Source organism: Amycolatopsis pittospori, assembly GCF_013870525.1.
Lineage (GTDB): Bacteria > Actinomycetota > Actinomycetes > Mycobacteriales > Pseudonocardiaceae > Amycolatopsis > Amycolatopsis pittospori.
This window is the reverse complement of sequence record NZ_JACBXD010000010.1, coordinates 1-56,732: the sequence shown is the minus strand read 5'-3', so window position 1 is coordinate 56,732 and position 56,732 is coordinate 1. Positions and strand designations below refer to the sequence as shown.

Annotated in this window: 55 protein-coding genes and 3 tRNA genes (1 of these 58 running past the window's edge); 47 read left to right on the top strand and 11 right to left on the bottom strand. The window is 67.2% G+C overall.

Going from position 1 to position 56,732, the window contains the following annotated elements:
- Positions 1–915: the 5' portion of a GNAT family N-acetyltransferase gene (locus tag H5J31_RS07990; protein ID WP_181771823.1), read on the bottom strand. Its footprint begins 24 nt before the window's first position; only the first 915 of its 939 coding nucleotides appear in the window; its start codon is at positions 913–915; its stop codon lies beyond the left edge, outside the window.
- Positions 916–1,194: 279 nt separating this feature from the next.
- Here H5J31_RS07990 and H5J31_RS07985 point away from each other — a divergent pair, with 279 nt between their 5' ends.
- From H5J31_RS07985 to H5J31_RS07960, 6 genes are all read left to right on the top strand, one after another.
- On the top strand, positions 1,195–3,810 hold the full coding sequence (locus H5J31_RS07985) for a putative bifunctional diguanylate cyclase/phosphodiesterase (RefSeq protein WP_181771822.1): 2,616 nt from the start codon (positions 1,195–1,197) through the stop codon (positions 3,808–3,810).
- 78 nt (positions 3,811–3,888) lie between these two features.
- A tRNA-Thr gene (locus H5J31_RS07980) sits at positions 3,889–3,961 on the top strand.
- Between the two features lie 50 nt (positions 3,962–4,011).
- A tRNA-Met gene (locus tag H5J31_RS07975) sits at positions 4,012–4,084 on the top strand.
- A 45-nt stretch (positions 4,085–4,129) separates the two neighbouring features.
- Positions 4,130–4,294: a 50S ribosomal protein L33 gene (rpmG, locus tag H5J31_RS07970; RefSeq protein WP_005152047.1), complete on the top strand. Its 165-nt coding sequence runs from the start codon at positions 4,130–4,132 to the stop codon at positions 4,292–4,294.
- 90 nt (positions 4,295–4,384) lie between these two features.
- On the top strand, positions 4,385–4,834 hold the full coding sequence (locus H5J31_RS07965) for a MaoC family dehydratase N-terminal domain-containing protein (RefSeq protein ID WP_181771821.1): 450 nt from the start codon (positions 4,385–4,387) through the stop codon (positions 4,832–4,834).
- The gene (locus tag H5J31_RS07960; RefSeq protein ID WP_181771820.1) at positions 4,831–5,235 is read left to right on the top strand and encodes a MaoC family dehydratase; all 405 of its coding nucleotides are present in this window, start codon (positions 4,831–4,833) and stop codon (positions 5,233–5,235) included. The genes H5J31_RS07965 and H5J31_RS07960 overlap by 4 nt, the downstream gene beginning before the upstream one ends.
- A 142-nt stretch (positions 5,236–5,377) precedes the next feature.
- On the opposite strand, the gene H5J31_RS07955 is transcribed toward H5J31_RS07960, so the two are convergent.
- Positions 5,378–6,310 carry an SGNH/GDSL hydrolase family protein gene (locus tag H5J31_RS07955; RefSeq protein ID WP_181771898.1) on the bottom strand — a complete coding sequence of 311 codons (933 nt, stop codon included), beginning with the start codon at positions 6,308–6,310 and terminating at the stop codon, positions 5,378–5,380.
- Between the two features lie 117 nt (positions 6,311–6,427).
- Here H5J31_RS07955 and H5J31_RS07950 point away from each other — a divergent pair, with 117 nt between their 5' ends.
- Positions 6,428–6,643 carry a hypothetical protein gene (locus H5J31_RS07950; RefSeq protein ID WP_181771819.1) on the top strand — a complete coding sequence of 72 codons (216 nt, stop codon included), beginning with the start codon at positions 6,428–6,430 and terminating at the stop codon, positions 6,641–6,643.
- 45 nt (positions 6,644–6,688) lie between these two features.
- On the opposite strand, the gene H5J31_RS07945 is transcribed toward H5J31_RS07950, so the two are convergent.
- The gene (locus H5J31_RS07945) at positions 6,689–7,585 is read right to left on the bottom strand and encodes a TIGR03619 family F420-dependent LLM class oxidoreductase (protein ID WP_181771818.1); all 897 of its coding nucleotides are present in this window, start codon (positions 7,583–7,585) and stop codon (positions 6,689–6,691) included.
- Positions 7,582–8,811 carry a pyridoxal phosphate-dependent aminotransferase gene (locus H5J31_RS07940; protein WP_181771817.1) on the bottom strand — a complete coding sequence of 410 codons (1,230 nt, stop codon included), beginning with the start codon at positions 8,809–8,811 and terminating at the stop codon, positions 7,582–7,584. The genes H5J31_RS07945 and H5J31_RS07940 overlap by 4 nt, the downstream gene beginning before the upstream one ends.
- 205 nt (positions 8,812–9,016) lie before the next feature.
- Between H5J31_RS07940 and H5J31_RS07935 the strand changes: the two genes are divergently transcribed.
- The 6 genes from H5J31_RS07935 to H5J31_RS07910 all read left to right on the top strand — a co-directional run bounded on the left by H5J31_RS07935 (position 9,017) and on the right by H5J31_RS07910 (position 12,649).
- Positions 9,017–9,089: transfer RNA gene (locus H5J31_RS07935), tRNA-Trp, on the top strand.
- A gap of 27 nt (positions 9,090–9,116) precedes the next feature.
- The gene (gene secE, locus H5J31_RS07930) at positions 9,117–9,569 is read left to right on the top strand and encodes a preprotein translocase subunit SecE (RefSeq protein ID WP_181771816.1); all 453 of its coding nucleotides are present in this window, start codon (positions 9,117–9,119) and stop codon (positions 9,567–9,569) included.
- 78 nt (positions 9,570–9,647) lie between these two features.
- Positions 9,648–10,496, top strand: a complete 849-nt coding sequence (gene nusG, locus H5J31_RS07925; RefSeq protein WP_181771815.1) for a transcription termination/antitermination protein NusG — start codon at positions 9,648–9,650, stop codon at positions 10,494–10,496.
- Between the two features lie 78 nt (positions 10,497–10,574).
- A complete protein-coding gene (rplK, locus tag H5J31_RS07920; RefSeq protein WP_181771814.1) occupies positions 10,575–11,009 on the top strand; it encodes a 50S ribosomal protein L11 in 435 nt (144 codons plus the stop codon).
- A gap of 84 nt (positions 11,010–11,093) precedes the next feature.
- Positions 11,094–11,807 (top strand): 50S ribosomal protein L1, encoded by a 714-nt coding sequence (rplA, locus tag H5J31_RS07915; protein WP_181771813.1) that lies wholly within the window; start codon positions 11,094–11,096, stop codon positions 11,805–11,807.
- Positions 11,808–11,884: 77 nt separating this feature from the next.
- Entirely contained in the window at positions 11,885–12,649 is a 765-nt protein-coding gene (locus tag H5J31_RS07910; protein WP_181771812.1) for an alpha/beta fold hydrolase, read from the top strand.
- 60 nt (positions 12,650–12,709) lie between these two features.
- Here H5J31_RS07910 and H5J31_RS07905 read toward each other — a convergent pair whose 3' ends face one another.
- Positions 12,710–13,573, bottom strand: a complete 864-nt coding sequence (locus H5J31_RS07905) for a hypothetical protein (RefSeq protein WP_181771811.1) — start codon at positions 13,571–13,573, stop codon at positions 12,710–12,712.
- A 328-nt stretch (positions 13,574–13,901) separates the two neighbouring features.
- On the opposite strand from H5J31_RS07905, the gene rplJ reads away from it, so the two are divergent.
- The 13 genes from rplJ (at position 13,902) to H5J31_RS07840 (ending at position 26,874) form a co-directional block, all read left to right on the top strand.
- Positions 13,902–14,453 (top strand): 50S ribosomal protein L10, encoded by a 552-nt coding sequence (rplJ, locus tag H5J31_RS07900; RefSeq protein ID WP_181771810.1) that lies wholly within the window; start codon positions 13,902–13,904, stop codon positions 14,451–14,453.
- A 51-nt stretch (positions 14,454–14,504) separates the two neighbouring features.
- Positions 14,505–14,891 carry a 50S ribosomal protein L7/L12 gene (gene rplL / locus H5J31_RS07895; RefSeq protein WP_181771809.1) on the top strand — a complete coding sequence of 129 codons (387 nt, stop codon included), beginning with the start codon at positions 14,505–14,507 and terminating at the stop codon, positions 14,889–14,891.
- A gap of 542 nt (positions 14,892–15,433) precedes the next feature.
- Positions 15,434–16,603: an ABC transporter ATP-binding protein gene (locus H5J31_RS07890; RefSeq protein WP_181771808.1), complete on the top strand. Its 1,170-nt coding sequence runs from the start codon at positions 15,434–15,436 to the stop codon at positions 16,601–16,603.
- Positions 16,604–16,641: 38 nt separating this feature from the next.
- Positions 16,642–17,394 carry an MlaE family ABC transporter permease gene (locus H5J31_RS07885; protein WP_020633292.1) on the top strand — a complete coding sequence of 251 codons (753 nt, stop codon included), beginning with the start codon at positions 16,642–16,644 and terminating at the stop codon, positions 17,392–17,394.
- 3 nt (positions 17,395–17,397) lie between these two features.
- Positions 17,398–18,234 carry an MlaE family ABC transporter permease gene (locus H5J31_RS07880; RefSeq protein ID WP_005152080.1) on the top strand — a complete coding sequence of 279 codons (837 nt, stop codon included), beginning with the start codon at positions 17,398–17,400 and terminating at the stop codon, positions 18,232–18,234.
- A complete protein-coding gene (locus tag H5J31_RS07875; RefSeq protein ID WP_181771807.1) occupies positions 18,231–19,574 on the top strand; it encodes an MCE family protein in 1,344 nt (447 codons plus the stop codon). The genes H5J31_RS07880 and H5J31_RS07875 overlap by 4 nt, the downstream gene beginning before the upstream one ends.
- Positions 19,571–20,602 (top strand): MCE family protein, encoded by a 1,032-nt coding sequence (locus H5J31_RS07870; RefSeq protein ID WP_181771806.1) that lies wholly within the window; start codon positions 19,571–19,573, stop codon positions 20,600–20,602. Before H5J31_RS07875 ends, H5J31_RS07870 begins: the two co-directional genes overlap by 4 nt.
- On the top strand, positions 20,599–21,585 hold the full coding sequence (locus tag H5J31_RS07865) for an MCE family protein (protein ID WP_181771805.1): 987 nt from the start codon (positions 20,599–20,601) through the stop codon (positions 21,583–21,585). Before H5J31_RS07870 ends, H5J31_RS07865 begins: the two co-directional genes overlap by 4 nt.
- Complete coding sequence (locus H5J31_RS07860; RefSeq protein ID WP_181771804.1) at positions 21,582–22,760, top strand: MCE family protein; 1,179 nt, start codon at positions 21,582–21,584, stop codon at positions 22,758–22,760. The genes H5J31_RS07865 and H5J31_RS07860 overlap by 4 nt, the downstream gene beginning before the upstream one ends.
- Positions 22,760–23,965: an MCE family protein gene (locus tag H5J31_RS07855; protein WP_181771803.1), complete on the top strand. Its 1,206-nt coding sequence runs from the start codon at positions 22,760–22,762 to the stop codon at positions 23,963–23,965. The genes H5J31_RS07860 and H5J31_RS07855 overlap by 1 nt, the downstream gene beginning before the upstream one ends.
- The gene (locus tag H5J31_RS07850) at positions 23,965–25,230 is read left to right on the top strand and encodes an MCE family protein (protein ID WP_181771802.1); all 1,266 of its coding nucleotides are present in this window, start codon (positions 23,965–23,967) and stop codon (positions 25,228–25,230) included. The genes H5J31_RS07855 and H5J31_RS07850 overlap by 1 nt, the downstream gene beginning before the upstream one ends.
- Before the next feature lie 32 nt (positions 25,231–25,262).
- On the top strand, positions 25,263–25,784 hold the full coding sequence (locus tag H5J31_RS07845) for a hypothetical protein (RefSeq protein WP_181771801.1): 522 nt from the start codon (positions 25,263–25,265) through the stop codon (positions 25,782–25,784).
- A 250-nt stretch (positions 25,785–26,034) separates the two neighbouring features.
- Complete coding sequence (locus H5J31_RS07840) at positions 26,035–26,874, top strand: hypothetical protein (RefSeq protein ID WP_328701415.1); 840 nt, start codon at positions 26,035–26,037, stop codon at positions 26,872–26,874.
- 126 nt (positions 26,875–27,000) lie between these two features.
- On the opposite strand, the gene H5J31_RS07835 is transcribed toward H5J31_RS07840, so the two are convergent.
- Positions 27,001–28,248, bottom strand: a complete 1,248-nt coding sequence (locus H5J31_RS07835) for a hypothetical protein (protein WP_236004836.1) — start codon at positions 28,246–28,248, stop codon at positions 27,001–27,003.
- Positions 28,249–28,887: 639 nt separating this feature from the next.
- Between H5J31_RS07835 and rpoB the strand changes: the two genes are divergently transcribed.
- The gene (rpoB, locus tag H5J31_RS07830) at positions 28,888–32,388 is read left to right on the top strand and encodes a DNA-directed RNA polymerase subunit beta (protein WP_181771800.1); all 3,501 of its coding nucleotides are present in this window, start codon (positions 28,888–28,890) and stop codon (positions 32,386–32,388) included.
- A gap of 84 nt (positions 32,389–32,472) precedes the next feature.
- Positions 32,473–36,384 (top strand): DNA-directed RNA polymerase subunit beta', encoded by a 3,912-nt coding sequence (locus H5J31_RS07825; protein ID WP_181771799.1) that lies wholly within the window; start codon positions 32,473–32,475, stop codon positions 36,382–36,384.
- A gap of 300 nt (positions 36,385–36,684) precedes the next feature.
- On the opposite strand, the gene H5J31_RS07820 is transcribed toward H5J31_RS07825, so the two are convergent.
- Positions 36,685–37,470, bottom strand: a complete 786-nt coding sequence (locus H5J31_RS07820) for a M15 family metallopeptidase (protein WP_181771798.1) — start codon at positions 37,468–37,470, stop codon at positions 36,685–36,687.
- Between the two features lie 650 nt (positions 37,471–38,120).
- Here H5J31_RS07820 and H5J31_RS07815 point away from each other — a divergent pair.
- The 6 genes from H5J31_RS07815 (at position 38,121) to H5J31_RS07790 (ending at position 43,500) form a co-directional block, all read left to right on the top strand.
- Entirely contained in the window at positions 38,121–39,923 is a 1,803-nt protein-coding gene (locus H5J31_RS07815; RefSeq protein ID WP_181771895.1) for a hypothetical protein, read from the top strand.
- Positions 39,924–40,001: 78 nt separating this feature from the next.
- Positions 40,002–41,762 (top strand): hypothetical protein, encoded by a 1,761-nt coding sequence (locus H5J31_RS07810; RefSeq protein ID WP_181771797.1) that lies wholly within the window; start codon positions 40,002–40,004, stop codon positions 41,760–41,762.
- A 45-nt stretch (positions 41,763–41,807) separates the two neighbouring features.
- Entirely contained in the window at positions 41,808–42,041 is a 234-nt protein-coding gene (locus tag H5J31_RS07805) for a hypothetical protein (RefSeq protein ID WP_076162990.1), read from the top strand.
- A gap of 27 nt (positions 42,042–42,068) precedes the next feature.
- Entirely contained in the window at positions 42,069–42,314 is a 246-nt protein-coding gene (locus tag H5J31_RS07800) for a hypothetical protein (RefSeq protein ID WP_181771796.1), read from the top strand.
- A gap of 66 nt (positions 42,315–42,380) precedes the next feature.
- Complete coding sequence (locus H5J31_RS07795; protein WP_181771795.1) at positions 42,381–42,872, top strand: hypothetical protein; 492 nt, start codon at positions 42,381–42,383, stop codon at positions 42,870–42,872.
- Positions 42,873–42,999: 127 nt separating this feature from the next.
- Positions 43,000–43,500 carry a GNAT family N-acetyltransferase gene (locus tag H5J31_RS07790; RefSeq protein ID WP_181771794.1) on the top strand — a complete coding sequence of 167 codons (501 nt, stop codon included), beginning with the start codon at positions 43,000–43,002 and terminating at the stop codon, positions 43,498–43,500.
- Here the strand turns inward: H5J31_RS07790 and H5J31_RS07785 are convergent.
- From H5J31_RS07785 to H5J31_RS07770, 4 genes are read right to left on the bottom strand one after another with little or no spacing between them, the layout of a single operon-like run.
- On the bottom strand, positions 43,497–44,915 hold the full coding sequence (locus H5J31_RS07785) for a hypothetical protein (protein ID WP_181771793.1): 1,419 nt from the start codon (positions 44,913–44,915) through the stop codon (positions 43,497–43,499). The two genes, H5J31_RS07790 and H5J31_RS07785, sit on opposite strands and share 4 nt — an antisense overlap.
- 9 nt (positions 44,916–44,924) lie before the next feature.
- Positions 44,925–46,088 carry a hypothetical protein gene (locus H5J31_RS07780; protein WP_181771792.1) on the bottom strand — a complete coding sequence of 388 codons (1,164 nt, stop codon included), beginning with the start codon at positions 46,086–46,088 and terminating at the stop codon, positions 44,925–44,927.
- 13 nt (positions 46,089–46,101) lie between these two features.
- Positions 46,102–46,434 carry a hypothetical protein gene (locus H5J31_RS07775; RefSeq protein WP_181771791.1) on the bottom strand — a complete coding sequence of 111 codons (333 nt, stop codon included), beginning with the start codon at positions 46,432–46,434 and terminating at the stop codon, positions 46,102–46,104.
- Complete coding sequence (locus H5J31_RS07770; protein WP_181771790.1) at positions 46,434–47,024, bottom strand: YbaB/EbfC family nucleoid-associated protein; 591 nt, start codon at positions 47,022–47,024, stop codon at positions 46,434–46,436. The genes H5J31_RS07775 and H5J31_RS07770 overlap by 1 nt, the downstream gene beginning before the upstream one ends.
- 193 nt (positions 47,025–47,217) lie before the next feature.
- Between H5J31_RS07770 and H5J31_RS07765 the strand changes: the two genes are divergently transcribed.
- The 13 genes from H5J31_RS07765 to rpsC form a co-directional block, all read left to right on the top strand.
- Entirely contained in the window at positions 47,218–47,364 is a 147-nt protein-coding gene (locus H5J31_RS07765) for a hypothetical protein (RefSeq protein WP_181771789.1), read from the top strand.
- A 368-nt stretch (positions 47,365–47,732) separates the two neighbouring features.
- Entirely contained in the window at positions 47,733–48,107 is a 375-nt protein-coding gene (gene rpsL, locus H5J31_RS07760; RefSeq protein WP_003102113.1) for a 30S ribosomal protein S12, read from the top strand.
- Positions 48,107–48,577 carry a 30S ribosomal protein S7 gene (rpsG, locus tag H5J31_RS07755; protein WP_005166770.1) on the top strand — a complete coding sequence of 157 codons (471 nt, stop codon included), beginning with the start codon at positions 48,107–48,109 and terminating at the stop codon, positions 48,575–48,577. Before rpsL ends, rpsG begins: the two co-directional genes overlap by 1 nt.
- Positions 48,578–48,640: 63 nt before the next feature.
- A complete protein-coding gene (gene fusA / locus H5J31_RS07750; RefSeq protein ID WP_181771788.1) occupies positions 48,641–50,740 on the top strand; it encodes an elongation factor G in 2,100 nt (699 codons plus the stop codon).
- A gap of 123 nt (positions 50,741–50,863) precedes the next feature.
- Entirely contained in the window at positions 50,864–52,057 is a 1,194-nt protein-coding gene (gene tuf / locus H5J31_RS07745) for an elongation factor Tu (protein WP_181771787.1), read from the top strand.
- A gap of 397 nt (positions 52,058–52,454) precedes the next feature.
- Positions 52,455–52,760, top strand: coding sequence for a 30S ribosomal protein S10 (gene rpsJ / locus H5J31_RS07740; protein WP_003102098.1), 306 nt, complete (start codon positions 52,455–52,457; stop codon positions 52,758–52,760).
- 31 nt (positions 52,761–52,791) lie between these two features.
- Positions 52,792–53,442 carry a 50S ribosomal protein L3 gene (rplC, locus tag H5J31_RS07735; protein WP_181771786.1) on the top strand — a complete coding sequence of 217 codons (651 nt, stop codon included), beginning with the start codon at positions 52,792–52,794 and terminating at the stop codon, positions 53,440–53,442.
- Between the two features lie 2 nt (positions 53,443–53,444).
- Complete coding sequence (gene rplD / locus H5J31_RS07730; RefSeq protein WP_034304244.1) at positions 53,445–54,131, top strand: 50S ribosomal protein L4; 687 nt, start codon at positions 53,445–53,447, stop codon at positions 54,129–54,131.
- Positions 54,128–54,439, top strand: coding sequence for a 50S ribosomal protein L23 (rplW, locus tag H5J31_RS07725; RefSeq protein WP_005166778.1), 312 nt, complete (start codon positions 54,128–54,130; stop codon positions 54,437–54,439). Before rplD ends, rplW begins: the two co-directional genes overlap by 4 nt.
- Before the next feature lie 16 nt (positions 54,440–54,455).
- The gene (gene rplB, locus H5J31_RS07720) at positions 54,456–55,289 is read left to right on the top strand and encodes a 50S ribosomal protein L2 (RefSeq protein WP_181771785.1); all 834 of its coding nucleotides are present in this window, start codon (positions 54,456–54,458) and stop codon (positions 55,287–55,289) included.
- Positions 55,290–55,307: 18 nt separating this feature from the next.
- On the top strand, positions 55,308–55,589 hold the full coding sequence (rpsS, locus tag H5J31_RS07715; RefSeq protein WP_026468892.1) for a 30S ribosomal protein S19: 282 nt from the start codon (positions 55,308–55,310) through the stop codon (positions 55,587–55,589).
- A 29-nt stretch (positions 55,590–55,618) separates the two neighbouring features.
- On the top strand, positions 55,619–56,035 hold the full coding sequence (gene rplV, locus H5J31_RS07710; protein ID WP_005166780.1) for a 50S ribosomal protein L22: 417 nt from the start codon (positions 55,619–55,621) through the stop codon (positions 56,033–56,035).
- The coding region (rpsC, locus tag H5J31_RS07705; protein WP_181771784.1) for a 30S ribosomal protein S3 at positions 56,035–56,732 on the top strand (698 nt) is incomplete at its 3' end. The genes rplV and rpsC, both read left to right, overlap by 1 nt.

The window sequence follows — 56,732 nt, the reverse complement described above, 5'->3', positions numbered from 1 at the left end:
CCAGTACGTCCAGAGCGGCCGGTAGCCCTGCGCGTACCAGAACGGCGTCGAGCGCGGATTGGCCAAAGCATGGTGCAGCAGCACGGCTTCCGTTCCGCATTCGTCGAAGACCTGATGCGCGTGCGCGGCGAGCGCGGTACCCACGCCGCTCGATCGCGCCGCTTCGGCCACCGCGAGCGACGACAGGTATCCGACGCGTTCGGCGGCGACCCGGCCGCGGATCCACGACGTCTCGTCGGGGAACTGCACCCGCACCATGCCCAGCGCGCGTCCGTACAGCTCCGCGATCCACAGCGTCGGGTTTTCGCGCCCGAGCTCTTTCGCCAGGTTCGCCGCGATCGCCTCCTTCGCACCCTCGCGCAAAGTGACAGAACCGAACTGCGCGTCATAACGCTGCAATTCCAGTTCGAGTCCGACGGCGGTTTCGAGATCATCCGCTTCGGCGGGCCGGATGTGCACTCCGGGCGTCGCGGGCGGTCCCGTCGCGGCGAGCCGGTCGGCCGGGCGGACGGCGATCACCAGCACCGGAGCGAATCCGCGACGCAGCAATTCGGCCGAGCCGGGCGAATCGCGGCTGGGCCGCACGACGGTCGCCGCCGTTTCGACATCTCCCGCTGGAGCCACCGTCTTCAGATGTTCATCCCATCGGGTGAGTAATGCGTCGAGGGCCGCTTCCGGACGGGGTCCGGTGAGCCTCGCGTCGAGGCGATGTTCGACGAGCGCCCGCCACGGAGAGTCAACAGAATCGGGACCCGCTTCAGTCCGTACCGACAATCCGGCGGCGGCCGAGTCGCCCTCTGTCGCGGAGAGTGACACGGAGCCTTCGGCAGGCTCCAGTGCAGGCATTTCCGGGAGCAGGACGTCCACTGTGGCGAGCCGCTCGGCATGTCCGGCAGCGATCGAGTGGCTATTCATAGGACTATTCAAGCCCCTACTGACGGGTCCGCGGGGAACTTCACGAGATTGGCTCCGCCGTGGCGCCAGGTGACTTCCGGTAGTCGGAAGGAACGCGAATAACGCTCCCATTTCACCCCTTGGTCCACGCAGGTCAGCGCGACGAGCCCATTGTTAACCCTGGGGTGATCTCATACTGTCTCGAATGGGACTTGGGTACGCCCTCCGGGGTACTGTATTGCCCCGTCCCCGAGGTCGCGGTAGGACAAGACCGGTTGGGCAGCCGGGAAGGAAGGTCGGATGCCGGACACGAACGGCAGGCCCGTGAGCGCCGCACAGGCGACACCGGGCAAGGGAGGCGCCGTTACGGAGGCTCGAACCGACGAGCGACGGTTCCGCGTCTACACCTTCGCCGTACTCACCATGGGCATCGCCGCCGCGGCCGCCGTCAGCCTGTGGCTGGACTTCGAAGCGTCGGACGACCTGTTGTGGATCGGGCCGATCCTCGCGCTGGCGTTCCTGCTCGCCGAACAACTCGGGATCAACGTCGACGTCCGCAGCGGCATCTCGTGGACGATCTCGTTCACCGAGATCCCGCTGGTCATCGGATTCTTCGTCGCACCCTTCGAAGTCGTCCTCGCCGCGCATCTCGCGGCGGGCATCGGAACCTTGCTGGCACGCAAGGTCGCGGGCCGCGTCCTCTACAACGCGGGCGCGTTCCTGTTGGAGATCACCGGCGCGTTCGCCGTGGCAGGACTGGTGAAACAGGCCTCCGGCGCCCAGGACATGACCTGGATCGCCGCGCTGGCGGGCACTTTGACCGCGCCGCTGGTCAGCACGCTGCTCGCGCTCGCCGCCGTCCGCGTGCTGCGCCGCCGCATGCGGGTCAGCACCGCCATCCGGCTGACCGGCCGCATCCTCGTCGTCGGTTTCGTCAACGCTTCGGTCGGACTTTCCGGCTATCTCGTCATTTCCGGCACCCCGAAGGCCTGGCCGCTCGTGCTGGCCGTCTTCCTCGGCCTCACCGCGTTGTACTGGGCCTACTCGGATCTGCTCCGCGAACAACGCGACATGGAAGCGCTATCCGACGTCAGTCTGATGGTCGCGCGATCCGGTCAGCAGGCCGCCGCCCGGCCCGCCGGCCGCGCCGACGAACTCGTCGGCGGGGTGGACGTCCGCGAATGGGCGACCATCGCCGAGCGCATCAAGGACCAGCTCGCGGCGGGCCGTGTCGTCCTCCGGCTGAGGCTGGAACCCAAGGACACCATGCGCATGGTCGTCGCGGGCGACGAACTGCCGCCCGTGGACCCGGCCGCCGACGACCCGTTGCTGCGCCTGCCCGGCGCGCACGTCCGGCATTTCCGCATCACGGAAGCGAATCCCGATGTCCGGTCCGCGTTGCTCGACCGCGGCGCGCAGGAGGCACTGGTAGTCCCGTTGCGCAGCGCCAACCAGCTTCTCGGCGTCGTCGAAGCGCACGACAGGCTTTCCCGCTGGCGCGGTTTCGGCAAGTACGACGTCCAGCTGCTCGGCACGATGGCCAGTCACCTCGCGACCTCGCTGGACAACCGGCGCCTGCTCGCGACCCTGCGTCACGACGCCTATCACGATCCGCTGACCGGCCTGCTCAACCGGCCCGGCTTCCGTCAGGTGGCCAAGGAACCGTTGCGGGAACAGGTCAACGCGGTCGTGCTGCGGGTCGACCTCGACGTGTTCTCCACCGTCAGCGACGCGCTCGGCTACGTCTGGGCGGACCGGATGGTCATCGCCGCCGGACGCCGTATCCGCGACGCGCTCGGCCCCGACGTCCCGCTCGCCAGGCTCGAAGGCGCGTCCTTCGCCGCTCTCCTCGTCGGCTGCGCGCCGGAACGCGCCCAGGCCGCCGCGGAACTGCTCCGCGCGGAACTCGTCGCCCCGTACCCGGTCGACAGGCTTTCCGTCGAAGCCAACGCGATGATCGGCTACGCGACCTCCTCGGCGGACGACGACGACCAGGTCGACGTCGACGGTCTCCTGCAGCGCGCCGACGTCGCCGTCCGCGCGACCAAGGGCGGTGAAGAGGTCCGCGGCTACATGGCCAGCATGGGCCAGATCTTCATGCGCCGGTTCCAGATGGTCACGCAGTTCCGGCAGTCGCTCGAAGAGGGTCAGCTCAGCGTCCACTACCAGCCCAAGATCACCTTGCCGAACCGGCAGATCCAGGGTGTCGAGGCGCTGGTGCGCTGGGTGCACCCCGAATTCGGCAGGCTCGGCCCGGACGAGTTCGTCCCGGCGATCGAAGCGGCCGGCCTCATCGGCGTCCTGACGTCCTTCGTGCTCGAAGAGTCGCTGAAACGCGTACGCAAGTGGCTCGACGAAGGTCTGCGTATCTCCGCCGCGGTGAACCTGTCGGTGCGGAACCTGGCCGACGAGGACTTCCCGACGAAGGTCGCCCGCGAACTCGACCGCTTCGGCATCCCGCCCGAGCTCCTCACCTTCGAGCTGACCGAATCCGGTGTGATGTCCGACCCGCAGAAGGCGCTGCCGATCCTGCGTGAACTGCACTCGCTGGGCATCGTGCTCGCCGTCGACGACTTCGGCACCGGCTACTCGTCGCTGGCCTACCTGCGGCAGCTCCCGGTCGACCAGGTCAAGATCGACAAGAGCTTCGTCCTCGGCATGGGCACCGACCTCGGCGACCTCGCCGTCGTGCGCTCCATCGTCGAACTGGGCCACTCGCTCGGCCTGACGGTCGTCGCCGAAGGAGTCGAGGAGGACGTCGCGCGGGATCAGCTCGAAGCGATGGGCTGTGACGTCGCCCAGGGCTACCTCATCTCGCGGCCGCTGCCTGAGGACCGTCTGGAGGCGTGGCTGCAGGCTCGCACGGCACGCTCGCCGGGACGACACTCCGAGACCGTCTTGACCCTGCTGACCTGAGGTTTTGTGGTATTCGGCCCCCCGGTTAAGACCCCTGAATCAGTCTGCTAATCTTTCCAAGTCCTCGCGAGAGGCAAGGCCCCTTTAGCTCAGTCGGCAGAGCGTTTCCATGGTAAGGAAAAGGTCTACGGTTCGATTCCGTAAAGGGGCTCGCGACCTCAGCCGCGTCACGCATGCGTGTCGCGGCCAGGAGCATGTAAGGGCGGTGTAGCTCAGCTGGCAGAGCAAGCGGCTCATAATCGCTGTGTCGCCGGTTCAAGTCCGGCCACCGCTACGCGGTAATCCTGGGTATCCCAGGCCTAGTAGAGAAGGAAATGCTGTGGCTGCCACTGACGTGCGACCGAAGATCACGCTCGCGTGTGAGGAGTGCAAGCACCGCAACTACATCACCAAGAAGAACCGGCGCAACAACCCGGATCGCCTGGAGATGAAGAAGTTCTGCCCGAACTGCGGTACGCACCGGACTCACAAAGAGACCCGCTGAGCGTCTAGCGGTTCTACAAGCCTCACACGAAGCCGTCCTGGTCTCGACCAGGGCGGCTTCGTGCTGTCATGGGTTAGGTAGCCTGCTCGGGTGGCCTTGGACCAGTCGTTCACCGGGCGGGTGTACCCGCCGACCAATACCTATGAAGTGAGCCGCGAGAAGATCCGGGAGTTCGCCGACGCGCTCGGCGACACGAACCCGCTCTATCGCGACGCCGAAGCGGCGAAGGCGGCCGGATACCCCGACGTCATCGCGCCGCCGACGTTCCTCACGATCATCAACCTCGCGTCGATCAACGCGATCGTCACGGACCCCGAGCTGGGCCTGGACTATTCGCGGATGGTCCACGGCGACCAGCGGTTCACCTACGCGCGGCCCGTGCACGCGGGCGATGTGCTGTCGCTCACGACGCATATCGACAACATCATGGCCCGCGCCGGGAACGACTTCATCAACCTGCGCGCCGAGATCGCCGGCGCCGACGGTGGCCCGATCGCCACCACGTACGCGCAGCTCGTGGTCCGAGGGGAGGGCGCGTGAGCACGTTCACCGCCGGGGAAGAACTGACGCCGCTGACCGTCGAGGTCACCAGGGACCAGCTGGTGCGCTACGCCGGCGCTTCGCTGGACTTCAACCCCATCCACTGGAACGAGGCCTTCGCGAAGGAGGTCGGCCTTCCGGACGTCATCGCGCACGGCATGCTGACCATGGCGCTCGGCGCGAGGCTCGTCACCGACTGGCTCGGCGATCCCGGCCGCCTCGTCGACTACTTCGCGCGCTTCACACGCCCCGTGGTCGTGCCGAACGACGGCGCGGCGACCATCGAGTTCACCGGCAAGGTGGCCGTGGTCAACGACGACGGCACCGCGCGGATCGACATCACCGCCAAGTTCGACGGCAAGGCCGTCCTGGGCAAGGCCCAAGTGATCGCCCGCGCCTAGCGCAGCGGGGGAGCAAGGGACCTTTGCTATCGCTCGCTTAGCATGCCTAAGTAAGCGATAGCAAAGGTCCCTTGCTCTCTTTTCGCAGGTCAGCGAGGGTGTCAGACCTCAACGGTGGCTCTCCGAAGGACCGCGAAGCGCCCTACGGCAGCTTCAGCAGCTTCTCGATGACTTCGGCCATGCCTTCCTCGCCTCGCGCGTTCGGATGCAGCGGCGCCGCGGGCACGGCGGGCGCGGGGCCCTCGACCCAGCGCCGGTTCGCGGCGGTGCACATGTCACGCCCCTTGCTCGCGGTCGACATATCGGCGAAGCCCGCTTCGTGCTCCTTCGCCGTCTCCTCCAGGGCTGTGTTCAGCCGCCCCAGAGACTCTCGGAAGTAGGCGACGTCCTCCGCGCCGACCGGCAGGACCGGCCAGCAGCCGCGGTCGTCGTCCGGAAGCACCGTGGGGTATCCGACGACCACGATGCGTGCTTCGGGCGCCTTCGAGCGGATCTGGTCCAGGATCCCGCCGAGCCGGTCCTTCGCGGCGGTGATCCGCTCCACGAGCTGATCCCGCCCGCCTGCGGTCAGTTGCGTCTTGCACGGCGAAGCGGTCTGGTGCTGCGTCGCGCATTGGGCCGCGAAGCCGACGAAGCCCACGTCGTTCCCGCCGATCCCGACGGTCACCAGAGTGGTGTCGCCGTTGATCGCGTCGATCTGCGGCGCGTTCGTGCCGTCACGGGTCTTCTGCTCGCCGGTGAGGTGTTCGGTCGTGGCTCCGCCGCAGCTGACATCGACGAATTCGGCCGGGCGCAGCTTCGCGGCGAGCAGGTTCGGATAGTTGTTGTCCGAGCGGTCGCAGCCCTTCGGTGTGCCCGTCGGCCGCCCGGTGCCCGGCGAGGCCGTGTACGAGTCACCCAGGGCGACATATCGACCCGCGCCATCCGTAGTGGTGACACCCGGTGGTGTCACCGACGTGCCTTGCTCCCACAGGTGGTAGGCGATCCCCAGGACGGACAGCACGATCACCAGGAACAGACAGCCGCCGCCAGTTCTCCGCTGCGTCACCCGTTCGTTGTACGCGACCTGGGTCACCTTTGTCATCGGTCCGTCGGTCGGTGAACCACGCGTGAACGGGTGATCACCGGTTGCCTGAGACGTGGATCACGTTCAGGGTGGGCACGTACCTGCACCCGAGGAAAGGCGAAACACGTGAGCCTGAACTTGAACAAGCTGGTCGACAAGGCATATGAGGACAAGGGGATCAACGAGCTGCTGGACGCCCCGCCCTCCGCTCTCGAGGGCCTGACCCCGAAGCACGACGAACTCCTGGCGGAACTCAAGATCAAAACCGTCCGGGACCTCGGCAACTGGAAGTATGCCGCGAAGGCCCACGCACTCGTGCAGCTCGCCGACGGCGAATCCTGACCTTCTGCCGCCTCTGAAGGCCTCTTCCCCGCGGGGGAGGGGTCTTCAGTCGTTCGGGACGAGAGTGCGCAGTTCGGCGGCGAGTTCGAGGGCATGGGCGACGTCGCGCGCGAGGTAGTGCGGGTCGACGAAGGCCTCGGTGATCCCGGTTTCGGCGGCCGCGTCCAGCTGCGCCGCGACGTCCTTGAGCTCGGTGTCCGGTTTGGGGTTGATCCGCAGCACCCGCCGCAGCGCGCCAGGGTCGCGGCCCGCCTTTTCCGCCGTGTCCGTCACGGTCTTCCAGAGCTTCGCGAGGTACGTCGCGGGCGGCCCGGCGGGGAGCCAGCCGTCCGCGCGACGGCCGACGCGATCGAGCGCCGCCGGGGAGAGTCCGCCCAGCAACACCGGCGGATGCGGGGCCTGGACGGGGCGCAAGCCCACCTTCGACGCCGGAATACGCCAGCGAGCGCCCTCATGCTCGACCGGATCGCCGGTCCAGAACTCGCGAAGGACGTCGAGGAGCTCTTCGAGCTGCTTGCCGCGACCCTGCCACGGCGTGCCTGTCGCGGTGTACTCGTCCCGCAGCCAGCCGGTGCCCAAGCCGACGTCCAGCCGGCCACCGCTCACCTGATCCAGTGAAGTGAGCATCCGGGCGAGCAGGACGGCCGGGTACACCGTTCCGGTGAGGGTGCTGGTGCCGAGCCGGACCTTCTTCGTGACGCTCGCGGCGGCCGTCAGCAGGATCAGCGGATCGGCGAACGTGACGAATTCGGGCGGGTACGGCCGCTCGGGCGTGCCGCCGGGGTAGAAGTCCGACGGCGAAACCGGGGCCAGCACACGATCTCCGACCCACAAGGACTCGTAACCGAGTTCTTCGACGGCCGTCGCGAACCCGGTGACGGCGTCGATCGTCGCAAGTGGACCGTACTGCGGAAGGGCGATTCCCAGGCGCATCGTGATCACTTCGCTTCGGAGAGCAGCCGGCCCATCCTGGTGATCCCTTCGGCAAGATCGTTTTCGGCCAGGGCATAGGAAATCCGGAAGTACCCCGGCGTCCCGAACGCCTCGCCGGGCACCACGGCGACCTCGGCCTCGCGCAGGATCAGATCGGCGAGCGCCACCGTGTCGGCCGGTCGCTCGCCGCGGATCTCCTTGCCCAGTAAGGCTTTCATCGACGGGTACAGGTAGAAGGCGCCGAGTGGCACCGGAGTCTCGACTCCCGGGATCCCGGCAAGCAGCGAAAGAGCCTTCTTGCGCCGGGAATCGAACGCGTCGCGCATCGCGAAAACGGCGTCGAGCGGACCGCTCACGGCCGCCAGCGCCGCCCGCTGCGCGACGTTCGACACGTTGCCGCAGAGATGCGACTGGTACGCCGTCGCCGCCTTGACGACGTCCTGCGGGCCGAGCAACCAGCCCACCCGCCAACCGGTCATCGAGTACGTCTTCGCGACGCCGTTGAGCACCACCGTCCGGTCGGCGAGTTCCGGGACCAGGACGGGCATCGAGGGCGCTTCGGCACCGTCGTAGACCAGGTGCTCGTAGATCTCGTCCGTGATCACCCAGAGGTCGTTCTCGTACGCCCAGCGCCCGATCGCCTCGACCTGCTCGCGCGGATGGACCGAGCCTGTCGGGTTGGACGGCGAGACGAACAGCAGCACCTTCGTACGCGGCGTCCTCGCGGCCTCCAACTGCTCGACGGTGACCCGGTAGTCCGTCGTCTCGTCCGCCGTGACCTGCACCGGGACGCCGCCGGCCAGGACGATCGACTCCGGGTAGGTCGTCCAATACGGCGCGGGCAGGAGCACCTCGTCGCCCGGGTCGAGCAGCGTCGCGAACGCGGAATAGACCGCCTGCTTGCCGCCGTTGGTCACCAGGACGCGACCCGGATCCACCTCGAAGCCGGAGTCGCGGAGGGTCTTCGCCGCGATCGCCTCGCGCAGCTCGGGCAGGCCGCCCGCGGCGGTGTAGCCGTGGTTCACCCTGTCCCGGACGGCCGCTTCGGCGGCTTCGAGCACGTTGGCCGGAGTGGGGAAGTCCGGCTGACCCGCGCCGAACCCGATCACCGGACGACCCTGCGCCTTGAGCTCCCGGGCCTTCGCGTCGACGGCCAAGGTCGCCGACGGCGTGATGCCGCCGATGCGGGCCGAGACGCGTGTTGCCGGCGAAGGCGAGGGTGCGGGAGCGCTCATGGCGACATCGTGGCACGATCATGGGGTCGGCCGTGGGGTGTTTCCTCGCGGAAGGCTGCTCCGTGCCGGTTTCAGGGGCGCGGTTGCGAAGCTGTTCGGGGGTTGCCGTAGACTTCTGGTCTCGGTACGCACTACGGTCATCCCCGCCACGGCGGTGGGGACGATGGAATGCGTCCTCGGGAGCCCCAGAGCATCGGGGTTCCAAAGGGGTGTAGCTCAATTGGCAGAGCAGCGGTCTCCAAAACCGCAGGTTGCAGGTTCAAGTCCTGTCACCCCTGCGTAAGCGAACTGGTGAAGGCGGAGGAGTGGTCGTGAGCGACAGCGACGCCAGCGGTGAGAAGGCGCAGGACGGCGCCGGGCAGAAGCCCGACGAGCAGTCCCGCCCGGTGACCGCCGCTGCCCGGCGTGAGCGCCGTGCGTCCGCGCGCCCGTCCGGTAAGGCCGACGCCAAGTCGGACGACAAGACCCGCCCCGCCGGCAAGGCGAAGGCCGGGGACAAGACCGAGAAACCCAAGGACGCCAAGGGCACGGCGACCGCGAAGCGCGACCGCAAGCCGAAGCAGGCGTCGATCTTCGCCCGGCTGATGCGCTTCATCCGCGAGGTCTGGGCCGAGCTGCGCAAGGTCATCTGGCCGAACCGCAAGCAGATGGTCACCTACACCGCGGTGGTGCTGGTCTTCGTGGTGTTCATGGTGGCGCTGGTGAGCGGCCTCGACCTCGCCTTCAAAGAGGTCGTGGGTGCCGTTTTCGGCAGCTGAGGCAACCGGTGACGGTGCCTTGAGCGCACCGCTCGCCTGCCCGGCGCCACGGCAAGCGATCAACTGAGAGGACGGAACGTGACCTCCGACAACGGCACAGCAGCCGGTCATGAGCTGACCGAGCTTTCCGACGAGCAGGTGCACGCGGCACTCGGCGACGAGCAGTCCGAGCACCTGGACTCCGTCGAGGTGCCCGCCGCAGGCGACGAGGTCGACGAAGCCGGAGATGCCGCGGAAGCCGACGAGGCCTCCGCCGAAACCGAAGAGGCTGACGACACCGCTGCCGAGCCCGAGGCCGAAGAGGACGTCGACCCGGTCGCGAAGCTGCGCGCGGAACTCAACGCCGCTCCCGGTGAGTGGTACGTCGTGCACTCCTACGCGGGCTACGAGAACAAGGTGAAGACCAACCTCGAGACCCGTACCCAGACGCTGGACGTCGAGGACTACATCTTCCAGATCGAGGTCCCGACCGAAGAGGTCACCGAGATCAAGAACGGCCAGCGCAAGCAGGTGCAGCGCAAGGTGCTGCCCGGCTACATCCTGGTCCGGATGGACCTGAACGACGCCTCGTGGAGCGCGGTGCGCAACACGCCGGGCGTCACCGGGTTCGTCGGTGCCACTTCGCGTCCGTCGCCGCTGACCGTGGACGAGGTGCTGAAGTTCCTCGCGCCCAAGGTCGAGGCCGCCGCGCCCGCCAAGCCCGGCAAGGGCGAGGCCGCCGCGTCGGAGTCGCAGCTGGGCGGTCCCGCTGTCGAGGTCGACTTCGAGATCGGCGAGTCGGTCACCGTCATGGACGGCCCGTTCGCGACGCTGCCCGCGACGATCTCCGAGGTCAACGTGGACGGGCAGAAGCTGAAGGTCCTGGTGTCGATCTTCGGCCGGGAGACCCCGGTCGAGCTGTCGTTCAACCAGGTCTCCAAGATCTGACGGCCGCCAGACGGCCGGCAGTCCCCGCGTACTGGCAGGTGTGCGGGGGACTCAAGTCAGTAAGAAGGAACAAACGAAATGCCACCCAAGAAGAAGAAGCTTGCGGCGATCATCAAGCTGCAGATCAAGGCGGGTGCGGCCAACCCCGCGCCGCCGGTCGGCCCCGCGCTGGGTCAGCACGGCGTCAACATCATGGAGTTCTGCAAGGCCTACAACGCCGCGACCGAGTCGCAGCGCGGGGACGTCGTCCCGGTCGAGATCTCCGTGTACGAAGACCGTTCGTTCGACTTCAAGCTCAAGACGCCGCCGGCCGCGAAGCTGCTGCTGAAGGCCGCGGGCGTGGAGAAGGGTTCCGGCGAGCCGCACAAGACCAAGGTCGCCAAGGTCACTTGGGACCAGGTCCGCGACATCGCGAAGACCAAGGAAACCGACCTGAACGCGCACGACATCGACCAGGCCGCGAAGATCATCGCCGGCACCGCCCGCTCCATGGGCATCACGGTCGTCGACTGACGCAGTTTTTCCAGCACCACGTGGGAGAGCCAGTGCTGGCTCCAACACCACACTGATCCGTTTTGAAGAGTTGAGGACAGAAGCATGACCAAGCACAGCAAGGCCTACCGTCAGGCCCTCGAGCTGGTGGACCGTGAGCGGCTGTACGCCCCGCTCGAGGCCGCCAAGCTGGCCAAGGAGACCTCCAAGACGAAGATGGACGCCACCGTCGAGGTCGCCATGCGCCTCGGTGTCGACCCTCGTAAGGCCGACCAGATGGTCCGCGGCACCGTGAACCTGCCGCACGGCACCGGTAAGACCGCTCGCGTCATCGTTTTCGCCGTCGGTGACAAGGCCGCCGAGGCCGAAGCCGCCGGCGCGGACGTGGTCGGTACCGACGAACTGATCGAGCGCATCCAGGGTGGCTGGCTCGACTTCGACGCCGCGATCGCGACGCCGGACCAGATGGCCAAGGTCGGACGTATCGCCCGCATCCTCGGCCCGCGTGGCCTGATGCCGAACCCGAAGACCGGCACCGTGACCCCCGCGGTCGCGAAGGCCGTGACGGACATCAAGGGCGGTAAGATCAACTTCCGCGTCGACAAGCAGGCCAACCTGCACTTCGTGATCGGCAAGGCGTCGTTCGACACCGAGAAACTGGTGGAGAACTACGCGGCCGCGCTGGACGAGATCCTCCGCGCCAAGCCGTCGTCGGCCAAGGGTCGCTACCTGAAGAAGGTCACGATCTCCACGACGATGGGCCCGGGTGTCCCGGTCGACCCCGCCCGGACCCGCAACCTCCTTTCCGAGGACGCGTGAGTCTGAGTTAGACATCACTGAGAAAGGGGCGGTCCCGCTACAGCGGGGCCGCCCCTTTTTCGTGTTTGCTGGAGGGCATGCCTACCTTCGCGTCGTTCGACGGGCTCCAGCTGAGCTACACCGTCTGGAAGGGCGAAGGGCGTCCCGTGCTCCTGCAGCACGGCTTCGCCGCCGACACGAACGCCAACTGGATCGCGCCCGGCGTCGTCTCCGCCCTCCAGGTGGCGGGTCTGACCGTGATCAGCCTCGACGCGCGCGGACATGGACGCTCGGCGAAACCGCACGACGAGGCGAGCTACGGCGACGACGCGATGGTCCGCGACGTGTCGGCCCTGCTCGATGAGCTGGGACTCGACGAGGTGTCGATGGTCGGCTATTCGATGGGCGCGATGATCGCGCTCGGCGCGGTGGCCGCCGACCCGCGGATCCGGTGCGTCGCGATCGGCGGCGTCGGCTCGGGGATCGTCGACTTCGGCGGCGTCGACACGCGAGTCGTCACGCCGGAGGCGATCAGCGAGGCTCTGCTCGCTACGGATGCCTCGACGCTTCCGCCGTCTTCAGCGCCCTTCAGGGCTCTGGCCGACGCATTGCGCGCCGACCGCGTCGCCCTCGCCGCGGTCGCGCGCGGCACGGCGAACCCGAAACTGGACCTGACGGCCATCGCCGTCCCGACCCTCGTCCTCGCCGGCGACACCGACCCGCTGGCCGCCGAACCCGAACGCCTGGCCGCCGCCATCGCCGGCGCCCGCCTGGTCCGCATCCCCGGCGATCACATGACCGCCGTCATGCACCCCGCCTTCAGCTCCGCCCTGACCGGCTTCCTCACTTCGCACGACCTCTGACCTGCGTTTAGCGGGCTAATCGCGATCTGCCCCGACCTGCGTTTAGCGGGCTAATCGTGATCAGCTGGGTGTGGTGGAGGGGGCCGGCGGAGGGCAGGTCTTGGGCCCAGGGGCGTGGCCGGTGATCAGCCACTGGCTGTTCTGGACCTTGGAGACAGTGAAATCGCCGAGGGCCGGGCCACCCGTGATCGTGAAGTCGCATGACTTCACGACCACGACGTCGCCCGGTGGCCAGCCAGACCGCTTCGAGATCGACTCCGCGTAGTCGTTGATCCCTCCGGTCTTGACTTCGGAGTGAAGCCGTTCGACAGCGTCTCGGCAATCTTTGGCGTTCACGTCGATCGCGAACTGCTGCTGGGTGCTCTCCTCGAACTTGCCGCAGACCAGGTCGACCATGCTCTTCTGGCCGGCGCCGTGCTGGGCGATGCCGTCATAGACACTGCGGACGGCTTCGAAAGGAGATGCGCTGGTGAGGATCTTGTTCGTCTTGTAGGTGCCGCCGCCTTCCGAGGCGATCTGCTCGGACGTCTTGCCTGTATCGCTGGGGAAGATCTGCCGGTAGACGATCGTGCCCGCGATGGCGATCAACAGAATCGCGATCAACCAGGCGACGACCTTCCCGCCCAGGCGTCGCAGCCAGCGCGGGGCGCGCGGGCGCGGGGCCTTGACGAGCTCGCCGGGAGGTGGACCCGGAGGGGCGGGCGGCTGTCCGTAAGGCTGGGCCACGGGCTGCGCGGGCTGAGACGGCACGATGCCCTGGTTCTGCGCCTCGGTGAACTTCAGATAGTCCTGGAACTGCTGAAACTGCTGGAATTGGCGCAGTTGCTCCTCGTCCAGCTGAGGCGCGGGCTGACCTCCCGCCTTGGGCTCGATGTCCGTGCCGGGCTCACTGCCCGGCTTTCCGTCATCACGCTGCTCCGCCACGTCACCATGATGCCTCGCGCTGCTCCCCGGGAACTCCGCCGGTCGCGTTTAGCCCGCTAAACGCGATCTGAGGGGGGGTCCCGCCGAAGTCGAAACCGGGTCACGTATTCTTGTCAAGGTTCTACCGAAGACCGCTGGTCTTCTCCCGGTCATCTGGCCTGGAGAACGAAGGCCCCGCTAGGGCGGGCGACCCGCGCAGGAGGAACGAGGCTCGCTTGCGACGTTCACCGTCGCGTGCCCTGACGCCCCGCGCCTGTCTGCGCTGGGGCGTTTCGTCGTTTCAGGGCTCTCAAGGCCAGTGGACCACTAGCCAAGAGAGGAGGCGACCATGGCGAAGCCTGACAAGGAAGCGGCCGTCGCCGAGATCGCGGAGCGTTTCCGCACCAGCTCGGCCACAGTCGTTACCCAGTACACCGGCCTCTCCGTGTCCCAGCTGTCCCAGCTGCGCCGCGCTCTCGGCACCAGTGCCAAGTACCGGGTCGCGAAGAACACCCTCGTCAAGCGTGCCGCCACGGACGCGGGCATCGAGGGCCTCGAAGACCTGTTCGTCGGCCCGACCGCCATCGCCTTCGTCGAAGGTGAAGCTGTTGACGCCGCGAAGGCGCTTCGCGACTTCGCGAAGGACAACAACGCGCTTGTGATCAAGGGCGGCTTCATGGACGGCAAGATGCTGTCCGTGGCCGAGATCAACCAGATCGCCGATCTCGACAGCCGTGAGGTCCTGCTCGCCAAGGCGGCGGGCGCGTTCAAGGCGAAGCTGTCCCAGGCCGCCGCGCTGTTCCAGGCGCCGGCGTCCCAGGTCGCTCGCCTGGCTGCCGCGCTGGAGGACAAGCAGCGCAACGCCGGTACCGAAGCAGCCGAAGCACCCGCCGAGAGCTGAACAACCCCCCCCATCCCGAACTTTTAGTTCGTTTCAGAGAGGAAAGCCACCATGGCGAAGCTGAGCACCACCGAGCTGATCGACGCCTTCAAGGAGCTCACCCTTCTTGAGCTGTCCGAGTTCGTGAAGGAATTCGAGACCACCTTCGACGTGACCGCGGCCGCCCCGGCTGCCGTCGTCGCCGCCGGCCCGGTCGGCGCCGCCCCGGCCGCCGCCGAGGAGCAGGACGAGTTCGACGTCGTTCTCGAGTCCGCCGGTGACAAGAAGATCCAGGTCATCAAGGTCGTCCGTGAGGTCGTCTCGGGTCTGGGCCTGAAGGAGGCCAAGGAGCTGGTCGAGGCCGCTCCCAAGGCCCTCCTGGAGAAGGTCGACAAGGAGGCCGCCGAGGCCGCCAAGGAGAAGCTCGAGGCCGCGGGCGCCAAGATCACCATCAAGTGATCCCGGGCGCGTCAGCGCCTACCGCAGCATCGCCGAAGGGGCGGGCATCCACTACGGATGCCCGCCCCTTTCGCTGTCCCCGACCCCGCTCCGACCTGCGTTTAGCCCCCTAATCGCGACGCGTAGGCAGGCTAAGTATCAGGGCGACCGGATCGCGTTTAGCGGGCTAAACGCGATCCGGCGGCGGCGAGCGCAGGAGCAGCGGAGGAGAGCGGGGGCAGCGGAGCGGGGGGCGCTGACCTGCGTTTAGCGGGCTAATCGCGACGCGCGCAGCGCTCCGACCTGGGGAGCGACCGAGTTGTGGATCTGCGCGCGGGGGTGACGTGCACTACGGTGCTGCAAGCGGTGCACGGGCCGGCAGCGGGCTGCGCGAAAAGTTACCCGCGGGTCTGGCCAGAAAAGAAAACTGGTGAGTAACCTGTTCGCACTCAGCTCGTTGCACCTGGTTGACGCGGGTATCGCTGCGCGGACGCATGCGCTTCTCCGAGCCAGTGGCACGGGAAAGCAGTGCGCGACGACGCGGAACAGCTCCTGGAGGTGCGATGGGTGCCGAGGTGGTCATCGAAGGTCTTTCGAAGTCCTTCGGTAAGCAGGCCATCTGGCGGGACGTCACGCTGACCCTGCCCCCGGGCGAGGTCTCGGCGATGCTCGGTCCGTCCGGAACCGGTAAGTCCGTCTTCTTGAAGTCGATGATCGGGCTGCTCAAGCCGGACAAGGGCCGTTGCATGATCAACGGCGTCGACATCGTGACGTGCTCCGAACACCAGCTTTACGAGGTCCGGAAGCTCTTCGGCGTCCTCTTCCAGGACGGCGCGCTGTTCGGCTCGATGAATCTCTACGACAACGTGGCGTTCCCTCTGCGCGAGCACACGAAGAAGTCGGAGACCGAGGTTCGCCGGATCGTCCTCGAGAAGCTTGAGATGACCGGTCTCAACGGCGCCGACAAGAAGCTGCCCGGCGAGATCTCCGGCGGTATGCGCAAACGCGCCGGCCTCGCCCGCGCCCTGGTGCTGGACCCGCAGATCATCCTGGTCGACGAACCGGACTCCGGTCTCGACCCGGTCCGCACCACTTACATCTCCCAGCTCTTCCTGGACGTCAACGCGCAGATCGACGCGACGTTCCTGATCGTCACGCACAACATCAACCTCGCCCGCACCGTCCCGGACAACCTGGGCATGCTGTTCCGCAAGGAACTGGTCATGTTCGGTCCGCGCGAGGTGCTGCTGACCAGCGAGGAGCCGGTCGTCAAGCAGTTCCTCAACGGCAAGATGGACGGCCCCATCGGCATGAGCGAGGAGAAGGACTCGGCCCAGCTCGCCGCCGAACGCGCGATGTTCGAGGCCGGTCACCACGCGGGCGGTGTCGAGGACGTCAGCGGGGTGCCGCCGCAGATGCAGCCGACGCCCGGCGTGCCGACCCGGATGGGCGCGGTCCGCCGTAAGGACCGCGTCATGCAGATCCTGTCCGGTCTCCCGCACGAGGCGCAGCAGAGCATCATCGAGTCGCTCTCCCCGGAGGAGCAGCAGCGCTACGGTGTCCGCCCGCAGCGGCTCGCCGCCGCCGGACACCGTTCGAGCCAGGGCGACGGCCCCGTGCCGAACCACCACCAAGGCCAGTTGCCCGACGATCAGGTCGCCTCCATCCCGCATCCGGGGAGACCGGGCAACCACCGTATGCGGCCACATGATCCGGGGTCAGGTGGCGCGTGAGCTCTTCGGCTTCATCGGCGAAGATTCCCGGGATCGGCATGTTGCGCGAGACCGGGAACCTGTTCGCTCTCGGCCTCGACATCGTTCGTGGCATCTTCCAGCGCCCGTTCCAGCTGCGGGAGTTCATCCAGCAGGCCTGGTTCATCGCGAGTGTCACGATCCTGCCGACGGCGCTCGTCGCGATCCCGTTCGGCGCGGTCATCTCGCTTCAGTTCGGTTCGCTCGCCCGCCAGCTCGGCGCCCAGTCGTACACGGGCGCCGGGTCGGTGCTCGCCACCGTGCAGCAGGCCAGTCCGCTGGTCACCGCGCTGCTGGTGGCGGGCGCGGGCGGTAGCGCCGTCTGTGCCGACATCGGCGCGCGGACGATCCGTGAAGAGATCGACGCCATGGAGGTGCTCGGCGTCTCCGCGGTGCAGCGGCTGATCGTGCCGCGTGTGCTCGCGATGATGCTGGTGGCGCTCCTGCTCAACGGCATGGTCAGCGTCATCGGCGTGCTCGGTGGCTACTTCTTCAACGTCGTCCTCCAGGGCGGTACGCCGGGTGCGTACCTGGCGAGCTTCTCCGCGCTGGCGCAGCTGCCGGACCTCTGGGTCGGCGAGCTGAAGGCGCTGATCTTCGGCTTCATCGCCGCGGTCGTCGCCTCGTACCGGGGACTGAACCCGTCCGGTGGCCCGAAGGGCGTCGGGGACGCGGTGAACCAGTCGGTCGTCATCACGTTCCTCATGCTGTTCGTGGTGAACTTCGTGATCACGCTGATCTACCTGCAGATCGTGCCCGGAAAGCTGGACTGACGCATGACCTTCCTCCAGGGCGCCAAGCGGGTCGCCAACCGTCCATTGCAGACGCTGGACAACCTCGGCGACCAGATGTCCTTCTACGGCCGCGCGTTGCTGTGGACGCCGCGGACGTTGCGCCGCTACACCAAAGAGGTCCTGCGGCTGCTGGCCGAGGTGAGCTTCGGTTCCGGCTCGCTCGCGGTCATCGGCGGCACTGTCGGCGTGATGGTCGGCCTGACGCTGTTCACCGGTGTCCTCGTCGGTCTGCAGGGCTACTCGGCGTTGAACTCGATCGGCACCTCGGCCTTCACCGGCTTCCTGACCGCGTTCTTCAACACCCGCGAGATCGCGCCGCTGGTCGCGGGCCTCGCGCTGTCGGCGACGGTCGGCGCCGGTTTCACCGCCCAGCTCGGCGCGATGCGGATCTCCGAGGAGATCGACGCGCTCGAAGTGATGGGTGTGCCGAGCCTGCCGTATCTGGTGACGACGCGGATCATCGCCGGTTTCGTCGCGGTCATCCCGCTGTACGTGATCGGCCTGTTGAGTTCGTATCTGGCGTCCCGGTTGGTCGTTATCTACATCTACAACCAGTCAGCGGGTACCTACGACCATTACTTCGACCTGTTCCTACCACCACAGGATGTGTTGTATTCGTTCATCAAGGTGCTGTTGTTCAGCGTCTTGATCATCCTGTCCCATTGCTATTTCGGTTACCGGGCCTCCGGTGGCCCCGCCGGTGTCGGTGTCGCGGTCGGTAAGGCGGTCCGGCTGAGCATCGTCACGGTGTCCATCATGAACTTCTTCATCGGTTTCGCGATCTGGGGAACCGACGTCACGGTGAGGATCGCAGGATGATCGCGACAGTCCGGCGCAGGTTGTTGGGCCTGCTCTTGGTCGCCGTGCTCATCGGCGGTGTGGCGCTGAGCATCGCGCTGTACAAGAAGGCCTTCACACCCGTCGTGAGCGTGAAGCTGCAGTCGAGCAGCATCGGGAACCAGTTGCTGAAGCAGTCCGACGTGAAGGTCCGTGGCCTCATCGTCGGTTCGGTGCAGGACATCACCGCGACGCCGGACGGCGCGGAACTCACCCTCGCGCTGAATCCGGAGTCGGCGAAACTGATCCCCCAGAACGTTTCCGCGCGATTCCTGCCGAAGACGTTGTTCGGGGAGCGTTTCGTTTCCCTGGAGATCCCGGACGAGCCGTCGTCGAAGACGATCGCCGCGGGCGACGTGATCACCCAGGACCGCACGTCCAGCGCGGTCGAACTCGAACAGGCCTTCGCCCATCTGATGCCCGTACTCCAGGCCGTCCAGCCGCAGAAGCTGTCGAGCACGCTTTCGGCGATCTCCACCGCGCTCAACGGCCGCGGCGACCAGCTCGGCGACACCCTCGCGCAGCTCGGCACCTACGTCGGCGACCTGAACCCGCACGTGCCCCAGCTCCAGCAGAACCTCAAGGAGCTCGCGGAGTTCTCGGACAACTTCAGCGCCGTCGCGCCGGATCTGGTGCAGACGCTGGACAACCTGAGCACCACGACGCGCACCGTGGTCGACCAGAAGATGAACCTGCAGAACCTCTACGGCAGCGTCACCCAGGCCTCGGTCGATCTGCACACCTTCCTGCGGAACAACGCCGACAACCTGATCCGTCTCGCCGACAGTGCCCGCCCGACGGCGGAACTGCTGGCGAAGTACGCGCCGGAGTATCCGTGCGTGATCGGGCAGATGGCGGACGTCCTGCCGAAGATCGACCAGGCGCTCGGCAAGGGCACCGACCGGCCGGGTCTGCACGCGACCATCGAGATCACCGTCAACCGCGGCCCGTACCTGCCCGGCAAGGACGAGCCGAAGTTCGAGGACAAGCGCGGTCCGCGCTGCTACGACCTGAAGCAGTTCCCGGACCCGTTCCCGCAGGATCCCCCCGACGGCCCGATCCAGGACGGCACGACGCACAAGGCGCCCGCCCGGTCGGCCAACGACGGTCTCTCGCCGTCCAACAACGCCGCGAACTACGGCGGCTACAACGGCAACGGCGGCGGCGCGCCCGCCGGTAACCCGACCTTCAGCACATCGGAGTCGGACTTCCTCGCGCAGCTGGTCGCCCCGCAGGTCGGCATGTCCGCCTCGGACGTGCCTGGCTGGGGCTCGCTGCTCGTCGGCCCGCTCTACCGGGGAGCGGAGGTGCACGTCCAGTGAGGGGACTGCTCGCACCGCTGATCAAACTCTGCGTCTTCGTCGTGATCACCGTGCTGTTCACGACGATCCTCGGGATCAGCATCGCCAACATCAACACCACCAGCACCAACGCCTACAAGGCGCGCTTCAGCGACGCGACCCTGGTGCTGCCCAACGACGACGTCCGCATCGCCGGCGTCCGGGTGGGGCAGGTCAAGGAGGTCCGCATCGTCGACCGGCGCCAGGCCGAGATCGAGTTCGAAGTGGACGCCGGCCGCAAACTGCCCGCCGGGGTGACCGCGCAGATCAAGTTCCGGAACCTGGTCGGCCAGCGCTACCTCTCCCTCGGGCAGGGCACCGACTCCTCCGGCAAGACGCTGGAACCCGGCGGGAACATCCCGCTGGAGCGGACCACGCCTGCGCTCGACCTGACGCAGCTGTTCAACGGGTTCAAACCGCTGTTCACCGCGCTCAACCCGGACGACATCAACAAGCTGTCCTACGAGGTCATCCAGGTCCTGCAGGGCGAGGGCGGCACGATCGAAAGCCTGCTGCAGCACACCGCTTCGCTGGCGACCACGATCTCCGACAAGGACCAGGTGATCGGTGAGGTCATCGACAACCTGAACTCGGTGCTCGACACGGTCAACGCGCACACGCCGCAGCTGAACGACCTGATCGTCAAGCTGCAGCAGCTGGTCTCGGGGCTGGCCGCGGACCGCGAGCCGATCGGTGACGCCATCGATTCGCTCGGGACACTCGCGCAGACGACGTCCGGGCTGCTCGGTGAGGCTCGCGAGCCGCTCAAGAAGGACATCGCGGCGCTCGGCGACCTGACCAAGAACCTCAACGACAGCCAGCCGATCGTCGAGCACTTCATCCAGTTCATGCCGCAGAAGGTGACGGCGCTGACCCGCACCGCCGACTACGGATCCTGGTTCAACTTCTTCGCCTGTGAATTGTCAGGAGCCGTCGCCCTGCCTCCGCTGATCAACGAACCGATCAACCTGCCGCTGCTGCCGGTCAACCGGGCGAGGTGCACGGCATGAAGTCGTTCCAGAAACGCAATCCGATCCCGATCGCGCTCGTCGGCATCTCGGTGCTGCTGCTCGGTTTCCTCGCCGCGCTCAACTCCGAGGACCTGCCCGTGATCGGCGGCGGGACGACCTACAGCGCGGACTTCTCCGAGGCTTCGGGCCTGCAGGAGGACAACGACGTCCGGGTCGCCGGGGTGAAGGTCGGCAAGGTCTCCGAGATCAAGCTCGACGGCGACAAGGTCCGGATCTCCTTCAAGGTCAAGGACGCCTGGCTGGGTGACAAGACCAGCGCGGCGATCAAGATCAAGACGGTGCTCGGCCAGAAGTACCTGGCGCTGGACCCGCAGGGGCAGCGCACGCTGGATCCGAGCGCGACCATCCCGCGTGACCGGACGGTCTCGCCGTTCGACGTCCTCGACGCCTTCCGCGGGCTTTCGCAGACCGTCGACGACATCGACACCACGCAGCTGGCGAAGAGCTTCGACGTCATCACGGACACCTTCGCCGACACCCCGGCCGACGTGAAGGGCGCCTTGACGGGTCTTTCCCGCCTCTCGGACACGATCGCTTCGCGGGACACGCAGTTGTCGACGCTGCTCGCGAACACGCGGCAGGTCTCGCAGACGCTCGTCGACCGCGACGCCGAGTTCCAGAAGCTCCTGGCCGATGGCAACAAGCTGCTCGGGGAGGTGTCGCGCCGCAAGGACGCGATCTCCGCGCTGCTGGACGGTTCGCGCAATCTGGCCACCCAGCTGAAGGGTCTGGTCGACGACAACGACGCGCAGCTCGACCCGGTGCTCACCCAGCTCGACCAGCTGACTTCGATGCTGCAGCGCAACCAGGACGCGCTCGGCCAGGGCATCGCGCGGTTCGCGCCGTTCATCCGGGTGTTCACCAACACGATCGGCAACGGCCGCTGGTTCGACAACTACATCTGCGGTCTCGTGCTCCCGTCGTTCGGGCCGATCAACGAGAAGGGGTGCTACGACAAATGAGTACCCGTCTCGGACAAAGCCTCACGCGCGGTTTCACGATCGCGATCGTGCTCGCGCTGGTGGTCGCCGGCGCGCTGTGGTGGACGCTCAAGGACGCCGGCCGCAACCACCTGACCGCCTACTTCGCCGGAGCCGTCGGCCTCTACGAGGGCAACAGCGTCCGCATGCTCGGCGTGGACATGGGCACGATCACCAAGATCCAGCCGATGGGCAACCAGGTTCGCGTCGAACTCGAATACGACCGTTCGGTGGCGGTGCCCGCGGACGCCAAGGCGATCATCGTGTCGCCGTCGCTGGTCAGCGACCGCTACGTGCAGCTCGCCCCGGCCTACAAGGGTGGCCCGCGAATCGACGACGGCGCCGTCATCGGCCTCGACCGCACCGAGGTCCCCCTGGAGGTCGACGAACTCGCCGCCAGCCTCTCCCGGGTCAGCAAATCGCTCGGCCCCAACGGCGCCAACAAGAACGGTTCGCTGTCGAACCTGCTCGACACCGCCGCGAAGAACTTCGACGGCAACGGGCAGGCACTGCACGACACGATCACCAAACTCGGCCAGGCCGCGGGCACGTTGTCGGGTAACAAGGACGACCTGTTCAAGACCGTCGAGAACCTCGGCTCCTTCTCCCAGACGCTGGTGAACAGCGACTCGCAGGTCCGCGACTTCGAGCGTCAGCTCGCCGACGTCAGCGGATTCCTCGCGGGGGAGCGGGAAAACCTCGCCGCCACGGTGAAGCAGCTGTCCGACACGCTCACCGCGGTGCAGGGCTTCATCGAGAAGAACCGCGACCGGCTCAAGTCCAATGTGGACAAGCTGGCCAGTGTCACCAAGGTGCTCGTCGACCAGCGCGGCGCGCTCGCGGAGATCCTCGACGTCGCCCCGGTCGGCCTCGGAAACCTGGTCAACACCTACAACGCCTCGTCGGGCACGCTCGACGCGCGGGCCAACCTGAACGAGCTCACCCAGCCGCCGCTGGTGATGGTGTGCAACCTGCTCAAGCAGACCCCGGAGGCGCTCGACGCGCTGGGCGACGCGTGCAAGGGGATCGCCGGACTGGTCGACGGGCTGGTGCCGCTGCCCTCCATCGCGCAGGTGATCCAGTCCGCGCAGGCGGGCCAGCTGCCGCCGCTTCCGCTCCCCATCGCGGGTCAGCTCTACGGATCGGCGGTGAAGTGATGAAGAAGAGGATTCTCTCCCTCGCGGCCGCCGGAACGGTCGCGGCGCTGACGTTGAGCGGCTGCGCGTTCAGCGGCATCTACGACATCCCGCTGCCCGGTGGCGCCGAACTCGGCGACCACCCGTACACGGTCAAGGTGCAGTTCCGGGACGTGCTGGACCTGACCCCGCAGGCCGGGGTGAAGGTCAACGAGGTCGCCATCGGCCGCGTCGAGGCGATCGGGCTGACCCCGGACGGCTGGAACGCCGAGGTCACGCTGCGGGTCAACGGCGACGTGAAGCTGCCGGCGAACGCGCTGGCCAACGTGCGGCAGTCGAGCCTGCTCGGCGAGAAATACGTCGAACTGGCCGCGCCCACCGACGGACAGGGCAAACTCGCCGACAACGCGGTGATCCCGCTGGCCCGCACGAACCGCAGTGTCGAGGTCGAAGAGCTGCTCGGTGCGCTTTCGCTGCTGCTCAACGGCGGTGGCGTGGAGCAGCTCAACACCATCACCAAGGAACTGAACAACGCCACGAGCGGCCGGTCGCCGGAACTCAAGGCGCTGCTGAACAACACCAACCAGCTGGTGACGAACCTGGACAAGCAGTCCGCGAACATCACGCGGGCGCTCGACGGGCTGAACCGGCTCTCGTCCACGCTGAACGGCCAGAAGGACAAACTGGTCGGCGCGGTCGACAACCTCGGCCCCGGCCTCGGTGTGCTGGAGCAGCAGCGCGGCCAGCTGGTGACCATGCTCAACGCGCTCGACAACCTCTCCGGCGTCGCCATCGACACGGTGAACAAGAGCAAGGAAGACCTCGTCGCCGACCTCAAGGCGCTGCAGCCGACGCTGCAGAAGCTCGGCGAGACCGGGGCGGATCTGCCCAAGGCGTTGGAAATCCTGCTGACCTTCCCGTTCAGCGACGCCTCCTACGACGGCGTCAAGGGCGACTACTTCAACCTGTTCGCGAAGGTCGACCTGAACCTCAAGGAGATCCTCGCGAACCTCGGCCGTAGCCGGCAGAACCCGCTCCAGGACGTCATCCCCGTGCCGGGGCTGACCGGTGGGACCGAGGGACCGGGGGTGAACCCGCCGCTGCCGATCCCCGACAGCGTCGGCGGCACCGGCGGTGCCCCGACGGGTACGACACAGGGCGGCGGGCGGCCGCAACAGACCGGACCCGCCGGGATCTTCGGCCTGCTTTCGGGAGGTGCGGGCTGATGCTGGTCCGGAGGACGAAGATCCAGCTGGTCGCGTTCGTGATCATTTCCGTGGTCGCGATCGTGTACGCGCTCATCCGCTTCGCCGGCCTCGGCCAGGTCTTCGGCGACGAGGGCTACACGGTGAAGCTCGAACTCAAGCAGTCCGGCGGCATCTTCCAGAACGCCGAAGTCACCTACCGCGGCTTCAACATCGGCCGCGTCGGCGAACTGCGCCTGACCAAGACCGGGCTGGAAGCCGACCTCAACATCGCCCCGGACGCCCCGGACGTGCCGAGCGACCTCGACGCCGTTGTCGCGAACCGGTCCGCGGTCGGCGAGCAGTTCGTCGACCTGCGGCCCAAGGGCGACAAGGGGCCGTTCCTGAAGCCGGGCGCGGTCATCCCGGCCGACCGGGTCAAGACCCCGGTGCCCACCGAACAGCTCATCGGCGACCTCGACAGCCTCGCGGCGTCGGTGCCGACCGACTCGCTGCGCAAGGTCGTCGACGAGTCGTACAACGCGTTCAACGGCACCGGTCCGGACCTGCAGCGGCTGCTCGACACCGCGCGCAGCTTCACCGCGACGGCGCAGGAATACCTGCCGCAGACCGTGCAGCTGCTGGAAAAGGGCGGGCAGGTCCTCGACACGCAGAACGACATGGCGAGCTCGATGAAGTCGTTCAGCGCCGACCTCAACAAGCTTTCGGGCACGCTGAAGAACTCCGACGCCGACATCCGGAAACTGATCGGGATCACCCCGCAGGTGGCCACCCAGATCAGCGAGGTGCTGGCGGAATCGGGGCCGGGGCTGGGCGCGCTGACCGCGAACCTGCTCACCACGTCGAACCTGCTGGTGACCCGGCTCGACGGGCTGGAGCAGGGCCTGGTGACCTATCCGCTGCTGGCCGCCGGCGCCAACAGCGTCGCCAAGGACGGCACCGCGCACCTGGGCCTCGCGCTCAACCTGTTCAACCCGCCTTCGTGCACCAAGGGCTACATCGGCCTCGACAAGTACCGCGAAGGCACCGACACCACGCCCCGCGCCCCGAAGGACGACGCGTACTGCGCCGAACCGAAGGGCAGCCCGATCAACGTCCGCGGTTCGCAGAACGTGCCGTACAACGGGGTCCCCCAGATCCCGTCGCAGGGCGAAGTCGCGGCCAACGCGGGCCGGTCGGCCGAGGAACTGGCCAGCCTGCGCGCCGCGCAGGGCATGCCGAGCGTCCTGCAGAGCCCGGGCGTCAGCCTGGCCAGCCTGGGTGCTCTGCTGGGCCTCCCCGGCTGAGCCCGAGACCGTATTACCTACCCTGGAGTGTCATGAGTTCTTCTCGATCGCGGACCCTGGTCCTCGGCGCGGCCGCGTTCGCGCTCGCCGCCCTGCTCGCCGCGGGTCTCTTCGGGATCCAGTGGGCGGTGGCCGCCGCGGACGACAACGCCGACCTGGCGCGTTCGCGGGACGACGTCGTCAAGGCCGGTGGCACCGCGATCAAGGCGTACACCGAGGTCGACTTCGAGAATCTCGACGACTTCTTCAACAAGCAGAAGGCCGTTTCCGACGACAAGATGAGCCAGCAGCTGGCCCAGCTGGAGCCGACCTACCGCAAGGCTCTCGGCGACGCGAAGACCAAGGTCGCGACCACGATCCAGGACATCGCCGTCGAGGAACTCGACGACCACGAGGGCAAGGCGAGCTTCCTCGCCGCCATCACCACCCAGGTCACCCAGGGCGACAAGGCGAGCTCGAAGGCGCTGCGCCTGGAGGTCTCGATGACCCGGGTCGGCGACGAGTGGAAACTGTCCGGGATCGACAACGTGCCCCTCGTCGCGGCCGGCCAGTAAAGCGTCACCTAGAACGGAGCCCGTAGTGCCCCCCTCCCGCCGCCAGCCCCCTCGCAGCACTCCGCCGGTGCGCCGCCCCCGGGTGGCCGGTCTGCGCCGGCCCGGCGCGTCTCCCGCTTCCGAGGTCGAGACGGCTCCCGTTCCCGAGGTCGACGAGACGCCGGCCCCTTCGCCGGTTCGCCGTCCTTCGCCGAGGCCGGCTCCTGCTGCGCCTGTGGCGCCTGAGCCTCTAGAGGCCGCTGAGGCCGAGGTGGAGACTGTCGAGGCTCCTGAGACGGTTGAGGCTCCTGAAGCCGCTGAGACGGCTCCTGAGGAGGTTTCCAAGCCCGAGGAGACCGAGGCCGACGAGGTCGTCGCGAAGCCCGCCAAGCCGAGTCCGCGCGCGAAGACCAAGGCGGCCGTCGAGGCGAAGCCGGACGACATCGAAGAGGCCGAAGCGGAGGCTGCTGCTTCCGAGGCTGAGTCCGACTCCGACTCCGACTCCGATGAGAAGTCGGCGAAGGTGAAGAAGCCGGCCTCCCGGCAGCTGATCCTGGCCGGCGCGCTGGTCGTGGTCGGGCTGTTGCTCGCCGCGACCGCGGTGCTCTTCAAGATCCAGGCCGACGATGTGTCGAGCTCGACGGAGAACACCGCGCTGCTGGACGTCGCGAAGACCGCGCAGGTCAAGGACCAGGTCGCGAAGGCGACCGAGGCGTTGTTCTCGTACGACTACAACAACATCGCGAAGACCGAGACCTCGGCGGGCGATCTGCTGGTCAACGACGAGGTCCGGGCGAAGTACAACCTGCTGATGGGCGAGGTCAAGCGGCTGGCCCCGCAGCAGAAGATGGTCGTGACGTGCAAGGTCACCCGTAGCGCCGTCATCCGGCTGGAGGGCGACCGGGCGGACGTGATGGTGTTCGTCGACCAGAGCTCGACGCGGGCCGACACGAACAAGACCACCGCCGGGAGCGCGCAGCTGCACTTGAACGCGGAACTGCAGGGCGACAAGTGGAAGATCACGGCGATGAACACCTACGCCGCTCCGCCCAACCCGGCCGCCTCCCCGGCGCCCGCTTCACCCCCCGCTTCCCCGGCCCCCTCCAAGTAGCGCCCCGACCTGCGTTTAGCGGGCTGATCGCGATCCTGTGGCCCGGTCGCTCCCGGCCCTCCGACCTGCGTTTAGCCCCCTAATCGCGATCCGGGGGCGCGCTGACCTGGGCGTCCGGGCGAGGGGTCACAGGCCGCTCGACCGCAGCTTGAACCGTGCCTTGCGCGCTTTCCTGGCCACCTGCCGGTCCGGGTGTTCCGCGGCGACGGCGTCCAGGAGGTCGAGCCGGGCCGGGTGGTCTGAAGCGGTAAGCACGTCGACGAGCTCGAAGCCACCGTCCATCTCGGCCAGCTGGTGGACGAACGCGCCGTGTGCGTGCATCGCGGCGAAGTGGTCGGTCATCCCGATGACGACCTCTTCCCGGGTGACCGTTTCGGGGCCGACGGCTCCGCGCTCGGACAGCCACATCGCCGCGACGGCCCCCGGCAGACCGCCGTCGGCACGGACTTCGGCCGCGGCTGCGATGCCGGACTCCCCGGTCTCGCCGAGCGCGATCAGGGCGAACAGCCGCTCGGACGGCAGCGTCGCCACCCGGAGGAAGTCGGACGCCTCTGTCGTCGCGTCGGACGGCGATCGGTGCCGAACCCAGACCTTCAGCTCCCCGTCCACGACCTCCGGCGCGGCGCCGAGCAGACGCCGGCACAGCTCGCCGAGCTCCTCGCCCGCACCTTCACCGATGATCGGCGCGTCCACTCCGGCGGCGCGCAGTTCGCGGTTGATCGCCCACACCGCGATCGGGGTGAGCTTGACCATTGCCGCGGACGGGTTCGGTGTGCCGGCGATCTCGGCGACCCGGGCGAGCAGGGCCGAGTCCGTCGTCGTGGTCCGCTCGATCGCGCCGAACCGTTCCAGCAGATCCAGCGTGACGGCCGTCGCGTGCCGCGTGGAATCGTCTTGCGCCGGTTCGAGACCGAACATCGTCGTCAGAACGCCGTAGAGGAGTTCGACGGGGATCGGGTGGTCGCCGGCTTCGTACAGCGTGAACGCCACTCCCGAGACCCACTGCGGGAACAGTGTCGCGAAGAACGGGGGAACGGCGTCGTCCTCGGCGGCGATGCCGACCCCGACCTGCCCGATCGCCGAATACGCCCGTTCCCACAGGTCCAGAGGGTCGTCGAGAAGCTTCGCGTTCTTCTCGACCGGTACGTGTACGCCGTCGACGACATGGACCAGCCCGCAGGCTTCCGCCCAGCGAGGGATCACCGTGCCGCCGGGTTCGCCATGCCCGTCCAAACCGGCGACGTACCGGCGGAGGTCCGCCAGCACCTGGCTACGTCCGGCGGCGAGGCGCAGCTCGGACTCCGGCAGTAGCGCGACGGGTGGCATCGGGCGCATGGCGTCGGCTGCTGCGTCCTGCTCGCTGATTTCGCCCATGGGTCCAGTCTGGCAGTGCCCGCCGACCTGCGTTTAGCCCCCTAATCGCGATCTGGGCCCTTCCTGTGCGCCGCACCAGAAGACCCACCCGTCACGACGGCCACACGGCCTGGCGCCACGGGGGTCGCCTCCGCGGCCGCCTCGCCCCGACCTGGTGACTCTCCGGAACGGGCCCCGGCGGGATCGCGATTAGCCCGCTAAACGCAGGTCGGGCGCCCGAGGGCCGTCACCAGCGGGTATCGGGTGGTAACCGGGATGATCGTCTTGTTCGTCACCCTGTGCTGGACCTCTTCGACGCTGCGCCAACCGGCGGGACCACCGCGCGGCATCTTGACTGGGAGCCCGCTTGGGGTCACGCTTACTGCCAACGGTGAGAACCGGCGGTGCCCTTGCGGGAGGGACGAGCCGGGGAGGCCGAGGAGAGGCATACCTGAAGACGTTGCGATGCAGGCTGGGCCCCATCGGGAGCGCCCCCTGGACAGACCGCGACGTTCGGGCTAGACTGCTTCTTTGCGCTGCCCTCTTTCAGGCTGCCCGGAGCCGGTAGTTAGGATAGTGGGCACACGGCACCCTTGACAGACCGCTTCAGCTGTTGCTGACGCGGCTGCTCACCGCTCATTGTCCCCGGAAGGACGCATCTTGGCAGTCTCTCCCGCGAACCAGGCCACTGCTGCGACCACCTCGGCTGTATCTCGCTCGGAGTCCACGGGAATCCCGGGAGCCCCCACACGGGTCTCCTTCGCAAAGATTCGCGAGCCGCTCAGCACCCCGAACCTGCTCGACGTGCAGATCAGGTCCTTCGAATGGTTCACCGGCGACGAGGCGTGGTTCGAACGCCGCGTCGAAGAAGGTGAAGAAAACCCGGTCGGCGGCCTGGAAGAGGTCCTTAACGAGATCTCGCCGATCGAAGACTTCTCCGGATCCATGTCGCTTTCCTTCTCCGACCCGCGCTTCGACGAGGTCAAGGCCTCCGTCGAGGAGTGCAAGGACAAGGACATGACGTACGCGGCGCCCCTGTTCGTGACCGCCGAGTTCGTGAACAACAACACCGGCGAGATCAAGAGCCAGACGGTCTTCATGGGTGACTTCCCGGTGATGACCGACAAGGGCACCTTCGTCATCAACGGCACCGAGCGTGTCGTCGTGTCCCAGCTGGTCCGTTCGCCGGGTGTGTACTTCGACACCAGCGTCGACAAGACCACGGACAAGGACGTCTTCAACGTCCGCGTCATCCCGAGCCGGGGTGCCTGGCTCGAGTTCGACGTCGACAAGCGCGACACCGTCGGCGTCCGCATCGACCGCAAGCGCCGCCAGCCGGTCACCGTGCTGCTGAAGGCGCTCGGCTGGACCACCGAGGCGATCCGCGAGCGCTTCTCCTTCTCCGAGACGCTGCTCGCCACCCTCGAGAAGGACCACACCGCCGGCACCGACGAGGCGCTGCTCGACATCTACCGCAAGCTGCGCCCGGGAGAACCGCCCACCAAGGAGAGCGCGCAGACGCTGCTGGAGAACCTGTTCTTCAAGCCGAAGCGCTACGACCTCGCCAAGGTCGGCCGGTACAAGCTGAACAAGAAGCTCGGCCTCACCACGCCGTACGACACCGGGACGCTGACCGAAGAGGACATCGTCTCGACGATCGAGTACCTGGTCCGGCTGCACGCCGGCGAGGACAAGGCGACCGTCGGCGACCAGACCATCCCGGTCGAGACCGACGACATCGACCACTTCGGCAACCGTCGTCTCCGCACGGTCGGCGAGCTCATCCAGAACCAGATCCGCGTGGGTCTGTCCCGGATGGAGCGCGTGGTCCGCGAGCGGATGACCACCCAGGACGTCGAGGCGATCACGCCGCAGACCCTGATCAACATCCGACCGGTCGTCGCCGCGATCAAGGAGTTCTTCGGGACTTCGCAGCTGTCGCAGTTCATGGACCAGAACAACCCGCTGTCGGGGCTGACGCACAAGCGTCGTCTGTCCGCCCTCGGCCCGGGTGGTCTGTCGCGTGAGCGCGCCGGCATGGAGGTCCGTGACGTCCACCCGTCGCACTACGGCCGCATGTGCCCGATCGAGACGCCGGAAGGCCCGAACATCGGCCTGATCGGTTCGCTCTGCTCGTACGCGCGGGTCAACCCGTTCGGTTTCATCGAGACCCCGTACCGCAAGGTCGTCGAGGGCCGGGTCACCGACCAGGTCGACTACCTCACCGCGGACGAGGAAGACCGTTTCGTGAAGGCGCAGGCGAACGCGCCGATCTCGGATGACGGCACCTTCGTCGAAGACCGCGTCCTGGTCCGTAAGAAGGGCGGCGAGGTCGAGCTGATCGACCCGCTGGACGTGGACTACATGGACGTCTCGCCGCGGCAGATGGTCTCGGTCGCGACGGCGATGATCCCGTTCCTCGAGCACGACGACGCGAACCGCGCGCTGATGGGCGCGAACATGCAGCGTCAGGCCGTTCCGCTGCTGCGCAACTCGGCCCCGCTGGTCGGTACCGGCGTGGAGCTGCGTGCCGCGGTGGACGCCGGTGACGTGCTCGTCGCCGAGCAGTCCGGTGTCGTCGAGGAGCTCTCGGCCGACCTGATCACGATCATGCACGACGACGGCACGCGGAAGAGCTACGGACTGTACAAGTTCCGCCGCTCGAACCACGGCACCTGCTTCAACCACCGCCCGATCGTCAACGAGGGCGACCGGGTCGAGCAGGGTCAGGTCATCGCCGACGGCCCGTCCACCGAGAACGGTGAGATGGCGCTCGGCAAGAACCTGCTCGTCGCGGTCATGCCGTGGGAGGGCCACAACTACGAGGACGCGATCATCCTCTCGGAGCGCCTGGTGCAGGACGACGTGCTCACGTCGATCCACATCGAGGAGCACGAGATCGACGCCCGCGACACCAAGCTGGGCGCCGAGGAGATCACGCGGGACATCCCGAACGTCTCCGAAGAGGTCCTGGCCGACCTCGACGAGCGCGGCATCATCCGTATCGGTGCCGAGGTCCGCGACGGCGACATCCTGGTCGGCAAGGTCACGCCCAAGGGTGAGACCGAGCTGACCCCGGAAGAGCGCCTGCTCCGCGCGATCTTCGGTGAGAAGGCCCGTGAGGTCCGCGACACCTCGCTGAAGGTGCCGCACGGCGAGACCGGCAAGGTCATCGGCATCCGCGTGTTCTCGCGCGAGGACGACGACGAGCTGCCCCCGGGCGTCAACGAACTGGTCCGCGTCTACGTGGCCCAGAAGCGGAAGATCCAGCCGGGCGACAAGCTCGCCGGCCGCCACGGGAACAAGGGTGTCATCGGCAAGATCCTCCCCGCCGAGGACATGCCGTTCATGGAGGACGGCACGCCCGTCGACATCATCCTGAACACCCACGGTGTCCCGCGTCGTATGAACATCGGTCAGGTCCTGGAGCTTCACCTGGGCTGGCTGGCGTCGCAGGGCTGGAAGATCGAGGGCAACCCCGAGTGGGCGAAGAACCTCAACGAGGAGCTCTACGACGTCGACCCCGGCACGAACACCGCGACCCCGGTGTTCGACGGCGCCAAGGAAGAGGAGCTCACCGGGCTGCTCGCGGCGACCAAGCCGAACCGCGACGGCGAGCGGATGGTCAAGCAGAACGGCAAGGCCACGCTGCTCGACGGCCGCTCCGGCGAGCCGTACCCGTACCCGGTTTCGGTCGGCTACATGTACATCCTGAAGCTGCACCACCTGGTCGACGACAAGATCCACGCTCGCTCCACCGGCCCGTACTCGATGATCACGCAGCAGCCGCTGGGTGGTAAGGCGCAGTTCGGTGGCCAGCGCTTCGGTGAGATGGAGTGCTGGGCGATGCAGGCGTACGGCGCCGCATACACCCTGCAGGAGCTGCTGACGATCAAGTCGGACGACGTGGTCGGCCGCGTCAAGGTGTACGAGGCGATCGTCAAGGGGGAGAACATCCCCGAGCCGGGTATCCCCGAGTCGTTCAAGGTGCTCCTGAAGGAGCTCCAGTCGCTCTGCCTCAACGTCGAGGTGCTGTCCAGCGACGGCGCCGCGATCGAGATGCGCGACTCCGACGACGAGGACCTCGAGCGCGCCGCCGCGAACCTCGGCATCAACCTGTCCCGCAACGAGTCGCCCTCGGTGGACGACGTCGTGCACTGACCGCGATGAGGCGGGAGTCCGCAGGGCTCCCGCCTCTACTCGCCAACTCCTCTAGTCGCATCAACCCCAAGGGGATGTAAAGACGTGCTGGACGTCAACTTCTTCGATGAGCTCCGCATCGGCCTCGCTACCGCCGACGACATTCGTCAGTGGTCCTTCGGTGAGGTCAAGAAGCCGGAGACCATCAACTACCGGACGCTCAAGCCCGAGAAGGACGGCCTCTTCTGCGAGAAGATCTTCGGCCCGACCCGGGACTGGGAGTGCTACTGCGGTAAGTACAAGCGTGTCCGCTTCAAGGGCATCATCTGCGAGCGCTGTGGCGTCGAGGTCACCCGCGCCAAGGTGCGCCGTGAGCGGATGGGCCACATCGAGCTGGCCGCTCCCGTCACCCACATCTGGTACTTCAAGGGTGTTCCTTCCCGCCTGGGCTACCTGCTCGACCTGGCGCCGAAGGACCTCGAGAAGATCATCTACTTCGCGGCCTACGTGATCACCGGTGTGAACACCGAGCTGCGGCACACCGACCTGCCGACCCTCGAGAACGAGATCGGCGTCGAGCGCAAGAACCTCGAGACCAAGCGTGACGCGGACATCGAGGCACGGGCGCAGAAGCTGGAAGCCGACCTGGCCGAGCTGGAGGCGGAGGGCGCCAAGTCCGACGTCCGCCGCAAGGTCAAGGAAGGCGGCGAGCGCGAGATGCGTCAGCTGCGTGACCGCGCCGGTCGCGAGCTGGACCGTCTCGAGGAGGTCTGGACGACCTTCACCAAGCTCGACGTGCGTCAGCTGATCGCCGACGAGCTGCTCTACCGCGAGCTCGTCGACCGCTACGGCGAGTACTTCACCGGCGGCATGGGCGCGGAGGCCATCCAGAAGCTGGCCACCGAGTTCGACGTCGCGGCCGAAGCCGACAACCTGCGCGACACCATCCGCAACGGCAAGGGGCAGAAGAAGCTCCGCGCGCTGAAGCGGCTCAAGGTCGTCGCGGCCTTCCAGGCCACCGGCAACGACCCCCGCGGCATGGTGCTCGACGCCGTCCCGGTGATCCCGCCGGACCTGCGCCCGATGGTCCAGCTCGACGGTGGCCGGTTCGCCACCTCCGACCTGAACGACCTCTACCGCCGGGTCATCAACCGGAACAACCGGTTGAAGCGGCTGATCGACCTCGGCGCGCCCGAGATCATCGTCAACAACGAGAAGCGGATGCTGCAGGAGGCCGTCGACGCGCTGTTCGACAACGGCCGCCGCGGCCGCCCGGTCACCGGTCCCGGTAACCGCCCGCTGAAGTCGCTGTCCGACCTGCTCAAGGGTAAGCAGGGCCGGTTCCGTCAGAACCTGCTCGGCAAGCGTGTCGACTACTCCGGCCGTTCCGTCATCATCGTCGGCCCGCAGCTGAAGCTGCACCAGTGCGGTCTGCCGAAGGACATGGCGCTCGAGCTGTTCAAGCCGTTCGTCATGAAGCGGCTGGTCGACCTGAACCACGCGCAGAACATCAAGTCCGCCAAGCGGATGGTGGAGCGCTCGCGCCCGCAGGTGTGGGACGTGCTCGAAGAGGTCATCACCGGTCACCCGGTGATGCTGAACCGTGCGCCGACCCTGCACCGCCTCGGTATCCAGGCCTTCGAGCCGCAGCTGGTCGAAGGCAAGGCCATCCAGCTGCACCCGCTGGTCTGTGAGGCGTTCAACGCGGACTTCGACGGTGACCAGATGGCCGTGCACCTCCCGCTGTCCGCGGAGGCGCAGGCCGAGGCCCGCATCCTGATGCTGTCGGCGAACAACATCCTTTCGCCGGCGTCGGGCCGCCCGCTCGCCATGCCGCGTCTGGACATGGTGACCGGTCTGTTCCACCTGACCCGTCTCGCCGAGAAGGCCGAGGGTGCCGGCAACGCGTACTCCTCGCCCGCCGAAGCGATCATGGCGTACGACCGCAAGGCGCTGAGCCTGCACGCTCCGGTCAAGATCCGCATCGTCGACCGTCAGCCCGCCAAGGCCGACGAAGCGACGCTCGCGGAAAAGGGCTGGGAGCCGGGCAAGGCTTGGCTGGCCGAGACCACCCTGGGCCGCGTGCTGTTCAACGAGCTGCTGCCGGCGGACTACCCGTTCATCAACGAGCCGATGCCGAAGAAGCGTCAGGCCCTGATCGTGAACGACCTCGCCGAGCGCTACTCGATGACGCAGGTCGCGCAGACCCTGGACCGCCTGAAGGACGCCGGTTTCTACTGGGCGACCCGTTCCGGCGTCACGGTCGCGATCTCCGACGTGCTGGTCCCGACGGGCAAGAAGGCCATTCTGGACGAGTACGAAGGCAAGGCCGACCAGGTCGAGAAGCGGTACCAGCGTGGTCAGCTGTCGCACACCGAGCGCAACAACGAGCTCGTCAAGGTGTGGACGCAGGCCACCGAAGAGGTCCACAAGATCATGGAGACGGCGCTGCCGGACGACAACCCGATCGCGATGATCGTGAAGTCGGGCGCGGCGGGCAACATGACGCAGGTCCGGTCGCTGGCCGGTATGCGTGGTCTGGTGTCGAACCCGAAGGGTGAGTACATCCCGCGTCCGATCAAGGCCAACTTCCGTGAAGGCCTGTCGGTGGCGGAGTACTTCATCGCGACGCACGGTGCCCGTAAGGGTCTGGCGGACACGGCGCTCCGTACCGCCGACTCGGGTTACCTGACCCGTCGTCTGGTGGACGTTTCGCAGGACGTCATCGTCCGCGAGGTCGACTGTGGCACCACCCGCGGCATCAACATGCCGATCGGTGAGGACATCGGCGACGGCAAGGTCCTGCGCGACCAGCACGTCGAGACCAGCGTGTACGCGCGGAACCTGGCGACCGACGCGGTCGACGCCAAGGGCAACGTCGTGCTCAACGCCGGCGACGACATCGGCGACCCGGCCCTGGACAAGCTCATCTCGAGCGGGATCTCCAAGGTCAAGGTGCGTTCGGTGCTGACCTGCGAGTCGGCCGTCGGTATCTGCGCCACCTGCTACGGCCGGTCCATGGCGACCGGTCAGCTCGTCGACGTCGGCGAGGCCGTGGGTATCGTCGCGGCCCAGTCGATCGGTGAGCCGGGTACGCAGCTGACGATGCGTACGTTCCACCAGGGTGGTGTCGCCGGTGACGACATCACGACCGGTCTGCCCCGTGTCCAGGAGCTGTTCGAGGCCCGGGTCCCGAAGGGCAAGGCGCCGATCGCCGACGTCGATGGCCGTGTGCGCATCGAGGAGAGCGAGCGGTTCTGGAAGATCACGCTGATCCCGGACGACGGCAGCGAAGAGATCGTCTTCGACAAGCTGTCCAAGCGTCAGCGGCTCGCGAACACCCCGAACGGCCCGCTGGGCGACGGTGACCGCGTCAACGTCGGTCAGCAGCTGCTCGAAGGAACGCCGGACCCGCACGAGGTCCTGCGGGTCATGGGGCCGCGCGAGGCGCAGATGCACCTGGTGGACGAGGTCCAGAAGGTGTACCGGGCGCAGGGTGTGTCGATCCACGACAAGCACATCGAGGTCATCGTGCGGCAGATGCTGCGCCGCGTGACGATCATCGACTCCGGTGCCACGGACTTCCTGCCGGGCGAACTGCCCGAGCGGACCAAGTTCGAGGCGAAGAACCGGGCGTCGGTCGCCGAAGGCGGCGAGCCGGCCTCGGGTCGCCCGGTGCTGATGGGGATCACGAAGGCCTCGCTGACCACGGACTCGTGGCTGTCGGCGGCCTCGTTCCAGGAGACCACGCGTGTCCTGACCGACGCGGCCATCAACGGTCGCTCGGACAAGCTCGTGGGCCTCAAGGAGAACGTGATCATCGGTAAGCTGATCCCGGCCGGTACCGGGATCAACAAGTACCGCAACATCCAGGTGCAGCCGACCGAGGAGGCGCGGGTCGCCGCTTACGCGATCCCGTCCTACGACGACGGCTACTACACCCCGGATGTCTTCGGCTCCACCCCGGGTGCCGCGGTTCCGCTGGACGACTACGACTTCGGCCGCGACTTCCGCTGATCTACCCTCGCTCCACCCGAAGCGCCCCTGGCTCCCGCCAGGGGCGCTTCGCTTTTCCCACCCCCCCGCTCCCACACCCGCGCCGACCTGCGTTTAGCGGGCTGATCGCGATCCGCGAGCGGGGAGCCTCATGCCGACCAGAGCGACTTTCGCGGGCTGATCGCGATCCGATCCGGCTGCCTGCCACCCCCGCCGACCTGCGTTTAGCGGGCTAATCGTGATCCGGTGGGCGGGGGACCCCAGCCGGCCAGATCGCGATTAGGGGGCTAAACGCAGGTCGGCTGGGTGGGGAGGCCCAGGTCAGGGGCAGGTCAGGGAGCGTCGGGTGACGGGGAAGTCGAAGTAGGTGTCCGGGAACGTCTCCCCGTTGAGCGTGTAGTGCCACCACTCCTCGGGAAGATTGCGGAACCCGGACGCCGCGAGAGTGCTCTTGAGCAGTTGCCGGTTCGCTCGCGCCTCGCCGGTGATCCGTGGGTCGTCGGTGTGCGAAAGCGTGTCGAAGCAGTCGTACCCGGTCCCCATGTCGACCATGTTGTCCGGGAACCGGTCCGGCGCGAAGCACGGCGTCAGCGTCTCGCCCGGGCGGTAGTGCCGTTGTGGTCGCGGCGGCAACTTCACGATCGTCAGGTCCACCGTGCTCCCGCGGCTGTGTCCCGACTTCTCCGCGATGTACCCGTCGGCGAACAGCCGGTCCTTCGCCACGTTCGGATAGAACTCCGCCTTCATCTTCTCGTCGGAGAGGTCCTTGGCCCACCGGACGAAGTGGTCGACGGCGCGCTGCGGCCGGTAGCAGTCGTACACCTTGAGCGTGTAGCCCTGCCGCAGTAGCCGCAGCTGAGCCATACGCAGTCCCTCCGCGGCCTGGCGCGTCAGCAGGCACAGAGACTGGACGTATCCGTCGATCTTCCGGCCGACGAAGTTGTGCTGCCCGCGGTAGCGGATCTCGTGCAGGATCGTCGGCGCCACGTCGGACAGCGCGACGAACTCCGGCGGCGCCTTTCGCTCTGAAGCCTGTGCTGGTGCGGGAAACGTGGTGAGTACGGCGAGGGCGGCGACGGCCAGCGCCCTTCTGAACGTCTTCGGCATGCGCCTGTCTTACCGTCTTCAGCGGCCTCGCGGACCCGCCGATCGTGCGGTGCACCGGGCAAGTTCCCGAGAAGGCATAACGAACTCATAACGGCGCAGTGCGCGGCGGACGCAGGTTACTGGTCCGTTGTGACCTGTAGTAGTGCCGCCAGGTGGCCTAGTTCCCATTACTCGGAAAATCGCCACCCGTTCGGCCTAGTGGCCCATCCGCATGGTGGGAAATTCACTCTGTCGTGGCATGTCCCATTCTTTGATCACGAGATTGACACTGAGACGGGTTCACACGAGTATTTTGCCCATGCAATCCCCAGTCGCCTTGGTGTGGCGCCGGCACGTTGACTTGCGGCAGCAAGCAAGCGCGCTGTGTATGGATTCCTGATCTATTCCGGCTCGTCGCGCGGTCGCTGAATTCGCGTATCCGAAACGGATGCGCCCATTCTTCGCGCGCTGACGCGTTCCGCTGTGCCGCAACGGTTCCCTGCTCGAACCGGCGGTTGATTGCTTTCCCCTGATCCGCGTCGGTAGACCCTGCGCGAAAAGGGGAGGGGTGTGCCAATTGTCTGGCGCTTCGGTAGCGAAAACAGGGAGAAAGAATGCTATCCAACTCGCCTAGGTGGCGAAAAGAGTGGCGAAAAGTGGTGATAGGCGCCATGGCGGTGGCGCTCGCCGTGGGCACGGTTACCTATACCGGCTCCAACACAAGTGCCTACGCCGACGTCCAGGTCCTCAAGGACGCGAAGAAGGCGGCCGACGGCAAGGAGTACTGGGTCCAGAACCACCTGGTGTCCAAGGACGTCGCCGCGTCGACCCGGAGCGCCGACGGCAAGCGCAAGAAGTGGCTGCTGGTCTGGGCCGGTGACGAGAACATCGCCGACACCCTGGTCAAGGACATCAAGAATCTGCCGGGCTCGCTCGGCGGCGGGCTCAACAAGATCAAGAACGCGTTGCCCGGTCCGGACTTCCTCGCCGTGATCGACGCGACGCAGGGCTCGCCGACCTACGGCAAGGTGGTCAACACCGCCACCGTCGGCCCGCTCGTGGAGAACGAGCCGCACCACATGCAGTACGTGTGGCACAAGGGCGACACGATCTACGCGGGTGCGCTGTTCGCCGCCGCGACGTACGCCTTCGACGTCTCCGCGCTGCCGCAACTGAAGCTCAAGGGCGTCAGCCTGCCGACCCAGACCCTCGGCGGCTCGGTGCCGGACGCGTACTGGGTGCTCAAGGACGGCACGGCGTACGGCACGTACATGGGCGGCCCGGTCGTCCCCGGCCCGCACACCTACGCCAACGGTTCCACCGTGGTGGGCAACGGTTTCGCCGGCAGCCCCGGCGAGGTCGTCCGCTTCGACCAGAACGCGCAGGTGCTTTCCGAGTCCCCGGCGGCCACTCCGCAGGGCGACAACAAGAAGCTGTGCGACAACCTCCCGCAACTGGACAAGCCGACCTGCGCCAACCCGCACGGCATCCAGGCCCGCGAGGATCTCAACACCCTGGTCACCAGTGACTACGCCGAGCCGCGCAACATCATTCTCGACCCGGTGAAGCAGCCGTCGCCGTACCTGCGGCGCCCGACCGTCCGGACCTGGGACATCTCCGACCGCAACAAGCCGAAGCTGAAGGCGGTTTCGTACCTGCCGGACGGCCCCCGCGCCGACCCGGCGGATCCGCTGCACGCCGAAAGCCGCGCGGTCATGGAGACCACGGTGACCAACCAGCCGGGTCACAAGGGCGCGTTCGCCCAGACCATGCAGGGCGGCGCTGTGTTCTACACGCCGGACATCACCGCAAAGGAGCCGCACTGGATCCAGGTGTTCGACGACGGCGCCGCGAACAAGGCGATCCACCCGAACAACGACTCCAACGGTGGCGGGTCGAACGGTGGCTGGATCCAGACCAGCCCCGACGACAAGTACCTCTACCGCGCGATCACCGGCCGGCAGAAGGGCGCGCTCGGCCCCGACGACCCCGGCACCACCGGTGGTGTGTACATCCTCGACATCCAGAAGCTGCTCGCCGCGGGCGACAAGGTCGAGAACATCAAGGGCCGGATCGACACCAAGGAGAAGTCCCAGCAGGGCGGTGGCGGCGATCTGCCGACCGTCGTCGGCGCGGCACCGATCAACCCCGGTACGCCGGGTGGTGGCCCGCACTGGGGCGCGTACGACAACTTCGTGCTCGGCGACGACGGTTTCTACCGCGAGACCGACAAGCCGCAGCACCTCGCGGTGTCGAACTACTTCGTCGCGCGGTCCGGTTTGGACGGTGACCACAAGGTCAACCTGCTGAACCTCGGCGAGGACGGGAAGCTCGCCGTCGACTCGAACTTCCGGGACGAGTTCACCGGTCAGGTCGGGATCAACTTCAACCGGAAGACCTGGCCGCACGGGTCCTTCGGCAACGCCAAACCGCACTCCGAACTGTTCGTCGTAGCGGACGCGGATCTCAAGTAACCCTGTTCGGCGCGGAAGGTCGTGGGTGGCGGGTCCACCCGTCACCCACGACTCCGCCGATTGCCCCGGAAGGTCCCCATGGATCACCACGTCATACCGGCGAGCTCGGGTTCGGCCGGAGTGGACATCGCCTTGGTCCTGCTCCGGCTCGGTCTTCTCCTGGCGACCGCTTTCCTCGCGGGCAGCGGGATCCTGCGCCCGCTGGTGGGTGAGCTGCCCAAGCGCCTGTATGTCACCATCGCCGCGCTCGGTCTGGTTTCCGCCGTCCTCGCCGCGGTTTCGGCCCTCACGGTCGACGTCAACGTCGTCGCGCTGATCGTGCACATCGTGCTCGCGCTGGCCATCCCGATCCTCGTCAGGTGGCCGTCCGCCGGGCGCTGGGCCTCGCTCGCGCTCGCCGCGCTGGTGGTCCTCGAAACCTCGCTCGGACGGTCCGGTGTCGAGTTCGCCATCGACACCGTCTACGTCGCGGCCGCGGCTTTGTGGTTCGGCGTCACGGTGCTTTCGGTCTGGGTTCCCGCCGAGCGGTGGCGCCAGACGAACTTCCGGCTCGGCCCGCTTTCCCTGACGCTGGGCGGACTTCTCGTCGTCGCCGGCGCTGTCCAGCTGTTCTCCTCCGGTCTCGGATTCGACCGCAGGATCTACGAAACGTTCTTCGGCATCACGTTGCTCGTGATCGCCGTACTACCGGTGGCGGCCACCGTCGTCGCTGGATTCTTCTTGTCAGGCAACGATTCCACCCGTGCCTACCGCTTCGGCGCGGCCGCCGTCACCATCGGGTTCGTCGCCTGGAGTGCACTCGCGGCCATTCCGAAGCCGTCCGAGCTGCCGGTTCCCGGCGTGCCGCTGCTCGCGAACGCGTCCGTCGGCGACCAGCGGTTCCCGGTGCTGGTGAGCCCGCAGCGGCCCGGCAAGAACCTCGTCCACTTCCCGGCGAGCGCGGGCGAAGGGCTGTCCGCCGGAATCGAAGGCGGCCTGATCGGCAAGGCCATCGTGCGCCCCGGTGCCGAGGGCACCTGGGCCGAGATCGATCTGCCCCAGGGACGCAGCGACCTGATCATCAGCCGTGGCGACCAGAAGTCGACGATCGAGGTCGACGCGGGTGAGGAGCACGGGCCCGCCATCGACGACACGGACGCGCCCGAATGCGCTTCCGCCGCGCTCGGCGGCCTGATCGCCGACCGCCGCGAGCTCCTCACCTCCTGCCCGGCCGACGGGCTTTCGGGCGAGGACAGCGGATCGCTCGTCAAACTCGTCGAGTTCTTGGCCGGACGCAAGCCTTCCGCGCTCACCCTCGTTGAAGACACGTCGCCGCGCAGTGTGGCCGCCGCGAAGCTGGTGCGGGAGACCGCCGCCCGCTCCGGGCTCCCGGTGCAGGCCGAGGCCGGCCCGAACACCGCGTTGGTCGTCGTGTCCGGCTGGGCGGGCGGTTACACGGCGATGACCCGCGCCGCCGAGTCGCAACGGCTCAAGCCGACCCACCAATACGGCCTGTACCTGGCGCCGTGGCTGCTGAACGGCCCGATCGTCAACTCCGTCGCGAGTTCTTCGCTACCACTGAGGTTCGACCCGCGCGAGCAGGTCGCCGTGAGTTTCGCGGTCGCGGCGAGCAACGGTTTCGGCGGCGAAAGCCCCACTCTCGGCGGCTTCCGCAGCTGGCTCGGAGACCAGTGGAGGTCGGTGAACGGCGACGTCCAGATCTTCGCGGCGGCGCAGGTCAACGCCATGCCGATGTACCCGGGCGAACCACATGCCGTCGGGATGATCGCCGACCGGAACTACGCGGGGCAATGGATCCCCGACGGCACGATCGTGCCGGTCAGCTCGGTACTCCGATGAAGGATTCCGCTCGATTCCAGCAGCGGTAAGGAAAAGGGAGAAGAGATGAAGCGAATCGCGGCCCGTGTGCTGCTGCCGCTCGCCGTGGCGGGCGCGCTGTCCGGACTGGCTGGCGGGGTCGCCTCGGCCGACCCGCTGCCGGGTCTGCCGACCGGTGGCGGCAACCCCGCGGTGTGGCTGATCCCCGGCCTCGACCTCGGCGGACTGCTCGGCCCGACCGTCCCCGTGCCCACCGACCTGCTCGCCCCGATCTACGGGATCATCACGCCGATTTCGTAAGAACCGTTACCAGTAAAGGAGAATCTCATGAAGAAGACCCTCGTCCGCGCGGTCACCGGTGCGGCGCTCGCCGGCCTCGTCGTGCTCGGCTCGGCCGCTCCCGCGCTCGCCGCGACCCCGCTCGCGCAGGACGCCCCGAGCGATGTCGTGGTCGTCGACGAGCCCGACACGAGCGACCTCAACAACATCTGGACGTTCGCGCCGCTCGGCGTCCCGGTGCTGGGTCTCATCCAGTCCCTGAACGGCGTTCCCGGCCGGCTACTGCCGTCCTGACTTCCGCGGCGGCGCGGCTCCGACTTGGTCTCGGGGCCGCGCCGCGCTTTTCGATGAGGAGAACCGATGGCCGACAGACAACTGATCGGGCGCATCGCCATCGCGGGGATCGTGGTGGCCGCACTCGCGACCTGTGTGGTGCTGCTCAACGGCGGTGAGGAACCGCAGGCCGAGACCGTGGCCGTCGTCGGCGAGCCGACGGACGCCGCGCCGTCACGGGGGCCGGACCGGACGATCACGCGGACGCTGAGCCAACCGCAACCGCAGCCGGTGTCGACCGACTGGCGAATCGCCTACGAGCTCGCCGGGACGGGGACCGCGACCGTGGTCTACGACTCGAACGGGCTGGGGCTCGTGCACCAGGAGCTGCAGGTGACGCTGCCGTGGCGCAAGGAGCTCACGTGGAAGAACACCGGCACCCCGCCGACCGTCCAGCTGTTGGGGCAGGGCGAGGGCGCCGTCGAATGCCGGGTCGCCGTGGGCGGCGCCGTCGTCACGTCCCAGAAGTCCACCCCCGGCGAGGTCGCCACCTGCGCCGGCCGCCTGGCCCCCTCCTGACCTGCGTTTAGCCCCCTAATCGCGATCCGGCGGCCGGGGTCGCCCGAGTGCCCCAGATCGCGATTAGGGGGCTAAACGCAGGTCGGAGGCCTGAAAAACCGCTGGCCAGGGTCGCGAAGATGGATCTATGACCTGGAGCTTCGAACTCGCCGCTGTCGACCACCCGGACGCTGTCCGCATCCTGCGCGAGTACATGGTCGACATCGCGACGCGCTACCACCGGCGCCACGTCCCCGACGCCGAGATCGACGGCTACCTCGAGGAGCAGCACAGCAGGGACCTGGTCCCGCCGACCGGTGCCTTCCTCCTCGCGCGGCGCGACGGCGTGCTCGCCGGATGCGCCGGCGTGCGGGTCGCGACGCCCGACACCACCGAACTCACCCGCGTGTTCCTCCGTCCGACGGAGCGGGGCACGGGCGGGGCCGCGCTGCTCGTGGCCGCAGCCGAGGACGCCGCGCGCGACCTCGGGGCCACCGTCATGCGCCTCGACACCCGAAGCGACCTGGTCGAGGCGAGGGCTCTGTACGCGCGCCTCGGCTACGCCGAGGTCGAGCCGTATAACGACGACCCCTTCGCCCAGCACTGGTTCTCGAAGCCCCTGGTCCGGGCACTTTCAGATCGCGTTTAGCCCGCTAAACGCAGGTCGGAGCGGCGCGGGCGCGGGAGGTAGGTCGCCTTCGCGAGGGCGGCGCCGGCGACGACGGGGGCCAGGCCGATCAGCAGCAGGAAGACGCCGGTGTCGGTGCTCTCGATCAGGGGATGCCACCAAAGGGGCCCTACGGACACGTCGACGACGTCGCCGCGCTCCGGGAAGTCGCCGAACGACATCCACCGCATGTCGGTGACGCGGACCGTCTCTCCGGAGAGTTCGTAAGTGCCGTCCACCAGGTTGCCGTTGCCGCAGCTGGTGCAGTTCGCGGTGCTCGCCTCCGCCCGCAGGGTCGCGGTCACGGTGAGCCGCACTTCGGGCGCCAGGCCGGTCAACGCGGTCAGCGAGTTCACCGCGAGCGCAAGCCCCGGCAGCACCAGCGCGAGCGCGATCACGGACCGAGTCACCAGCGAAAGCGCCGACAACGGCTGCCGATCGGCGGCCTCCCGCCTCCTGTTGAGCGACCCACCCGGTCCTGCTCCGTCGGCGGTGTCGGCCGCCTTCGCGACCGCGCCGAACGCCTCGTCGCTCCAGTCCGCAGCCGACGCCAGCAGCGCCAGCCGTCGCACGCCGATGAACATCCGCTGCTCGGTCAGCGTTCCCGCCTCGGTGGCCCACAGCGAGCCGCCGTGCAGCGCGACCTCCCGGACCCGGAACCACGGATCGCGGGTCAGCAGATCGCGGACCTCGGGGGTGAGGAACGCGCGGGCGAACTCCGGATCGGATGTCGTGATCGTGAACCGGCGGTCGAAGTCGCTCCCCGTCTCGAACCGTTGCAGCAGCGCGTCGGGCTTCGGCGAGCCGATCGTGTTCCGCGTGATGCGCGCGTCCTCGAACGGCGTGAACCGCTCGGGTTCGAACGCGCCGACGTTCGGCGTGACGACCAGTGACGGCACCACGGGGGTCCGCAGCTGGATCAGGGTGTACGTCCCATCGATCAGGTCGGCTGTCCTGATCGGTTCGCCGAGGCCCTCCGGCCGGCCGAGGGTGTACTCGGCGCCGAGCAGCCGGTGCCCGTTCCGGTCGAACTCGACCAGCGTCGCCACGGGGTCCGCGTCTTCATACGCGAGGGCGATGCCGTCGCGGGGGAGCACGCCGAAACTCTGCGTGCCGGATCCGCCGAGCCGCCTGATCCAGGTCCTCTGCCGATACCCGCGCCAGACCACCAGGGCCACGATCGCCGGCGGGACGGCGAACCAGAGCCACTGCGCTACCTCGGTCACCGCCGAGAGCCAGTACAACGACGTCTCCGAGAACGCGACGCCCGACAGCGCGTAGCAGACGGCGGCCGCGGTGGGCCGCCGTCCGTCGAAGCGGTTACCCAGGAACAGCAGCCCGAATCCGGCGGCGTAACCGGCGACGATGAGCCACGGCCCGGCCAGCTGAAGGTCCATCCGGCGACCCTACTGATCCATGTCCAGGTTCTCGCGGGTCTCCTCGGTGCTCTGCCCGCCACCGATGTCGCCCGCGTTCTGCGCGGTCTTGATGTCCTTGGTGTTGCTGACCATCTTCCCGCCGACGTCGACCAGGGCCTTGCCCTGATACGCCGTGCCCTTGGCGAGATCGCTGGGATTGACGCCGACCGTCTGCTTGAGGACCTGCCCGGGAAGTCCGGTGAGGACGTCCTTCGCGGCGGTCCCGAAGGTGCCCAGCTGGGTGCCGGTGCCCTTGGCGACCGCGCCCACGATGGCCTTCTCCTGGCCCGGCGTCAGGCCGACCTTGCCGGCCTTCGTCAGCTTCGAACCTTGTTTGACCAGGTCGTCGGTCCACTTGAGCATGAAGCCCATGAACTTGTCGAGCAGCTTGCCGAGTTTGCCGAGGTGCTTGGTGATCTTGCCCATCGCGCTCGCGGCCTTGGCGATGGTCGCGGTCATCGCGGCGGCGACCGACGAGCCGAGGCTGACCACCGACGCGGCCAGCGCGGGCAGCCAGATGTAGATCGCCCAGGTGACCAGTTCGGAGATGATCGACTTGACGACCTCTTCGATGACGGTCATCACCATCGACCACATCTGGAGCGTCTCGGCGACCGTCCCGGCGCTCGACCCGATGCCCTTGACGCCGACGGCGAAATCGGCCAGCGCGTTGCGCGCGGCGTCGCCCGCGTCTCCCACCCAGTCCTTCAGCGAGTCGTCACCGGTCTTGACGAAGTCGTCGGCCAGCGTGACGAAACCCTTGCCGATGTTGACGAAGTTCCCCGCCGCGGTCTTGAGCGCTGGCCCGTCGCCGGTGACGAAGTGCAGCGCGTCCTGCAGCGGCTGGATCAGTTCGATGAGGATGTTCAGCCCGTTGCTGACCAGCCAGCCGACCGGGTCGAGCACGAAGCTCGCCAGATCCGCGCCCGCGCCGGCGATGAACCCGGCGCCGTCCGCGACGAGCTGCCCGCCGGCCGCGGCGATGTCGCCGGGTCCCTGGGCGGTGCTGATCTTGTCGTAGGCGTTGGTGATCGTGGTGACGCCCTTGCCCGCGACGGGCACCTTCTTCGCCGCGTCGAGCGCGTTCTTGCCGAAGCTGTCGTCACCGGTGATCTTGACGCCCTCGGCGACGCTCGCCTTCTCGTCCGTCATGCCGTCCCCCAGCTCACTTCGGTCCGTCGATCTTGGCTTCGTACTTGCCCAGCGTGATCGTCGCGTCGTTTTCGAAGCCGTTGTAGATCGACGCCGCCTGGTTGAGCCGGTCGGAGAAGGAATCGACCCCGGTCTTCATCAGTTCGAGCAGCTCACGCAGGTCGGCGAGCTTGTCGGTGTAGGTCTGCTTCACCGCGAGACCGATCAGCCCCCACGACTTGTCGGTGACGTCGGCCTGGTCGACGAGGCCGCCGAACTTGCCAGCCTCGTCCTTGTAGTAGCCGAGGTTGTTCGCGTAATCGGTCAACGCCTGGGTTTCGACCTGGTGTCCGCCGGGGCCGCCCATCAGTGTTCCTCCTGGTCGTCGAACAGGTTCTTGAGGAACTGGTCACCGGCCGAGCTGCCACCCGGCTGCTGCGGGCCCGCATTCGGTTCGTCCGACCGCCTGAGCACCGACTCCTCGCTGAAGTCGCCCTCGTCACGAGGGCGGCGTCCGGCGGGGCGCGCGGTGTCCTGGGGTGGCTCCTCCGACATCTGAGACCGCAGATCGTCGCTCGTGGTTCCCAACGCTTCGGCTTGGGCTTCGAGGACCTGCTCTTCGACGTTCAGATGGAACGCCTCGCCGAACTGCGCGTCGACGATCCCGGCCTGCTTCCGCGCCGCGTCGGCGACCGCGGTGTGCAATGTGGACAGAATGCTCGCGGCGAGCTGTTGTGGTTGCTGCCTAAGGGCTTCCGGGGACAGGCGAATGTCCTTTACGGACCCGCCGGGGCCGGCGACGACGGTGATCGAACGGTCCGGTGACGCCGCCACCGACTCCAGTTCCGCGAGTTCCTCCTGCATCTCGCCGACCTTCGCGAACTGCGTCTCGGCCTTTTTGATCTTGGACTGGAACTTCTCGAATTCCGCGACCAGTTGTTCGAACTCGGCCGACATGGAGCCTCCCCGTGCAGTTTCGTGCGTCATCGCTGTGACCGGTGTCATCGTGACCCATTGGGCCGTTTGACGCGACGGGGTGCTTCCAGGATCCATCCGGCTCACCCGTTGGGGGAATAGGTAGCGTGGTCCGCCGAGTAGGGGAGTCACGAAGACGAACGCACCACAGCGCAACACAGTGAGGGGAGGCGTCGTGGACGCCGAGCAGCAGGAAAGCACCGAAGAGCCCAGGCGGGGGAGTCACGCGGCGCCGGAGGGGGCGCCCGTTCATCCGCTGATCGACCTCGGTCGTGATCCGAACCCGGGCCGGGCGGATCACGCCAAGCCCGACGAGGAATGAAGACGGGCCGCGCCTCGTTGAGGTGATGGCGGGGGCATGGATGGAGAAACGGGCCGAAACGCCGTTCCATCAGGGTGGCCGCGGCGTAACGCGCGGCACGATATAGTTATCGACCCCCCGATTTGGTCGGCCAGGAAGTGGCCGGGTATCTTTGGAGACCGTGCCCGGCAGGCGTCGGGCCGTCCCGTGTGCCGTGCGGCATGAACGGGGTGCTCAGGCATCCGGTTCCAAGGCTGCGCCACACGGGTCCGACGGAAAATCCCTACGGGAAGTTACCGGTCGAGAGACCATGACGCGGGCCGACACGCCCGACCGCGGGGGCCGGAGAAAGCACGAAGTAAGCAAGACGCGAACAGAAAGCTGGTCCATTGCCCACGATCCAGCAGCTGGTCCGAAAGGGCCGCCAGGACAAGGCTGCCAAGCAGAAGACCGCGGCCCTCAAGGGGAGCCCGCAGCGGCGTGGCGTGTGCACTCGCGTGTACACCACGACCCCCAAGAAGCCGAACTCGGCGCTGCGCAAGGTCGCGCGTGTGAAGCTGACCAGCGGCATCGAGGTCACCGCCTACATCCCCGGTGAGGGCCACAACCTGCAGGAGCACTCGATGGTGCTCGTGCGCGGTGGTCGTGTGAAGGACCTTCCGGGTGTTCGCTACAAGATCATCCGCGGGTCGCTCGACACCCAGGGTGTGAAGAACCGTAAGCAGGCGCGCAGCCGTTACGGTGCCAAGAAGGAGAAGAGCTAATGCCCCGCAAGGGTCCGGCCCCTAAGCGGCCGTTGATCTCCGACCCCGTCTACGCCTCGCCGCTGGTCACCCAGCTGGTGAACAAGGTGCTGAAGGACGGCAAGCGCTCCCTGGCCGAGCGCATCGTTTACGGAGCCCTGGAAGGTGCTCGCGAGAAGACCGGTACCGACCCGGTCGTCACGCTGAAGCGCGCCCTGGACAACGTGAAGCCGACCATCGAGGTGAAGAGCCGCCGCGTCGGTGGCGCCACCTACCAGGTGCCGATCGAGGTCAAGCCGGGTCGCTCCACCACGCTGGCCCTGCGCTGGCTGGTGTCCTTCTCGGCGGCCCGCCGCGAGAAGACCATGATCGAGCGTTTGCAGAACGAGCTGCTCGACGCGAGCAACGGCCTTGGCGCGAGCGTCAAGCGTCGCGAAGACACGCACAAGATGGCCGAGTCCAACAAGGCCTTCGCGCACTACCGCTGGTGATGACCGCCCGGCTGCCGATCAACGCCTTGCCGGGCCCCATTATTGAGACAGGGGAACACTCTCGTGGCACGTGAAGTGCTGACCGACCTGAACCAGGTCCGCAACATCGGCATCATGGCCCACATCGACGCCGGTAAGACCACCACCACCGAGCGGATCCTGTTCTACACCGGGGTCAACTACAAGATCGGCGAGGTGCACGACGGCGCCGCGACGATGGACTGGATGGAGGAGGAGCAGAAGCGGGGTATCACCATCACCTCGGCTGCCACCACCACCTTCTGGGCCGACCACCAGATCAACATCATCGACACCCCGGGCCACGTCGACTTCACCGTCGAGGTGGAGCGTTCGCTCCGCGTGCTCGACGGTGCCGTCGCCGTCTTCGACGGCAAGGAAGGTGTCGAGCCGCAGTCCGAGCAGGTCTGGCGTCAGGCGGACAAGTACGAGGTTCCTCGTATCTGCTTCGTCAACAAGATGGACAAGCTCGGCGCGGACTTCTACTTCACCGTCCGCACCATCGAGGAGCGCCTCGGCGCCCGCCCGCTGGTGATCCAGCTGCCGATCGGCGCCGAGAACGAGTTCGAAGGCGTCATCGACCTGGTCCGCATGAAGGCGCTGACCTGGCGCGGCGAGGTCCAGAAGGGCGAGGACTACGCCGTCGAGGAGATCCCGGCCGAGCTCGCCGACAAGGCGGCCGAGTACCGGGAGAAGCTGGTCGAGGCCATCGCCGAGACCGACGACTCCCTGATGGAGAAGTTCCTCGAGGGCGAGGAGCTGACGGAGGCCGAGCTGAAGGCCGGTATCCGCAAGCTCACCGTGAACCGCGAGGCGTACCCGGTGCTCACCGGTTCCGCGTTCAAGAACAAGGGCGTTCAGCCCATGCTCGACGCGGTCATCGACTACCTTCCGTCGCCGCTGGACGTCCCCGCCGTCGAGGGCACGCTGCCCGACGGCGAGACCGTCGTGTCGCGCAAGCCGTCGACCGAGGAGCCCTTCTCCGCTCTGGCGTTCAAGATCGCCGCGCACCCGTTCTTCGGCAAGCTGACCTACATCCGGGTGTACTCGGGCAAGGTCGCCTCCGGCGCGCAGCTGATCAACGCGACCAAGGAGCGCAAGGAGCGCATCGGGAAGCTCTTCCAGATGCACTCCAACAAGGAGAACCCGGTCGACGAGGCCCAGGCCGGCCACATCTACGCGGTCATCGGCCTGAAGGACACCACCACCGGTGACACCCTCGCCGACCCGCAGAACCCGGTCGTCCTCGAGTCGATGACGTTCCCGGCGCCGGTCATCCGCGTCGCGATCGAGCCGAAGACGAAGGCCGACCAGGAGAAGCTCTCCCTGGCGATCCAGAAGCTGGCCGAAGAAGACCCCACGTTCCAGGTCAACCTGGACGAGGACACCGGCCAGACGATCATCGCGGGTATGGGCGAGCTGCACCTCGAGGTGCTGGTCAACCGTATGAAGTCCGACTACAAGGTCGAGGCGAACATCGGTAAGCCGCAGGTCGCCTACCGTGAGACGGTGCGCAAGACGGTCGAGAAGCTCGACTACGTGCACAAGAAGCAGACCGGTGGTTCCGGTCAGTTCGCGAAGGTCATCGTCAAGCTCGAGCCCCTCGAGTCCACCGACGGTGCTCTTTACGAGTTCTCCAACAAGGTCACCGGTGGCCGCGTGCCGCGGGAGTACATCCCGTCGGTCGACGCGGGCGCGCAGGACGCCATGCAGTACGGCGTGCTGGCGGGCTACCCGCTGGTCGGGTTGAAGTTCACCTTGCTGGACGGTGCCTACCACGAGGTCGACTCTTCGGAAATGGCCTTCAAGATCGCCGGCTCCATGGCGATGAAGGAAGCCGCGAAGAAGGCCGGCCCGGTCATCCTCGAACCGCTGATGGCCGTCGAGGTCACCACGCCCGAGGACTACATGGGCGACGTGATCGGTGACCTCAACTCCCGCCGTGGCCAGATCCAGGCCATGGAGGAGCGTGCCGGTACCCGTGTCGTCAAGGCACTGGTCCCGCTGTCGGAGATGTTCGGTTACGTCGGTGACCTGCGGTCGCGTACCCAGGGACGTGCCAACTACTCCATGGTGTTCGACTCCTACGCCGAGGTTCCCGCGAACGTCGCGAAGGAAATCATCGCGAAGGCGACAGGGGAGTAGTTCCCTCTCGCTCGCGGGCATAAGGAAAACTCCTGAACGTCCGCAGCACCCAATGATGAATCGCCGTCTGGCAGCCACGCCGGGCGGCGAGCAAAAAGCTCAACAGTCCAGGAGGACATTCCAGTGGCGAAGGCGAAGTTCGAGCGGAGCAAGCCGCACGTCAACATCGGAACCATCGGTCACGTCGACCACGGTAAGACCACTCTGACCGCGGCGATCACCAAGGTTCTGCACGACAAGTACCCCGAGCTGAACACGGCGTCGGCGTTCGACCAGATCGACAACGCGCCGGAAGAGAAGCAGCGCGGTATCACGATCAACATCTCGCACGTCGAGTACCAGACCGAGAAGCGTCACTACGCCCACGTGGACGCCCCGGGTCACGCGGACTACATCAAGAACATGATCACCGGTGCCGCTCAGATGGACGGCGCGATCCTCGTGGTCGCGGCGACCGACGGCCCGATGCCGCAGACCCGTGAGCACGTGCTGCTCGCGAAGCAGGTCGGCGTTCCCTACATCGTCGTCGCGCTGAACAAGGCCGACATGGTCGACGATGAAGAGATCCTGGAGCTCGTCGAGCTCGAGGTCCGCGAGCTGCTGTCGTCCCAGGACTTCCCGGGCGACGACGCTCCGGTCGTCAAGGTCTCCGGCCTCAAGGCCCTCGAGGGTGACGAGAAGTGGGGCCAGTCGGTCCTGGAGCTCATGGACGCCGTCGACGAGAACGTGCCGGACCCGGTGCGTGAGCTCGACAAGCCGTTCCTGATGCCGATCGAAGACGTCTTCACGATCACCGGCCGTGGCACGGTCGTGACCGGCCGTATCGAGCGTGGCCGCGTCAACGTGAACGAAGAGGTCGAGATCGTCGGCATCAAGGAGAAGTCGACCAAGACCACCGTCACCGGTGTCGAGATGTTCCGCAAGCTGCTCGACCAGGGTGAGGCCGGCGACAACGTCGGTCTGCTGGTCCGCGGTATCAAGCGCGAGGACGTCGAGCGCGGCCAGGTCGTCGTGAAGCCGGGCACCACCACCCCGCACACGGAGTTCGAGGGCTCGGTCTACATCCTGTCGAAGGACGAGGGTGGCCGTCACACCCCGTTCTTCAACAACTACCGCCCCCAGTTCTACTTCCGTACGACGGACGTGACCGGCGTGGTGACCCTCCAGGAGGGCACCGAGATGGTCATGCCGGGCGACAACACGGACATCAGCGTCACGCTGATCCAGCCGATCGCCATGGACGAGGGCCTGCGGTTCGCCATCCGTGAGGGTGGCCGTACCGTCGGCGCCGGCCAGGTCACCAAGATCAACAAGTGATTTAACGCCGACCCGGGGGTCTGATACACCCCCGGGTTCAAGGCGTCAAATCACGTGTGCGACACTATTCAGGTTGCTCGTCCTGGGGCGGCCGAACCTTGCAAGTCATTTGATGAGCAGGTTCCTGCCGCCCTGGTATGAGCGGCCACGGTCCGTGGAGCTCTTCCTTTTTCGGGTGAGGCCAGCGGGCACGGCGGTTGAGACGGCTTTGCCGGATCGCTGCCTCCTCACGTGAGGAAGACCAGCAAGACGACGATCCCGCGGGATCCGTCTGTGCGTCGGGCGCGACACGCCCGACCGCGTGGACCGGGGACAGGGCCGTTGAACTGCGAGAACCCCGGCCCGGCCGGGGTTTGAAGAGACAAAGCGGCACGAGACGACAAGGAACGCAGCCACCATGGCGGGACAGAAGATCCGCATCCGGCTCAAGGCCTACGACCACGAGGCGATCGACACCTCGGCGCGCAAGATCGTCGAGACGGTCACGCGCACCGGCGCCCGTGTTGTCGGGCCGGTGCCGCTGCCCACCGAGAAGAACGTTTACTGCGTCATCCGCTCGCCGCACAAGTACAAGGACTCGCGCGAGCACTTCGAGATGCGCACGCACAAGCGTCTGATCGACATCCTCGACCCGACGCCGAAGACGGTCGACGCGCTCATGCGCATCGACCTGCCGGCGAGCGTCGACGTCAACATCCAGTAGCGGCTGGCGAGCGGCGGAGAGTAAGAGACTCATGTCTGACAGGCAAGTGAAGGGCATCCTGGGCACCAAGCTCGGCATGACCCAGGTCTTCGACGAGAACAACCGGGTCGTCCCGGTGACCGTCGTGCAGGCCGGGCCGAACGTGGTCACCCAGGTTCGGACCCAGGAAACCGACGGCTACAAGGCCGTGCAGCTGGCTTTCGGTGCGGTCGACCCGCGCCGGGTGAACAAGCCGCGCACCGGCCACTTCGACAAGGCGAGCGTGACCCCGCGTCGTTTCCTTGCGGAGCTGCGTACCACCGACGCCGAGACCTACGAGGTCGGCCAGGAGATCACCGCCGAGGTGTTCGAGGCCGGCATCGAGGTCGACGTGACCGGTACCAGCAAGGGCAAGGGCTACGCCGGTGTCATGAAGCGTCACGGCTTCAAGGGCCAGGGCGCGAGCCACGGTGCCCAGGCCGTGCACCGCAAGCCCGGCTCGATCGGTGGCTGTGCCACCCCGGGCCGCGTCTTCAAGGGCCTGCGCATGGCGGGCCGGATGGGCAACGACCGGGTCACCACGCAGAACCTGACCGTGCACGCGGTGCGTGCCGACGACGGCCTGCTGCTGATCAAGGGCGCCGTGCCCGGTCCCAAGGGCGGCCTGCTGTTCGTTCGCAGCGCCGCGAAGGGTGGTAACTGAACATGACCAGCGTCGAGCTGAAGACCCCGGCCGGTAAAGCCGACGGCACGGTCGAGCTCCCCTCGGAGATCTTCGACGTGCAGGCCAACGTGCCCCTCATGCACCAGGTCGTGGTGGGCCAGCTGGCCGCCGCTCGCCAGGGCACGCATGACACCAAGACCCGCGGTGAAGTCCGCGGTGGTGGCAAGAAGCCGTACCGCCAGAAGGGCACCGGCCGCGCCCGCCAGGGTTCGACCCGTGCGCCGCAGTTCACCGGTGGTGGCGTCGTCCACGGCCCCACGCCGCGTGACTACACCCAGCGGACCCCGAAGAAGATGAAGGCCGCCGCCCTGCGTGGCGCCCTCTCCGACCGGGCCCGTGCCGGACAGCTGCACGTCGTCACCGAACTGGTGACCGGCGAGAAGCCGTCCACCAAGTCCGCCAAGGCCGCCATCGCCGCGGTGACCCAGGCCAAGCGCGTTCTCGTGGTGCTGCACCGCGACGACGAGCTCAGCTGGAACTCGCTGCGGAACCTGGCCGAGGTCCACATCATCACGCCCGACCAGCTCAACACCTACGACGTGTTGGTCAACGACGACGTGGTGTTCACCAAGGCCGCTTACGACGTGTTCGTCGCCGGTCCCGTCAGGGGCAAGGGCGCGAAGGCCAGCGCGCGGTCGAGCGAGGTTGAAGGGAGTGACGAGCAGTGAGTGCGATCGCCATCCCCGATCCCCGCGACATCTTGCTCGCGCCGGTGATCTCCGAGAAGTCCTACGGGCTGCTCGAGGACCACAAGTACACGTTCATCGTCCGCCCGGACGCCAACAAGACCCAGATCAAGATCGCGGTCGAGAAGGTGTTCGGCGTCAAGGTGGTCAGCGTCAACACGGCCAACCGCCAGGGCAAGCGTAAGCGGACTCGCGCCGGCTTCGGCAAGCGCAAGGACACCAAGCGCGCCATCGTGACTCTTTCGGCTGAGAGCAAGCCGATCGAGATCTTCGGCGGACCCACCGCGTAAAGGACTGAGCTGACACATGGGCATCCGCAAGTACAAGCCGACGACCCCGGGTCGTCGCGGTTCGAGCGTCTCCGACTTCGCCGAGATCACTCGGTCCACTCCGGAGAAGTCGCTGCTTCGTCCGCTGAGCAAGTCCGGCGGCCGTAACTCCAGCGGCAAGATCACCACCCGCCACAAGGGCGGTGGCCACAAGCGTGCGTACCGGCTGATCGACTTCCGCCGGAACGACAAGGACGGCATCCCCGCCAAGGTCGCGCACATCGAGTACGACCCCAACCGGTCCGCTCGTATCGCGCTGCTGCACTACGCCGACGGCGAGAAGCGCTACATCATCGCCCCGGAGAAGCTCAAGCAGGGTGACACGGTTGAGAACGGCCCCCGCGCCGACATCAAGCCGGGTAACAACCTGCCGCTGCGCAACATCCCGGTCGGCACCGTGATCCACGCGATCGAGCTCCGCCCCGGTGGCGGCGCGAAGATGGCGCGGTCCGCCGGTGCCAAGGTGCAGCTGGTGGCGAAGGACGGGCCTTACGCCCAGCTTCGTCTCCCCTCGGGCGAGATCCGCAACGTCGACGTGCGCAACCGCGCCACCGTCGGTGAGGTCGGTAACTCCGAGCACTCCAACATCAACTGGGGCAAGGCGGGTCGTAACCGCTGGCGCGGCAAGCGCCCCACCGTCCGTGGTGTCGTCATGAACCCGGTCGACCACCCGCACGGTGGTGGTGAGGGTAAGACCTCCGGTGGTCGCCACCCGGTGAACCCGAACGGAAAGCCCGAAGGCCGCACCCGCCGCCGCAAGGCCTCCGACGCCATGATCGTCCGCCGCCGGCGTACCGGCAAGAAGCGCTGAGCAGGGAGGTAGAAGAACATGCCACGTAGCCTCAAAAAGGGCCCCTTCGTGGACGACCACCTGCTCAAGAAGGTGGACGTTCTCAACGAGTCGGGCAAGAAGACCGTCATCAAGACCTGGTCGCGACGCTCCACGATCATCCCGGACTTCCTGGGTCACACGATCGCGGTGCACGACGGTCGCAAGCACGTCCCGGTGTTCGTCACCGAGGCGATGGTGGGTCACAAGTTGGGCGAATTCGCGCCGACTCGGACCTTCAAGGGCCACATCAAGGACGACCGCAAGTCGCGCCGCCGCTGAGCGGGCACGAGAGAACAAGGAATCTAGCGATGAACGCCCAGAACGACGTGGCCGAGGCTTTGCCGACGGCTTACGCGCGGGCTCGCTTCGTCCGGGACTCGCCTACCAAGGTGCGCCGGGTGATCGAGCTGATCAAGGGACGTAGCGCCGCCGACGCCTTGGCCGTGCTCCAGTTCGCCCCGCAGGCGGCAAGCGAGCCGGTCGCGAAGGTGCTCGCCAGCGCCGTGGCCAACGCCGAGAACAACCTCGATCTCGACCCGGACACCCTCTGGGTCAAGAACGCCTACGCCGACGAGGGCCCGACCCTCAAGCGCATCCGTCCGCGGGCCCAGGGCCGCGCGTACCGGATCCGCAAGCGGACCAGCCACATCACCGTCGAGGTGGAGTCGCGTCCGAAGGCCGAGGCCAAGAAGGCACAGGGCAAGAAGAAGGCAGGTGGCCGGTAGTGGGCCAGAAGATCAACCCGCACGGCTTCCGCCTGGGTATCACCACGGACTGGAAGTCGCGTTGGTACGCCGACAAGCAGTACGCGGAGTACGTGGCCGAGGACGTCAAGATCCGGAAGCTGCTGTCCACGGGCATGGAGCGCGCCGGTATCTCCAAGGTCGAGATCGAGCGCACCCGTGACCGTGTCCGCGTCGACATCCACACCGCCCGGCCGGGCATCGTCATCGGCCGTCGTGGTGCGGAAGCCGACCGGATCCGCGGCGCGCTGGAGAAGCTGACCGCCAAGCAGGTCCAGCTGAACATCCTCGAGGTCAAGAACCCCGAGGCCGACGCCCAGCTCGTCGCTCAGGGTGTCGCGGAGCAGCTGAGCAACCGTGTGGCGTTCCGCCGCGCGATGCGCAAGGCGATCCAGACCTCCATGCGTTCGCCGCAGGTCAAGGGCATCCGCGTGCAGTGCGGCGGTCGTCTCGGCGGTGCCGAGATGTCCCGCTCCGAGCACTACCGCGATGGCCGCGTCCCGCTGCACACGCTGCGTGCCGACATCGACTACGGCTTCTTCGAGGCCAAGACGACGTTCGGTCGCATCGGCGTGAAGGTGTGGATCTACAAGGGCGAGCTCGTGGGTGGCCTCAAGGCCAAGGAGGCGCGTGACGCCGCCGCGGCCGCCGAGCGCGCCCCGCGCCGGGAGGAAGGGAC

Excerpts from the sequence above, each read along its gene's own strand:
- H5J31_RS07985 (WP_181771822.1), top strand. The coding sequence starts at position 1,195 with ATGCCGGACACGAACGGCAGGCCCGTGAGCGCCGCACAGGCGACACCG.
- H5J31_RS07940 (WP_181771817.1), bottom strand. The coding sequence starts at position 8,811 with ATGAGCGCTCCCGCACCCTCGCCTTCGCCGGCAACACGCGTCTCGGCC.
- rplK (WP_181771814.1), top strand. The coding sequence starts at position 10,575 with ATGCCACCCAAGAAGAAGAAGCTTGCGGCGATCATCAAGCTGCAGATC.
- rplA (WP_181771813.1), top strand. The coding sequence starts at position 11,094 with ATGACCAAGCACAGCAAGGCCTACCGTCAGGCCCTCGAGCTGGTGGAC.
- H5J31_RS07910 (WP_181771812.1), top strand. The coding sequence starts at position 11,885 with ATGCCTACCTTCGCGTCGTTCGACGGGCTCCAGCTGAGCTACACCGTC.
- rplJ (WP_181771810.1), top strand. The coding sequence starts at position 13,902 with ATGGCGAAGCCTGACAAGGAAGCGGCCGTCGCCGAGATCGCGGAGCGT.
- rplL (WP_181771809.1), top strand. The coding sequence starts at position 14,505 with ATGGCGAAGCTGAGCACCACCGAGCTGATCGACGCCTTCAAGGAGCTC.
- H5J31_RS07890 (WP_181771808.1), top strand. The coding sequence starts at position 15,434 with ATGGGTGCCGAGGTGGTCATCGAAGGTCTTTCGAAGTCCTTCGGTAAG.
- H5J31_RS07885 (WP_020633292.1), top strand. The coding sequence starts at position 16,642 with ATGTTGCGCGAGACCGGGAACCTGTTCGCTCTCGGCCTCGACATCGTT.
- H5J31_RS07880 (WP_005152080.1), top strand. The coding sequence starts at position 17,398 with ATGACCTTCCTCCAGGGCGCCAAGCGGGTCGCCAACCGTCCATTGCAG.
- H5J31_RS07875 (WP_181771807.1), top strand. The coding sequence starts at position 18,231 with ATGATCGCGACAGTCCGGCGCAGGTTGTTGGGCCTGCTCTTGGTCGCC.
- H5J31_RS07865 (WP_181771805.1), top strand. The coding sequence starts at position 20,599 with ATGAAGTCGTTCCAGAAACGCAATCCGATCCCGATCGCGCTCGTCGGC.
- H5J31_RS07860 (WP_181771804.1), top strand. The coding sequence starts at position 21,582 with ATGAGTACCCGTCTCGGACAAAGCCTCACGCGCGGTTTCACGATCGCG.
- H5J31_RS07855 (WP_181771803.1), top strand. The coding sequence starts at position 22,760 with ATGAAGAAGAGGATTCTCTCCCTCGCGGCCGCCGGAACGGTCGCGGCG.
- H5J31_RS07850 (WP_181771802.1), top strand. The coding sequence starts at position 23,965 with ATGCTGGTCCGGAGGACGAAGATCCAGCTGGTCGCGTTCGTGATCATT.
- H5J31_RS07845 (WP_181771801.1), top strand. The coding sequence starts at position 25,263 with ATGAGTTCTTCTCGATCGCGGACCCTGGTCCTCGGCGCGGCCGCGTTC.
- H5J31_RS07835 (WP_236004836.1), bottom strand. The coding sequence starts at position 28,248 with ATGGGCGAAATCAGCGAGCAGGACGCAGCAGCCGACGCCATGCGCCCG.
- H5J31_RS07820 (WP_181771798.1), bottom strand. The coding sequence starts at position 37,470 with ATGCCGAAGACGTTCAGAAGGGCGCTGGCCGTCGCCGCCCTCGCCGTA.
- H5J31_RS07815 (WP_181771895.1), top strand. The coding sequence starts at position 38,121 with ATGGCGGTGGCGCTCGCCGTGGGCACGGTTACCTATACCGGCTCCAAC.
- H5J31_RS07810 (WP_181771797.1), top strand. The coding sequence starts at position 40,002 with ATGGATCACCACGTCATACCGGCGAGCTCGGGTTCGGCCGGAGTGGAC.
- H5J31_RS07805 (WP_076162990.1), top strand. The coding sequence starts at position 41,808 with ATGAAGCGAATCGCGGCCCGTGTGCTGCTGCCGCTCGCCGTGGCGGGC.
- H5J31_RS07800 (WP_181771796.1), top strand. The coding sequence starts at position 42,069 with ATGAAGAAGACCCTCGTCCGCGCGGTCACCGGTGCGGCGCTCGCCGGC.
- H5J31_RS07795 (WP_181771795.1), top strand. The coding sequence starts at position 42,381 with ATGGCCGACAGACAACTGATCGGGCGCATCGCCATCGCGGGGATCGTG.
- H5J31_RS07790 (WP_181771794.1), top strand. The coding sequence starts at position 43,000 with ATGACCTGGAGCTTCGAACTCGCCGCTGTCGACCACCCGGACGCTGTC.
- H5J31_RS07785 (WP_181771793.1), bottom strand. The coding sequence starts at position 44,915 with ATGGACCTTCAGCTGGCCGGGCCGTGGCTCATCGTCGCCGGTTACGCC.
- H5J31_RS07780 (WP_181771792.1), bottom strand. The coding sequence starts at position 46,088 with ATGACGGACGAGAAGGCGAGCGTCGCCGAGGGCGTCAAGATCACCGGT.
- H5J31_RS07775 (WP_181771791.1), bottom strand. The coding sequence starts at position 46,434 with ATGGGCGGCCCCGGCGGACACCAGGTCGAAACCCAGGCGTTGACCGAT.
- H5J31_RS07770 (WP_181771790.1), bottom strand. The coding sequence starts at position 47,024 with ATGTCGGCCGAGTTCGAACAACTGGTCGCGGAATTCGAGAAGTTCCAG.
- rpsG (WP_005166770.1), top strand. The coding sequence starts at position 48,107 with ATGCCCCGCAAGGGTCCGGCCCCTAAGCGGCCGTTGATCTCCGACCCC.
- rpsJ (WP_003102098.1), top strand. The coding sequence starts at position 52,455 with ATGGCGGGACAGAAGATCCGCATCCGGCTCAAGGCCTACGACCACGAG.
- rplC (WP_181771786.1), top strand. The coding sequence starts at position 52,792 with ATGTCTGACAGGCAAGTGAAGGGCATCCTGGGCACCAAGCTCGGCATG.
- rplD (WP_034304244.1), top strand. The coding sequence starts at position 53,445 with ATGACCAGCGTCGAGCTGAAGACCCCGGCCGGTAAAGCCGACGGCACG.
- rplB (WP_181771785.1), top strand. The coding sequence starts at position 54,456 with ATGGGCATCCGCAAGTACAAGCCGACGACCCCGGGTCGTCGCGGTTCG.
- rpsS (WP_026468892.1), top strand. The coding sequence starts at position 55,308 with ATGCCACGTAGCCTCAAAAAGGGCCCCTTCGTGGACGACCACCTGCTC.
- rplV (WP_005166780.1), top strand. The coding sequence starts at position 55,619 with ATGAACGCCCAGAACGACGTGGCCGAGGCTTTGCCGACGGCTTACGCG.